General features: G+C 62.4%; 49 protein-coding genes, 1 other RNA gene and 1 pseudogene (1 of these 51 running past the window's edge). 24 read left to right on the forward strand and 27 right to left on the reverse strand.

Annotation, left to right across the window (positions count from 1 at the left end):
* Positions 1–5: 5 nt before the first annotated feature.
* From DJ563_RS01785 to DJ563_RS01810, 6 genes are all read left to right on the forward strand, one after another.
* Positions 6–425 carry a hypothetical protein gene (locus tag DJ563_RS01785; protein ID WP_033699422.1) on the forward strand — a complete coding sequence of 140 codons (420 nt, stop codon included), beginning with the start codon at positions 6–8 and terminating at the stop codon, positions 423–425.
* 107 nt (positions 426–532) lie between these two features.
* Positions 533–1,471, forward strand: coding sequence for a 2-hydroxyacid dehydrogenase (locus tag DJ563_RS01790; RefSeq protein WP_434518712.1), 939 nt, complete (start codon positions 533–535; stop codon positions 1,469–1,471).
* A 51-nt stretch (positions 1,472–1,522) separates the two neighbouring features.
* Entirely contained in the window at positions 1,523–2,311 is a 789-nt protein-coding gene (locus DJ563_RS01795) for a PhzF family phenazine biosynthesis protein (RefSeq protein ID WP_434518713.1), read from the forward strand.
* Between the two features lie 449 nt (positions 2,312–2,760).
* Positions 2,761–3,099, forward strand: coding sequence for an FKBP-type peptidyl-prolyl cis-trans isomerase (locus DJ563_RS01800; RefSeq protein WP_047583653.1), 339 nt, complete (start codon positions 2,761–2,763; stop codon positions 3,097–3,099).
* Positions 3,100–3,375: 276 nt separating this feature from the next.
* Positions 3,376–4,038: a histidine phosphatase family protein gene (locus DJ563_RS01805; RefSeq protein WP_274099865.1), complete on the forward strand. Its 663-nt coding sequence runs from the start codon at positions 3,376–3,378 to the stop codon at positions 4,036–4,038.
* 48 nt (positions 4,039–4,086) lie between these two features.
* Positions 4,087–5,277 (forward strand): D-amino acid dehydrogenase, encoded by a 1,191-nt coding sequence (locus DJ563_RS01810; protein WP_434518714.1) that lies wholly within the window; start codon positions 4,087–4,089, stop codon positions 5,275–5,277.
* Between the two features lie 120 nt (positions 5,278–5,397).
* Here the strand turns inward: DJ563_RS01810 and DJ563_RS01815 are convergent, their stop codons facing one another.
* The 3 genes from DJ563_RS01815 to DJ563_RS01825 all read right to left on the reverse strand — a co-directional run bounded on the left by DJ563_RS01815 (position 5,398) and on the right by DJ563_RS01825 (position 8,583).
* Positions 5,398–6,126: an aspartate/glutamate racemase family protein gene (locus tag DJ563_RS01815; protein ID WP_434518715.1), complete on the reverse strand. Its 729-nt coding sequence runs from the start codon at positions 6,124–6,126 to the stop codon at positions 5,398–5,400.
* A gap of 16 nt (positions 6,127–6,142) precedes the next feature.
* On the reverse strand, positions 6,143–7,675 hold the full coding sequence (locus DJ563_RS01820; RefSeq protein ID WP_434518716.1) for an NCS1 family nucleobase:cation symporter-1: 1,533 nt from the start codon (positions 7,673–7,675) through the stop codon (positions 6,143–6,145).
* 470 nt (positions 7,676–8,145) lie between these two features.
* Positions 8,146–8,583, reverse strand: coding sequence for an Lrp/AsnC family transcriptional regulator (locus DJ563_RS01825; RefSeq protein WP_033699412.1), 438 nt, complete (start codon positions 8,581–8,583; stop codon positions 8,146–8,148).
* A 134-nt stretch (positions 8,584–8,717) separates the two neighbouring features.
* Here DJ563_RS01825 and DJ563_RS01830 point away from each other — a divergent pair, with 134 nt between their 5' ends.
* Both DJ563_RS01830 and DJ563_RS01835 read left to right on the forward strand, forming a co-directional pair.
* Complete coding sequence (locus tag DJ563_RS01830) at positions 8,718–9,614, forward strand: DMT family transporter (RefSeq protein WP_274100454.1); 897 nt, start codon at positions 8,718–8,720, stop codon at positions 9,612–9,614.
* A 48-nt stretch (positions 9,615–9,662) separates the two neighbouring features.
* Positions 9,663–10,589: a class I SAM-dependent methyltransferase gene (locus DJ563_RS01835; RefSeq protein ID WP_434518717.1), complete on the forward strand. Its 927-nt coding sequence runs from the start codon at positions 9,663–9,665 to the stop codon at positions 10,587–10,589.
* 56 nt (positions 10,590–10,645) lie between these two features.
* On the opposite strand, the gene DJ563_RS01840 is transcribed toward DJ563_RS01835, so the two are convergent.
* Together DJ563_RS01840 and DJ563_RS01845 are read right to left on the reverse strand one after the other, a co-directional pair.
* The gene (locus tag DJ563_RS01840; RefSeq protein WP_274100455.1) at positions 10,646–12,670 is read right to left on the reverse strand and encodes a mechanosensitive ion channel family protein; all 2,025 of its coding nucleotides are present in this window, start codon (positions 12,668–12,670) and stop codon (positions 10,646–10,648) included.
* 149 nt (positions 12,671–12,819) lie between these two features.
* Entirely contained in the window at positions 12,820–13,818 is a 999-nt protein-coding gene (locus DJ563_RS01845) for a sulfate ABC transporter substrate-binding protein (protein ID WP_274100456.1), read from the reverse strand.
* Between the two features lie 186 nt (positions 13,819–14,004).
* Between DJ563_RS01845 and DJ563_RS01850 the strand changes: the two genes are divergently transcribed.
* Positions 14,005–14,730, forward strand: a complete 726-nt coding sequence (locus DJ563_RS01850) for an RHS repeat-associated core domain-containing protein (protein ID WP_434518718.1) — start codon at positions 14,005–14,007, stop codon at positions 14,728–14,730.
* Positions 14,731–14,906: 176 nt separating this feature from the next.
* On the opposite strand, the gene DJ563_RS01855 is transcribed toward DJ563_RS01850, so the two are convergent.
* The 7 genes from DJ563_RS01855 to gcl form a co-directional block, all read right to left on the reverse strand.
* Positions 14,907–15,728, reverse strand: coding sequence for an ion transporter (locus DJ563_RS01855; protein WP_434518719.1), 822 nt, complete (start codon positions 15,726–15,728; stop codon positions 14,907–14,909).
* Positions 15,729–15,783: 55 nt separating this feature from the next.
* Positions 15,784–16,659: an urea transporter gene (locus tag DJ563_RS01860; protein WP_434518720.1), complete on the reverse strand. Its 876-nt coding sequence runs from the start codon at positions 16,657–16,659 to the stop codon at positions 15,784–15,786.
* A gap of 193 nt (positions 16,660–16,852) precedes the next feature.
* On the reverse strand, positions 16,853–18,268 hold the full coding sequence (gene pyk, locus DJ563_RS01865; protein ID WP_274098873.1) for a pyruvate kinase: 1,416 nt from the start codon (positions 18,266–18,268) through the stop codon (positions 16,853–16,855).
* Positions 18,265–19,539, reverse strand: coding sequence for a glycerate kinase type-2 family protein (locus DJ563_RS01870; protein WP_434518721.1), 1,275 nt, complete (start codon positions 19,537–19,539; stop codon positions 18,265–18,267). The genes pyk and DJ563_RS01870 overlap by 4 nt, the downstream gene beginning before the upstream one ends.
* Positions 19,540–19,705: 166 nt before the next feature.
* Entirely contained in the window at positions 19,706–20,599 is an 894-nt protein-coding gene (locus DJ563_RS01875) for a 2-hydroxy-3-oxopropionate reductase (RefSeq protein WP_033699398.1), read from the reverse strand.
* 72 nt (positions 20,600–20,671) lie between these two features.
* Complete coding sequence (hyi, locus tag DJ563_RS01880) at positions 20,672–21,454, reverse strand: hydroxypyruvate isomerase (protein ID WP_033699395.1); 783 nt, start codon at positions 21,452–21,454, stop codon at positions 20,672–20,674.
* 66 nt (positions 21,455–21,520) lie between these two features.
* The gene (gcl, locus tag DJ563_RS01885) at positions 21,521–23,296 is read right to left on the reverse strand and encodes a glyoxylate carboligase (RefSeq protein WP_033699393.1); all 1,776 of its coding nucleotides are present in this window, start codon (positions 23,294–23,296) and stop codon (positions 21,521–21,523) included.
* Positions 23,297–23,553: 257 nt separating this feature from the next.
* Here gcl and DJ563_RS01890 point away from each other — a divergent pair, with 257 nt between their 5' ends.
* Positions 23,554–23,994: a GlcG/HbpS family heme-binding protein gene (locus DJ563_RS01890; RefSeq protein WP_033699392.1), complete on the forward strand. Its 441-nt coding sequence runs from the start codon at positions 23,554–23,556 to the stop codon at positions 23,992–23,994.
* A gap of 43 nt (positions 23,995–24,037) precedes the next feature.
* Here the strand turns inward: DJ563_RS01890 and DJ563_RS01895 are convergent, their stop codons facing one another.
* A complete protein-coding gene (locus DJ563_RS01895; RefSeq protein WP_033699390.1) occupies positions 24,038–24,649 on the reverse strand; it encodes a TetR/AcrR family transcriptional regulator in 612 nt (203 codons plus the stop codon).
* A 132-nt stretch (positions 24,650–24,781) separates the two neighbouring features.
* Here DJ563_RS01895 and DJ563_RS01900 point away from each other — a divergent pair, with 132 nt between their 5' ends.
* Positions 24,782–25,696 (forward strand): DUF808 domain-containing protein, encoded by a 915-nt coding sequence (locus DJ563_RS01900; protein WP_274098872.1) that lies wholly within the window; start codon positions 24,782–24,784, stop codon positions 25,694–25,696.
* Positions 25,697–25,739: 43 nt separating this feature from the next.
* On the opposite strand, the gene DJ563_RS01905 is transcribed toward DJ563_RS01900, so the two are convergent.
* From DJ563_RS01905 to puuE, 7 genes are all read right to left on the reverse strand, one after another.
* Positions 25,740–26,522, reverse strand: coding sequence for an outer membrane protein OmpK (locus tag DJ563_RS01905; protein ID WP_027592962.1), 783 nt, complete (start codon positions 26,520–26,522; stop codon positions 25,740–25,742).
* Between the two features lie 352 nt (positions 26,523–26,874).
* Positions 26,875–27,660, reverse strand: a complete 786-nt coding sequence (locus DJ563_RS01910) for an outer membrane protein OmpK (RefSeq protein ID WP_033699387.1) — start codon at positions 27,658–27,660, stop codon at positions 26,875–26,877.
* A 142-nt stretch (positions 27,661–27,802) separates the two neighbouring features.
* Positions 27,803–29,158, reverse strand: a complete 1,356-nt coding sequence (locus tag DJ563_RS01915) for a nucleobase:cation symporter-2 family protein (protein ID WP_033699386.1) — start codon at positions 29,156–29,158, stop codon at positions 27,803–27,805.
* 158 nt (positions 29,159–29,316) lie between these two features.
* Positions 29,317–30,645, reverse strand: a complete 1,329-nt coding sequence (locus tag DJ563_RS01920) for a urate hydroxylase PuuD (RefSeq protein ID WP_033699385.1) — start codon at positions 30,643–30,645, stop codon at positions 29,317–29,319.
* 43 nt (positions 30,646–30,688) lie between these two features.
* Positions 30,689–31,192: an ureidoglycolate lyase gene (locus DJ563_RS01925; protein WP_027592958.1), complete on the reverse strand. Its 504-nt coding sequence runs from the start codon at positions 31,190–31,192 to the stop codon at positions 30,689–30,691.
* 61 nt (positions 31,193–31,253) lie between these two features.
* Complete coding sequence (uraD, locus tag DJ563_RS01930) at positions 31,254–31,769, reverse strand: 2-oxo-4-hydroxy-4-carboxy-5-ureidoimidazoline decarboxylase (RefSeq protein ID WP_274098871.1); 516 nt, start codon at positions 31,767–31,769, stop codon at positions 31,254–31,256.
* Entirely contained in the window at positions 31,769–32,695 is a 927-nt protein-coding gene (gene puuE / locus DJ563_RS01935; protein ID WP_019471481.1) for an allantoinase PuuE, read from the reverse strand. Before puuE ends, uraD begins: the two co-directional genes overlap by 1 nt.
* Positions 32,696–33,072: 377 nt before the next feature.
* Here puuE and uraH point away from each other — a divergent pair, with 377 nt between their 5' ends.
* Positions 33,073–33,426, forward strand: coding sequence for a hydroxyisourate hydrolase (gene uraH / locus DJ563_RS01940; protein WP_008091641.1), 354 nt, complete (start codon positions 33,073–33,075; stop codon positions 33,424–33,426).
* A gap of 197 nt (positions 33,427–33,623) precedes the next feature.
* Positions 33,624–33,870: pseudogene (locus DJ563_RS01945) on the forward strand (RHS repeat-associated core domain-containing protein); the annotation flags it as partial.
* A gap of 474 nt (positions 33,871–34,344) precedes the next feature.
* On the opposite strand, the gene DJ563_RS01950 reads toward DJ563_RS01945, so the two are convergent.
* Positions 34,345–35,694 (reverse strand): NCS2 family permease, encoded by a 1,350-nt coding sequence (locus tag DJ563_RS01950; RefSeq protein ID WP_047583647.1) that lies wholly within the window; start codon positions 35,692–35,694, stop codon positions 34,345–34,347.
* A 353-nt stretch (positions 35,695–36,047) separates the two neighbouring features.
* Here DJ563_RS01950 and DJ563_RS01955 point away from each other — a divergent pair, with 353 nt between their 5' ends.
* Entirely contained in the window at positions 36,048–36,803 is a 756-nt protein-coding gene (locus DJ563_RS01955) for a GntR family transcriptional regulator (protein ID WP_434518722.1), read from the forward strand.
* A gap of 151 nt (positions 36,804–36,954) precedes the next feature.
* Entirely contained in the window at positions 36,955–37,653 is a 699-nt protein-coding gene (aqpZ, locus tag DJ563_RS01960) for an aquaporin Z (RefSeq protein WP_033699378.1), read from the forward strand.
* Here aqpZ and guaD read toward each other — a convergent pair.
* From guaD to xdhA, 4 genes are all read right to left on the reverse strand, one after another.
* The gene (gene guaD / locus DJ563_RS01965; RefSeq protein ID WP_033699377.1) at positions 37,650–38,954 is read right to left on the reverse strand and encodes a guanine deaminase; all 1,305 of its coding nucleotides are present in this window, start codon (positions 38,952–38,954) and stop codon (positions 37,650–37,652) included. The genes aqpZ and guaD overlap by 4 nt on opposite strands.
* A gap of 10 nt (positions 38,955–38,964) precedes the next feature.
* Positions 38,965–39,810: a xanthine dehydrogenase accessory protein XdhC gene (gene xdhC, locus DJ563_RS01970; RefSeq protein WP_095063711.1), complete on the reverse strand. Its 846-nt coding sequence runs from the start codon at positions 39,808–39,810 to the stop codon at positions 38,965–38,967.
* A 184-nt stretch (positions 39,811–39,994) separates the two neighbouring features.
* Positions 39,995–42,394 (reverse strand): xanthine dehydrogenase molybdopterin binding subunit, encoded by a 2,400-nt coding sequence (xdhB, locus tag DJ563_RS01975; RefSeq protein ID WP_274100011.1) that lies wholly within the window; start codon positions 42,392–42,394, stop codon positions 39,995–39,997.
* Positions 42,387–43,841, reverse strand: coding sequence for a xanthine dehydrogenase small subunit (xdhA, locus tag DJ563_RS01980; protein ID WP_434518723.1), 1,455 nt, complete (start codon positions 43,839–43,841; stop codon positions 42,387–42,389). The genes xdhB and xdhA overlap by 8 nt, the downstream gene beginning before the upstream one ends.
* A gap of 267 nt (positions 43,842–44,108) precedes the next feature.
* On the opposite strand from xdhA, the gene DJ563_RS01985 reads away from it, so the two are divergent.
* The 6 genes from DJ563_RS01985 to DJ563_RS02010 all read left to right on the forward strand — a co-directional run bounded on the left by DJ563_RS01985 (position 44,109) and on the right by DJ563_RS02010 (position 53,554).
* On the forward strand, positions 44,109–44,768 hold the full coding sequence (locus DJ563_RS01985; protein ID WP_033699372.1) for a GntR family transcriptional regulator: 660 nt from the start codon (positions 44,109–44,111) through the stop codon (positions 44,766–44,768).
* 2 nt (positions 44,769–44,770) lie between these two features.
* Positions 44,771–48,259, forward strand: a complete 3,489-nt coding sequence (gene smc, locus DJ563_RS01990) for a chromosome segregation protein SMC (RefSeq protein ID WP_434518724.1) — start codon at positions 44,771–44,773, stop codon at positions 48,257–48,259.
* Positions 48,260–48,463: 204 nt separating this feature from the next.
* Positions 48,464–49,345 (forward strand): cell division protein ZipA, encoded by an 882-nt coding sequence (zipA, locus tag DJ563_RS01995; RefSeq protein ID WP_274100007.1) that lies wholly within the window; start codon positions 48,464–48,466, stop codon positions 49,343–49,345.
* A gap of 119 nt (positions 49,346–49,464) precedes the next feature.
* Complete coding sequence (gene ligA / locus DJ563_RS02000; RefSeq protein ID WP_274100006.1) at positions 49,465–51,795, forward strand: NAD-dependent DNA ligase LigA; 2,331 nt, start codon at positions 49,465–49,467, stop codon at positions 51,793–51,795.
* A 276-nt stretch (positions 51,796–52,071) separates the two neighbouring features.
* Positions 52,072–52,168: signal recognition particle sRNA small type (gene ffs, locus DJ563_RS02005), an RNA gene on the forward strand.
* A 192-nt stretch (positions 52,169–52,360) separates the two neighbouring features.
* Entirely contained in the window at positions 52,361–53,554 is a 1,194-nt protein-coding gene (locus DJ563_RS02010) for an MFS transporter (protein WP_434518725.1), read from the forward strand.
* Here the strand turns inward: DJ563_RS02010 and DJ563_RS02015 are convergent.
* Positions 53,501–53,944: a helix-turn-helix domain-containing protein gene (locus DJ563_RS02015; RefSeq protein WP_274099472.1), complete on the reverse strand. Its 444-nt coding sequence runs from the start codon at positions 53,942–53,944 to the stop codon at positions 53,501–53,503. The genes DJ563_RS02010 and DJ563_RS02015 overlap by 54 nt on opposite strands.
* A 93-nt stretch (positions 53,945–54,037) precedes the next feature.
* Here DJ563_RS02015 and DJ563_RS02020 point away from each other — a divergent pair, with 93 nt between their 5' ends.
* Positions 54,038–54,511 carry a DUF2938 domain-containing protein gene (locus DJ563_RS02020; protein ID WP_434518726.1) on the forward strand — a complete coding sequence of 158 codons (474 nt, stop codon included), beginning with the start codon at positions 54,038–54,040 and terminating at the stop codon, positions 54,509–54,511.
* Between the two features lie 661 nt (positions 54,512–55,172).
* Positions 55,173–55,445: a hypothetical protein gene (locus DJ563_RS02025; RefSeq protein WP_274099475.1), complete on the forward strand. Its 273-nt coding sequence runs from the start codon at positions 55,173–55,175 to the stop codon at positions 55,443–55,445.
* Between the two features lie 39 nt (positions 55,446–55,484).
* Here DJ563_RS02025 and DJ563_RS02030 read toward each other — a convergent pair whose 3' ends face one another.
* Positions 55,485–56,252: a substrate-binding periplasmic protein gene (locus DJ563_RS02030; RefSeq protein ID WP_274099476.1), complete on the reverse strand. Its 768-nt coding sequence runs from the start codon at positions 56,250–56,252 to the stop codon at positions 55,485–55,487.
* Positions 56,253–56,375: 123 nt separating this feature from the next.
* Between DJ563_RS02030 and dnaX the strand changes: the two genes are divergently transcribed.
* Positions 56,376–57,187 carry the beginning of a DNA polymerase III subunit gamma/tau gene (gene dnaX, locus DJ563_RS02035; protein ID WP_274099477.1) on the forward strand. 1,252 nt of this gene lie beyond the right edge of the window, so only the first 812 of its 2,064 coding nucleotides appear in the window; it begins with the start codon at positions 56,376–56,378; its stop codon lies beyond the right edge, outside the window.

The following is a 57,187-nucleotide window of genomic DNA, read 5'->3' on the forward strand; positions in this document are numbered from 1 at the left end:
TTGCCATGCACAGCACCGTCCGCCTGACCCTGATCACCCTTGCCCTGGGTTTGTCCGCGTGTACGGTGCATGAGCCTTACGAGCAGCCCGCGCCGCCGATCGAGCGGGTGCCGCCGCACCAGGGGCCGGTGGTCAAACCGCTGCCGGGCGGGCAGCCTTCGACCTCGCCAAGCAAACCTGCGGCCACCCCCAAACCGATGCCACGTACCTCCGCCAGCTTCGCCCCGCCGCCAGGGGGAGCCAGCCACTGGGACCCGAAACTGGGTGTATACGTGCTGGAGAAAAAGCCCAACACCTTCTATCGCCAGCGCACCTATTACCGCTACGACGGCGGCTGGAGCTGGTCGCTGAGCCCGGATGGCCCATGGCAGGGCACCGACAGCAGCGGTGTTCCGGGTGGCCTCGGACGCGCCTTCGCCCAATAGGCTCAGAGATGCCCTCCCGGTACAGTACAGTTGACTGCTCAATTACCGATTGACTGTACCGCCCGCTGACTCCGCATAATGCCCCTTCGATAAGACGCGGAGGTGGCATGAGCAAGACAGTCCTGGTGTTGGTAGAAACCGTCGACGATTACCTGCCCTTGCTGGAACAGGCGGGTTATCGGCTGATTCGCGCCCCGTCGCCGCAACTGCGTGCCGACGCCATCCAGCGCCACGCCCATCAAATCGATGCGGTGCTCACCCGTGGCCCGCTGGGCCTGACTGCCGCAGAGATCGATGCGCTGCCCGCATTGCAGATCATCTGCGTGATCGGGGCCGGCTACGAGCAGGTCGACCTGGCCGCCGCCGCCGCCCGTGGTATTACCGTCACCAACGGCGCCGGGGCCAATGCCAGCGCAGTCGCCGACCATACCCTGGCCATGCTGCTGGCGCTGCTGCGCGACATTCCCCGTGCCGACGCCAGTACCCGCCGCGGCGAGTGGAACCGGGTAATCAGCCCTTCGGTGAGCGGCAAGCGCCTGGGCATTCTCGGCCTGGGGGCAGTGGGGCTGGCGATCGCCAAGCGTGCCAACCTCGGCTTCGACATGAGCATCAGCTACCACAGCCGCACCCCTCGGCAGAGCGTGCCCTACACCTGGTACGACAGCCCGTTGCACCTGGCCGATGCCGTCGACATCCTGGTGGTGGCCACGCCTGGCGGCGCCACTACTCGTCATCTGGTCGATGCTGCGGTGCTTGAAGCCCTGGGGGCCGAGGGTTACCTGGTGAATATCGCCCGTGCCAGCGTGGTGGACACCCAGGCCCTGGTGGCGGCGCTGGCGGGCGGGCAGCTTGCCGGCGCTGCGCTGGACGTGTTCGATGACGAGCCCGAAGTGCCCGATGCCCTCAAGGCCCTCGGCAACACCGTATTGACCCCGCACGTGGCTGGCCAGTCGCCGGAGGCTGCGCGGGACACGGTGATGCTGGTGCTGCGCAACCTGCAGGCGTTCTTCGCCGGCGAGCCGGTGCTGACCCCGGTTCGCGACTGACCCTTTTCATACAGGTGCCCGGCCGCGGCCCGGCCAACAAGGAGTGTGTGCATGCAACTCGAGATCTTCCAGGTCGATGCGTTTTCCGCTGAACCCTTCGGTGGCAACCCGGCGGCGGTGATCCCGCTGCAAAGCTGGCTGCCAGACGATGTGCTGCAACGTATCGCCGAAGAGAACAACTTGTCCGAAACCGCCTATTTCGTGCGTAACGGCGAGGGTTACGACCTGCGTTGGTTCACCCCGACGGTCGAAGTCGACCTGTGTGGCCATGCCACCCTGGCCTCGGCGTATGTGCTGTTCGAGCAGCTGGGTGAGCAGGCGCCAGTGTTGCGTTTCAATACCCGCAGTGGCGAATTGCGCGTCAGCCGAGGTGTTGATGGGCTGTTGGCGATGGATTTTCCGGCCAAGCAGCCGGTTGCGGTGGAGGTGCCGGCAGGCTTGCTGGAGGCGCTGGGCTTGAGCGGTGCGCGGGCGGTGTACAAGTCCGACGACTATGTGGTGGTGATTGATGACGCCTCGCTGCTTGACCCGCTGAAGCCGGACTTCGTTGCGCTGTCGGCTTTTGCCGTGCGCGGTATCGCCGTGACTGCGCCGGGGCGCGGGTATGATTTTGTCACCCGTTGGTTTGGTCCGCGGGTTGGTGTGAATGAGGACCCGGTCACGGGGTCGGCGCATACCTCACTGGCGCCGTTGTGGGCCGAACGGTTGGGCAAGGGTGTTTTGAGCTGCCAGCAGGGTGGGGCGCGCAAGGGGCAGCTGCGTTGCGAAGTGCCGGGCAATGGTCGGGTGATCATTAGCGGGCGGGGGGCGTTGTACTTGCGGGGGAGTGTGTTTATCTGAGTTGGGTGTGTGGGCTTAAAGGTGTAGGCCTTGGGGTTTGCAGCGCCTATGAAATCGAGCGCCGCCCGCGCGGCGCATCGCGACGCAAGGCCGCTCCTACATTTGTTTCGGGCCAGTTATTCCTGGGGTAATGGCGCGCGGCCTCTTGGTGCCCACCTCGATATCGCGTCGTACAAACAAGGCGGTCGCGCGCCAATGGCACAGGCCTCACTGGCCCGAAACAGATGTAGGAGCGGCCTTGCGTCGCGATGCGCCGCGCGGGCGGCGCTCGATTTCATAGGCGCTGCAAAACCCCAGACATGCACCTATAAACCCCAAAGCCATCCCCAGTCATTGTCTCTCGGGCGAAGATGCAGTCAATGCGCCAGCATGAAACACCGACTGCGCTTGCCAAACCTGTGCATTCCTGAGAAAAGGGCGGCTTTGATTTTTCAGCGTTGGAGCATGCCATGAGCAGCGAACTGCAGATCATCGACCTCGTCGAAGGCGACGGCAAGGCCGCCGTCAAAGGCGCCCTGATCACCACTCAGTACACCGGCTGGTTGGCCGACGGCAGCGAGTTCGATTCGTCCTGGTCGCGCGGCAAGCCTTTCCAGTGCGTGATCGGTACCGGTCGGGTGATCAAAGGGTGGGACCAAGGCCTGATGGGCATGCGCGTTGGTGGCAAGCGCAAATTGCAGGTGCCGGCGCAGTTGGGCTATGGCGAGCGCAGTGTGGGTGCGATTCCGCCGCATTCGGACCTGACGTTTGAGATCGAACTGCTGGAAGTGCTGACGCGGGATGACTGAGTGATTGATGTGGTTTTTGGTGTGCAATCATCAAGGCATGCACACCACCCCCCGAAAATTGCGCAAGGTATACATAATTCAGCAACACCCATCCCCTAACCTAAGCCTTGCTCAAGGAATGGCAATCACACGCCAGGGAGGAACCAAACGGGTTCAAGGCACTCTGACCCTCACTCGTTGCCAAGTATGGCACTCACTACAAGGACGCCTCGCGGCTGCGGCGCCGGGCTGGGTGGCGGGTCAACTCGATTCTCTCTGCCACATGAGCCTGCCTTGATGAAGTTGCCAACGTTTCTCCGCCGTCGTCGCCACCTGCTGCTAAGCCTGATGCTCACAGCCGTAGCCATACCGCTGGCGTTGGAAGCTGTCGAAAGCCGCGCGCAGCCGGCCGATGGCACGCAGACCCTGGTGTTTCTGCGCCACGCCGAGAAACCCGGCGAAGGGCTGGGGCAACTGAACTGCCAAGGCCTCAACCGTGCACTGGACCTGGCCACGTTGCTGCCGGAGCGTTTCGGCAATGCCGACTACGTATTCGCCGCCAACCCGTCGCGGCATGTCGAGGAAGGCAGCAAGGACGAGAGCTACAGTTATATCCGCCCATTGATGACCATCACCCCCAGCGCCATCCGCCTGGGCCTGCCGGTGAACATCGACTACGGCGCCAACGATACCGACGAGCTGGCCGAAGAACTGCTGAGCGACAAGTACCGCAACGCGACCGTCTACACGGCATGGTCCCACGGCTACCTGCCCGAACTCATCAATACCGTGGCCGGCAAGGCCCTGGGTGAAGAGCGGGTGATCACCGAAGACTGGAACGGTGATGATTTCGACACGCTGTACGTGCTGACCCTGACCTGGCACGACGGCAAGGCCAGCCTGCTCAGCCGCAACGTGCGCCAAGGCCTCAACGACGGCGCGCATAGCTGCCCGACCTGATCCGCTGTTACTGTCTTGGCAGGGAAGCCGAAACAGGGGCACTGCAAGATGCAAAAAGTGACGGTAATTGGCGGCGGGGTGATTGGCCTGGCGACAGCCTATGCGCTGGTGCGCGAGGGGCTTGCTGTGGACCTGATCGAGGCGCGGGACCGCCTGGCGTCTGCCACCAGTTTCGCCAACGGCGGGCAGCTGTCTTACCGCTATGTGGGGCCATTGGCCGACGCCGGTGTGCTCTGGCAGGCGTTGGGCTGGATGCTGCAGGGGGACTCGCCGCTGCGCTTGCGGTTGCGCCTGGACCCGGCGCAGTGGCGCTGGTTGATGGCGTTCATGCTGGCCTGCCGGCGCAGCGTCAACCGCCGCAACGGTGCACAACTGCTGACGTTGGCGCTGGAAAGCCAGGCCGCCCTGGCGCGTTGGCGCGAGGCCGATGGGCTCACCGATTTCGCCTGGCGGCGTAATGGCAAACTGGTCGCCTTCCGCAGCGAGCGGGCGTTCGCCCATGGGCGTGAGCGCCTGCTTGATCGGAGCAGCCAACGGGTACTCGATGCTGCCGAACTGCGCGCCCTGGAGCCGGCATTGGCCGAGGCGCCGTTCGTGGGCGGGGTTCTGACGCCTGATGAGGAAGTCGCCGACTGTCACCGCTTCTGCGAACGCCTGGCCGAGCGCTTGCGCGCATCCGGGCAGTGCCGGTTCCTGCTTGGCAGGCCCGTGACGCGGCTGGTCGCCCATCAGGATCAGGTCGTTGCGCTGCACCTTGGGGGCGAGCAGGTTGACGTTCAGCGCCTGATGCTGTGCGCGGGGCATCGCAGTGCAGGGCTGGCGCTACCGGGCTTGAGGCTGCCGGTCTATCCGCTGAAGGGCTACAGCCTGACAGCGCCGATCAACACGGAACATCGGGCGCCAGAACTCAGCCTTACCGACTACGAGCGCAAGATCGTCTATGCACGCCTGGACCGGCAATTGCGGGTTGCAGCGATGGTGGACATCGTCGGCTTCGACGAGTCGGTGGATGCGCGCAGGCTCAACAGCATGCGCCGGCTGGCACTTGATACGTTGCCCGATGCCGCCGACTACGGGCAGGCAGTAGAGTGGGCGGGGATGCGGCCGGCGACCCCTACCGGGGTGCCGATCATTGGCGCTACGGCTTACCGAAACCTGTGGCTGAACCTGGGGCATGGGGCATTAGGCTTTACCTTGGCCTGTGGCAGTGGGGAGCGGTTGGCCAGGATGTTGCGCTGACTGGACCGGCCACTTCGCGGGGCAAGCCCGCTCCCACAGGTATTGCGCTGCGTTGGAGAATAGCGCGCACCTGTGGGAGCGGGCTTGCCCCGCGAAGTGGCCGCTCTTGACGAAGCCCCCTTACCGCCCTAAGCGCATCGGCCATCCCACCACCTTCTTCACCCTCGGCGTGGCATAGGTGCGTACCTTGGAAGTACTCAAGCCCATGCGCACCAGCGATTCGGCAATGGTCACCGCTGCACTCACACCATCGACCACCGGCACACCGGTACGCTGGCGAATCTGCTCATCCAGCCCGGCCATGCCACCGCAACCCAGGCAGATGACCTCGGCCTTGTCCTCCCGCACGGCGCGCTCGGCCTGTTCGACAATGGCCTCGACGGCACGCTGCGGGTCGGCTTCAAGCTCAAGCACCGCCAGGCCACTGGCGCGCACCGAGGCGCAGCGGTCATACAGCCCAGAGAGCTTCAGGCGGTCCTCGATCAGCGGCACGGTGCGGTCCAGGGTAGTCACCACCGAGTAGGCATGGCCCAGGTACAGGGCGGTGCTGGCGGCAGCATCGGTAATGTCCACCACGGGCACGTTCAGCAGCTCCTGCAGGCCTTCGCGGCCGTGCTCGCCGTAGCCGGCCTGGATCACTGCATCGTAGGGGCCCTCGTAGGCCAGCACCCGGTCCATCACCGCGATGGCGGCCAGGTAACTTTCGAAGTTGCCCTCCACCGACTCGGCACCAAACCATGGGGTCAGCCCGATGATCTCGGTACCCGGCGCGGCAACGGCGCGTGCCTGCTCGGCGATGGCCTCGGTGATGGCTTCAGTGGTGTTGACGTTGGCAATCAGAATACGCATGGACGGTTCTCCCTGATCAGTGGCTGCTGTGGTCGACGGCGATGCACTCGCCGCTGACATCCAGGTAATGGCGGTTGCGTGGCGCGATCAGCAAATAGACGGCGGCAGCGATACCGGCACCGATCAACCAGGAGAACGGCGCCACGCTGTGGAAGTTGGGCACCAGGGCAAGGACGATGGCCAGCAGTGCGGCCGGCACGAAGGCGGCCACGGCGCGCAGGTTGATGCCCTTGGTGTAGTGGTAGGCGCCGGCCGGATCTTCGCTGTACAGCTGCGGCACGTTGATGCAGCCTTTGCGCAGCAACCAGTAGTCGGCCATGATCACCCCGTACAGCGGGCCGAGCAGGGCACCCAGGCCCGACAGGAAGTACACGATCACCAGCGGGCTGTTGTACAGGTTCCAGGGCAGGATCAGCACCGCAAGGGTGGCGCTGATCAGGCCGGCACGGCGGAAGTTCAGGTGGCGGGGTGCCAAGTTGCTGAGCACGAAGGCCGGGGCGACGAAGTTGGCCATGATGTTCACCGCCACCGTGACGATCAGGAAGGCCAGGCAGCCCAATACCAGGAACGGTGTGCTGGGGATGCTGGCGACGATCTGGGTCGGGCTGTCGATGATCTGGCCGTTGATCTGGAACTGCGCGCCGCACAGCACCACGGTGATCATCGCGAACACCAGGATGTTCACCGGCAGGCCCCAGAAGTTACCGACGCGGATGGTCTTGCGGCACGGCGAAGATCGCGCGAAGTCGCAGAAGTTGAGCACCAGAGTGCCGTAGATCGCCAACCACAGCGCACCGCCCGCAAAGATGTTGCGCCACATCTCGTAGCCGGTCAGGGGCGCTGCCACCGACCAGGCGATGCGCGCGTCGGCCTGGAAGTACATGAACACCGCCAGGCTGGCCACGGTCAGCAGAATCACCGGGCCGGCAAAGGCCTCGTAGCGGCGCACCATCTCCATGCCGTAGGCGAGGATCACCAGCTGCACCAGCCAGATTGCCACGAAGCACACCCAGCCCAGGCTCGACAGGCCAAGGATGCTGTCATGGTCGTACACGGCCAGTTGCGGCCACACGGCCGTAAGCAGCACGCGCAGCACCACCGAGGCCAGGTAGGTCTGGATACCGAACCAGGCAATGGCGATGACTGCGCGGATCAGCGCCGGTATCTGCGCGCCGTGGATACCGAAAGCGATGCGGCTGATGACCGGGAACGGTACGCCGGTCTTCTGCCCCATGTAGCCGGACAGGTTCATGAAGAAGTACACCAGCGCCGCGCCGATGCCCAGCGACAAGAGAATCTGCCAGCCGCCCAGCCCCAGGGCGAACAGCCCCATGGCGAAGGAGTAGTTGGCGATGTTGTGCACATCGTTGGTCCATAACGCGAAGATGCTGTAACCGCCCCAGCGCCGGCCTTCGAGGCGTGTCGGGGCAAGGTCGCGGTTGTGCAGGCGCGGGCTCAGGTCGAGTGCTGGCGCAGGCCCGGCAAGGGTGGACGCGGGGTTGCTGCTGGCGACGGAAAGTTCAGGGGCAAGGTTGAGGCTGGTACTCATTCCGGCAGGCTCCTGATGCACGTGGACTGCGATGAGCGGGCAATGCGCACGGGCTCGCCATCTCGTCGGTGCAGCGTTGGCATCACTGGGTTCTGGGCGCGGCGGCCGAGTTTTGGTCGGCGTCGCGAGTTCTTGTGTATTTATGTTTTGCTCAACTTGTATACAAAACACGAACACACAAAAGCGAGTTCCATGCCAGGCGAATAGCGACATCGAAGTTGCCACTATTTTGAATCTATGTTGTTGAACGGTAAGTCAATGAAATAGCGTCTATATAAGTTGACCAGTTGAACAGCTATTATTTTTGCGTGCACTTGTTAGTTGATCAAATGGTCAGAAATGACGCTGAAAAGGTTGTAACGTAATGGGGCAGGGTTGAGAAAAGTGCACACAAAAATGGCACCTAAGGTGACATTCTTGTGTACAAAAAATAGTCAGCTTTCCGCTGTGGCTTTCTTTAGGCCGCAGATTCAATCCATCGGCGGCAGGCGTCGCTTGACCGGGCTTTTCTTGATGATCGCGGTATTGGTCTCGGCCAGCACATTGATCCGGTCGAGCAGGGTGTCGAGCTGTTCCATCGAGCGCACATGCAGGCGGGCAATGAAGCAGTCCTCGCCGGTCACCTTGTCGCATTCAGTGAATTCGGGCAGCGCAATGATTTGCCGTTCCACTTCCTGCAACTGCCCCGGCAGCGGGCGGATACGCACGATCGCCTGCAGTTGATAACCGAAGCTGCGCGGGTCTACATCCACCGTGTAACCGCGCAACACACCGCGTTCCTCCAGGCGGCGCAAGCGTTCGCTGACGCTGGGGGCGGACAGCCCGCTGATCTGCGCCAGGGCCTTGAGCGAACGCCGCGAGTCTTCCATCAGTGCATTGATCAGCAGTTGGTCGATTGCATCGGTCATGCTTCACCTCGTCAGGCTGTTCGATTGATTTGCCTTGATAGTAAAGGCAGGTTGGCTGATACGCCTTTGATATCCGCTGGAAGGTCACCCTCTGCCCTTTGCATACTGTTGCCATCGTCAACGGGAGGTGTGAGATGGACAGTTCATTGCGCCGTGGCTCGCTGGAAATGGTCGCTGCCATGCTGATTTCCGGGACCATCGGCTGGTTCGTGCTGGTGTCGGGCCAGCCGGTGCTCGATGTGGTGTTCTGGCGGTGTGTGTTCGGCACCGGCACGTTGCTGGTGATCTGTGCTTCCTTGGGCTTCCTCAAGCCGGGGGTGATCGGCCGCACCGCATTTTTGCTGGCGATTGCCAGCGGCGTGGCCATCGTTGGCAACTGGGTGTTGCTGTTCGCCTCCTATTCGCGCGCTTCGATTGCCATCGGCACGGCGGTGTACAACGTGCAGCCGTTCATCCTGGTGGGGCTGGCGGCGGTGTTTCTGGGGGAGAAGATCACCCTGGCAAAGGTCACCTGGCTGAGTGTCGCCTTCCTTGGCATGTTGGCTATCGTCAGTGCCCACGGTGCGGGGCAGGGCAGTGGCGAGGATTACCTGCTGGGCATCGGCCTGGCGCTGGGCGCGGCGTTCTTGTATGCGATCGCTGCGTTGATCATCAAGCGCCTCAAAGGCACGCCGCCGCACCTGATTGCCTTGATCCAGGTGGCAACCGGTGTGCTGCTGCTGGCGCCGTGGGTCAAGCTGGGCGGTCTGCCTGGCGAGACCTCGGCATTGGCCAGCCTGGTGACCCTGGGTATCGTGCACACCGGGGTGATGTATGTGCTGCTGTACAGCGCCATCCAACGCTTGCCTACGGCACTGACCGGCGCGCTGTCGTTCGTTTACCCGATAGCTGCGATCCTGGTCGACTGGGTGGCCTTCGGGCACAGGCTGGCACCCTTGCAGTGGCTCGGCGTGGCGCTGATTCTGCTGGCGGCGGCAGGGATGCAGCAGGGCTGGTGGTTCCGCCCTGCGCGGGTTGCAGTCAAGCATTGAAGAGGCGGACAAGGGTAGAATGCCGCTTTTTCCAGCTTGCGACCCGCCATGACCTCGCCGATCCAGACCCTCGAGCAACACCTGCTCACCGCCCTCGACCCCGCCCCGCAGGAAACCCGCCGGCTGTTCCACGGCCGCGGCCGCTGCTGGCCGGGCCTTGAGCAAGTGACTGTGGACTGGCTCCAGGGCGTGCTGTCAGTAGCGCTGTTCCGCGAGCCGCCGGAAGGCCAGCTGGCCGAGCTGGAGGCCATGTTGCAGAGCCTGGCGCAGCGCCCGCAATGGGCTGGCCAGGCCATCCTCATCCAGCACCGCTACCTGCCGGACAGCCCCGGCCAATGGTTGCTGGGCGAGCCGTGCCAGCAACGCGAGGTGGTCGAGGATGGCCTGACCTACCTGCTGGACCTGGGCGTGCGCCAGAACAACGGCCTGTTCCTGGACATGCGCTATGGCCGGCGCTGGGTGCGCGAGCAGGCGGCGGGCAAGCGGGTGCTGAACCTGTTCGCCTATACCTGTGGTTTTTCGCTGGCGGCCATCGCCGGGGGCGCCGAACAGGTGGTGAACCTGGACATGGCCAAGTCGGCGTTGTCCAGCGGGCGCGACAATCACCGGCTCAATGGCCACGATGCGTCGCGGGTGGCGTACCTGGGGCATGAATTGTTCAAATCGTGGGGCAAGGTGCGCAAGTACGGCCCTTATGACCTGATCATCATCGACCCGCCGACCTTCCAGAAGGGCAGCTTTGTGTTGACCCAGGACTACGCGAAGATCTTGCGGCGCTTGCCTGAGTTGCTGAACGAGGGCGGCACGGTGCTGGCATGTGTGAACGACCCGGCAATCGGCCCGGAGTTTCTGATCGAGGGCATGGCCGAGCAGGCGCCGACGTTGGCCTTCGTCGAGCGGCTGGAGAACCCGCCGGAGTTTCCTGATGCAGACCCAGCGGGGGGCTTGAAGGCCTTGGTATTCCGCCAGGCCTGAGTCTTCCTGTACCCCCCCTTCGCGGTTTGCCCGCGAAGGGGCCGGGCGTGCCTGCATCAAGCAGTAACGGCGCGTACCGGCAGCGGATACACCTGGGCAAAGCTCACTTTCTCGGTCTGGTCCACACGCTTCTTCAGCCGTTCATTGAACGCCCGGCTAACCGCATACTGCCCGCCGGAAATGGTACGGAACTGCGCCGTCAGGACAAACCCGTTCAAGTCCATGCGGTCCACCCCGAACACCTGCAGCGGCCCCTGCAGGTTGATGCGCAGCAGCGGATCGTCGCTGATCGACTGCCCCACCTCATGGATCAGTGCCAGCGATTCATCCACGTCGCTGTCGTAAGTGAACTGCACCGAGAAGAACGCATAGGCGAACTGGCGCGACTGGTTGGTGACTGCCTTGATCTGGCCGAACGGCACCGAGTGCACGAACCCCTTGCCGTCGCGCAGGCGCAGGGTGCGGATGGTCAGGCTTTCGACGGTGCCGGCATGGCCTGAGTCGAGCACCACCCAGTCACCGATCGAGATGGTGTCTTCGATCAAGATGAACAGCCCCGTGATCACGTCCTGCACCAGTTGCTGCGAGCCGAAGCCGATGGCCAGGCCGATTACCCCGGCACCGGCCAGCAGGGGTGCGACGTTGATACCCAGGTTGGCCATGGTGGTGATGGTGCAGATGACGATCAGCACCACTTTTACGGCGTTGCGCAGCATCGGCAGGATGGTCCGCACCCGGGTACTCGGCTGGCGCGCTGCACGGCGCCCGACGGCGGGTTTCAGCGCTTCCTGGATGGCGGTGTCGAGGACCACCCATAGCAGCCAGGTCACCAGCAGGATCAGGCCGATGCTCGACAGCGAATTGCTGATGGCCTGGCCCAGGCTGTTGCTCAGGGCGAAGCCGATCACCGAAACGCCCCAGATGCGCCCGAGCAGCTCGATGAAAGCCACCGCCATGGCGATGCGCAACAGCGCGTGGGCGAGGCTGCGCAGCAGTTCCTTGTAAGGCCGTACCCGTTGCCCGGCATCCACTTCGCGGGGCGCCAGCAGGTGCTGCAGCAAGGTGCTGAGAAACACCGTGGACACCAGCAGCACGGTAGTCAGCAAGGCCTTTTGCAGCGCCTTCTGGCTTTCTTCGCCGGCGCCGATCAGGTGAATCGCCGAGACCAGGATCATCAGCAGGATCGGCAAGTACCACAGCACCGAGAAGATCCGCAGGGTTTCCTGCACGGCCCGGTGTTGCACGCGGTCCTTGAGCGCACGGTTGCGAATCAGATGGGCCACCGGGCGGCGCAGGCGGATCACCAGGCTGGCGAAGATGAACGTGGCGGCCAGGCCGGTGAACACCGCGATGCTGGCGGTGATGTTGCCGCCCAACTGGCGGGCGATCTGCGGGCTGGTCAAGGCATCGCTCCAGGCCGCCAGGAAGCCGATCAGAAACAGCGGTCGCGGGGCCAGGCGCTTGATCACGGCCACGGCCGGGCGCTTGTGGCCGGCATCGAACAATGTAATCAAGCACAGGATGATCGAGGTCGAGAACAGGCCGCTGCTGGTCGCGTAGGCCAGGCTCAGGCCCAGGGCACGGGCTACCGAGGGGTCGAGGAAACGGCTGACGTAGAGGGTCAGCGGGAGGCTGGCCAGCGCCGGCAGGGTATAGGGCAGCAGGTAGCCGAGCAGGCTGCTGGCGCGCTGGCGCTCGTTCAGCCATGGGGTGGCCGAAGCGCGCTTGCTGAGCCAGCGGCCGAGGCTGGTAAGCACCGCGAAGCTGGCGGCCCAGGTGAGGGTCAGCAAGATGAAGTTGGCCGCCAACTGCAGCGAATCGCTGGCCGAGTGGCGGTCGACCAGGCGTTCCATTTCCTTGGCCGCGCGGTCGGTGCGCAGGCGCCAGGCATCGACCAGGTGGGCATCGAGGTCAAGTTCCTGGGCGGCGCTGTCCAGGCCGTCGGCCAGGGCGCCGAGCAGCCCGCCTTGCAGGACCGGTTCCGGTTCGGTGGGTTGTTCTTCGGCAGGTGCAGGGTCTGCAGCCAGCAGATGGGTGCTCAGCAGGCAGCCGAGCAGCAGGGTGGAGAGGTAACGCAGCACTGGAGTACTCCTTCGGCCGGGGTGAGCGGGGCAGGGTTACTCAAGGAACTGATTGGTGGGGGTGGGGAAAGTTCGATGTGGTGTGTTATCAGCACCGGCCTCTGCGCGGGTAGACCCGCTGCCACAGAGGCCGACACTGGCTGGATCAATTACTGATTGGTATAGATCTGGTCGAACACGCCACCGTCGTTGAAGTGGGTTTTTTGCACGGTGCGCCAGTCACCAAAGGTCTTCTCTACCGACAGGAAGTCCACTTTCGGGAAGCGGTCGGTGTACTTGGCCAGCACTGTCGCATCGCGTGGGCGCAGGTAGTTGTTGGCCGCGATTTCCTGGGCTTCTGGCGACCACAGGTACTTCAGGTACTCCTCGGCCACCGCCTGGGTACCTTTCTTCGCCACCACCTTGTCGACCACGCTTACCGGTGGCTCGGCTTCGGCGGACACACTTGGGTAGACCACTTCGAACTGGTCGCGGCCGAACTCGCGGGCGATCATTTCGGCTTCGTTCTCGAAGGTCACCAGCACGTCGCCGATCTGGTTGGTCATGAAGGTGGTGGTGGCGGCGCGGCCACCGGTATCGAGGACTGGCGCCTGCTTGAACAGCTTGCCGACGAAGTCACGGGCCTTGGCCTCGTCACCGCCTTGCTTGAGCACATAGCCCCAGGCTGACAGGTAGGTATAGCGGCCGTTACCCGAGGTCTTGGGGTTGGGCACGATCACCTGCACGCCGTCCTTGAGCAGGTCGGGCCAGTCTTTCAGTGCCTTGGGGTTGCCTTTGCGCACGATGAACACGGTGGCCGAAGTGAACGGCGCGCTGTTGTTCGGCAGGCGCGTCACCCAGTTGTCCGGCACCAGCTTGCCGTGATCGACCAAGGCATTGATGTCGGTGGCCATGTTCATGGTGATGACATCGGCCGGCAGGCCATCGATGACCGCACGCGCCTGCTTGCTCGAACCGCCGAAGGACATCTGCACGTTGACCTTCTCGTTGTGCTCGGCTTCCCAGTGTTTCTGGAAGGCCGGGTTGTAGTCCTTGTAGAAGTCACGCATCACGTCGTAGGAGACGTTGAGCAGGGTCGGGGCGGCCTGGGCCAAGTTGCCAAAGGCCAGGCCTGCGGCGAGCAGCGAGGCGGTGAAGAGTTTTTTCACGTTGCTTCCTTGTTCTTGAAAGGTTGTGGGCAGACTGCCTGCGACTATAGCGTTTGGTTCTTGGGCATTTAAAGACCGAATGGCGCTTTGCTTATGCACTTGGTTTGGCCACCTGGTAATTCTGCCAGTTGAAGGGAGGCTGCAGGCGTAGTGAAGTGACGTGAGGAATTAGAAGAGGGCAGGGCGATGCGGTCTCGGAAGGTAAGACAGACGGCTTGTCTGCTATCCAGCGACAGCGCCGGCTCCGTCCTATTGGCTCTAGCTGATAGTGATGTGCAGAGGCAGATCTACTGTGTATACGGTCATCGTGCCTTCGAAGATGGCATCTCCATAGGATTCAATGGCGAGTGGTTGGAAACGGTCAGTCAAGGGTATTTGCTCGGTAACGGATACAGAATGTACCGCCCGGTCCTCCGGAGGTTTCTTGCGCCGGATGCTGACAGCCCCTTTGGCGAGGGCGGGTTGAATACCTATGCCTACTGTGCTGGAGATCCAGTAAATCGAGTTGACCCCTCTGGGCACAAGTTCTCTATGACTGGCGCACTCAAAGCGACAAAGCTGATGAAGCGAACAGGCCGAACGTTGCGATCAGAGTCGAGCGTGCTCAGCTATGAAGAGCGAAAAAGCCAACCAAAATCTGTGAGCTACCAGTCCCTCAATATCGAGGTTGATGATGTTGAAAATCAGAACCTCGATCCTCAGAACGCGCTCCGGTCGGAGCAAATGCTATCTGTCTTTTATGAGTACGTATCCGCTGAAACAATGGGCGCTTTAGGGGACACGATGCGACAGCATCTCGGCCCCGATGCAAAGGATGCGTTCAATGCCACTAAGCAGCAGATTCTTGAGCAAAGTATTTCGAGAATTCGTCAAGGTCTGCCACCTCGTGGATCAGTAGATTTTGGTGAATAATGCATTCCCGCAGTTTCTTTTCGGGAGCTTCGTCAACTATCAGATCTGTCAGTTGACGGGTGCGCTGAGCCAGGCGCCGACCGCATGTGTGGTGAATCGGTGTTCGGGGAGGGCTTTGCCCTCCTTTCGCGACACAAGGCCGCTCCTACCCGATGGAAGGGCTGTAACAGTCGGCATCACTGCTTGGGAAACAGCACATTCCCGCAGCGCGAACAGAACGCCGCCCCATGCTCATGGTTTTTTTTGCTGCACGTCGGGCAGTCATGCTGCAGTTGCTCCCCGCGCATGGCATTGGCCAGCTCGGCGGTGAAAATCCCGGTGGGCACGGCAATGATCGAATAGCCGGTGATCATCACCAGCGACGACAGCACCTGCCCCAGCGGCGTCTTCGGCACGATGTCGCCAAAGCCCACGGTGGTCAGGGTGACGATCGCCCAGTAGATGCCCTTGGGAATGCTGGTAAAGCCATGCTCGGGGCCTTCGATGACGTACATCAAGGTGCCGAACACGGTCACCAGGGTCGACACGGTGACCAGGAACACGATGATCTTCTGCTTGCTGCCGCGCAGCGCCGCCATTAGGTAGTTGGCCTGCTTGAGGTACTGGCCGAGCTTGAGCACGCGGAAGATCCGCAGCATGCGGATCACGCGAATGATCAGCAGGTACTGCGCGTCGCTGTAATAGAGGGCGATGACTCCAGGGACGATCGCCAGCAGGTCGACCAGGCCGTAGAAGCTGAAGGCGTAGCGCAAGGGTTTGGGCGAGCAGTACAGGCGCGTCAGGTATTCGGCCAGGAAGATCGCGGTGAAACCCCATTCGATGCCCGCCAGCAGGCCGGCGTAGCCCTGATGGACAGCGTCGATGCTGTCGAGGATCACTGTGACCAGGCTGGCGAGGATGATCAGCAGGAGGGTTTTGTCGAAGCGTCTTCCAGCCACGGTGTCGGTCTGGAAGACGATGATGTAGAGCCGCTCGCGCAGGCTCGCAGGGTTGTTCATTGGCTCGTCCACAAAGCGATAAAGAAAGCGATGGGCTGAGCCTAGGGGCTGCGTTTCAGCTGTGCAAGCGGGATGCATTGCGCCGCTGATTGAGTTGAGCCAGGTAGTTGCCCAGGTGCATGAGCCAGCAGGCTGTGACGAAGGGCGCGGTCAGCCCGGCCACCGGCAACAAGGTGAACAGGGGTTGCAGCAGCAGGGCCAGTGCAATCGCCAGCAGTGTCACCCACGGGCGCTCGCCCTGCCTGCTGAACGCCAACGCTGCCAATGCAGCGTTGAAGCCGTACAAACCCATCCAGGCTACCTGCGCCTGGTCGGTCAGTAATGCGACGCCAGCGCCGATGGCAGAGCCGATCACCGCCCAGGTTGCTGCATAAGGATTGGCAAGGTACATGCCGATTACGATCAGCAGGCCCGCCATTGGCTTGTCGAGCAAGAATACCTGGCCCACACCACGCAGCAGCGCATACAGCGGGTCGGCTTCCACATGCAGTGCGGTCGAGGGCTCGGCCAACAGCAGGGTGCCCCAGCCGAGCAGGACGAAGGGGGCGGTGTAGGCGACCAGCAACTTGCCGCCGCGCTTGCGCCACTGGTGGGTGATGATGCTCGACAGCCCGCCAGCAGCAATGATCAGCGGCGGCAGGATGGCCGACCATGGCAGCACCGCACTGATCAGGATGCCGATCAGCACGCCGTTGTAGCAGTACAAGCCGGCTTGGCGGTCGGCGCGGTTGTAGCCGCGCCGTTGTGCGGTGAGCAGGCTGGCGAGGGCGCCGAGCAGGGCGCCACCGACCAGGCTGGGGGCGGTCAGCAGGATGGCCAGCAGGCAGCACAGGCCGCACAGGGGGTTGCGCAGCAGCAGCACTTGGCTGAAGCCGTTGAGCAGCGCCGTGGCCCAGTCGGGGCACGGGTTGACGAAATTTTTGGTGTACATGGGGCAGTCGGTAAGGTTGAGGGTTGAGCGGTGGGCCTCTTTGGGCCTCGGGTTTTCCGCAGGTCTGGTGTAACGGTGTTCGGGGAGGGCTTTGCCCTCCATTCGCGGGGCAAGCCCGCTCCCACAGACGCAAGGCAATTGAATGCCATGCAGTCCCTGTGGGAGCGGGCTTGCCCCGCGAAAGGGCCCAGAATCAGACCAAGGTCTCGATCCGTAGCGTATTAGTCGAGCCTGGCTTGCCGAAAGGCACACCCGCGGTGATCAGCAGCGTGTCACCGCGGCTGGCCATGCCTTGCGCCTGGGCAATCTCCAACGCCGTCGAGCAGATCTCGTCAACCTGGCGCAGGCGGTCGTTGACCACCGAGTGCACGCCCCAGGCCACGCTCAGGCGACGCGCGGTGTTCAAGTTCGGCGTCAGGTTGAGGATCGGTGCCCGTGGTCGCTCGCGGGCGGCGCGCAGGGTCGAGGCGCCCGACTCGCTGTAGTTGACCAGCACCGCCACCGGCAGGATGCCGCTGATACGGCGGATCGCGCAGCTGATGGCGTCCGACACGGTGGCCTCGGCTTTTGGCCGGCCAACGTCGAGCTGGGCCTGGTAGTCCGGGCCGTTCTCCACCTGGCGGATGATCTTGCTCATCATCTGCACGGCTTCCAGCGGGTAATCGCCCGACGCAGTCTCGGCCGACAGCATCACCGCATCGGCACCTTCGGCCACGGCGTTGGCCACGTCGGTGACTTCGGCGCGGGTCGGGGCTGGCGAGAAGCGCATCGACTCAAGCATCTGCGTGGCCACCACCACCGGTTTGCCCAGCTGGCGGCAGGTGCCGATAATGCGCTTCTGGATCTGCGGCACACTTTCGGCCGGCACTTCCACGCCCAGGTCGCCACGGGCCACCATGATCGCGTCGGACAGCTCGGCGATCGCCTGCAGCTGTTCGACTGCGGATGGCTTCTCGATCTTGGCCATCAGGTAGGCGCGGTCACCGATCAACTGGCGCGCTTCGGTAATGTCTTCCGGGCGCTGCACGAACGACAGGGCCACCCAGTCCACGCCCAGTTCAAGGCCAAAGGCCAGGTCGAGACGGTCTTTTTCAGTCAGCGGGGAGAGCGCCAGCACCGCTTGCGGCACGTTGACGCCCTTGCGGTCGGACAGCTCGCCACCGGCCAGCACTTCGGTGTCGATGGCATCGCTGTGCTTGGCGGTCACCCGCAGGCGCAGCTTGCCGTCATCCAGCAGCAGGTCCATGCCTGGCTCCAGCGCGGCGATGATCTCCGGGTGTGGCAGGTTGACCCGGCGGTTGTCGCCCGGGGCTTTGTCCAGGTCCAGGCGCAGGGCCTGGCCGCGCTGCAGCTGCACCTTGCCTTCGGCAAAGCGGCCAACGCGCAGCTTCGGCCCCTGCAAGTCCATGAGGATGCCTAGCGGGTAGTTCAGTTGCTGCTCGACTTCACGGATCCACTGGTAGCGCATGGCGTGGTCGGCGTGCTCGCCGTGGCTGAAGTTGAGGCGGAAGATGTTCACCCCGGCTTCGACCAGTTGGCGGATGTCGTCGATACCCTGGGTCGCAGGGCCGAGGGTGGCGAGGATTTTGACTTTTTTATCAGGCGTCATGATTGCGGAGTCTCGAGGATCAGGATGGCGCGGAAGTCGTTGACGTTGGTGCGCGTCGGCTCGGTGACGATCAACGCATCGAGCGCGGCGAAGTAGCCGTAGCCGTTGTTGTTGTCCAACTCGTCGCTGGCCGAAAGGCCCAGGGCTTCGGCACGGGCGTAGCTGCCCGGGGTCATGAAGGCACCGGCGTTTTCTTCGGAGCCATCGATGCCGTCGGTGTCGCCGGCCAGGGCGTACACGCCTGGCAGGCCCTTGAGGTTCTCGGTGAGGCTGAGCAGGAACTCGGCGTTGCGCCCGCCACGGCCGTTGCCGCGCACGGTGACGGTGGTTTCACCGCCAGAGAGGATCACGCAGGGCGCCTTGAGCGGCTGGCCGTGCAGCACGATCTGCCGGGCAATACCGGCGTGCACCTTGGCCACTTCGCGCGACTCGCCTTCCAGGTCGCCGAGAATCAGCGGGCTGAAACCGGCCTGGCGGGCTTTGACCGCAGCGGCTTCCAGCGATTGCTGGGGCTTGGCGATCAATTGGAAATGGCTGCGAGCCAGGGCTGGGTCATCGGCCTTGACGGTTTCCGAGGCTGGGTTGTTGAGCCAGTCGATGACCGCCTTGGGCGCGTCGATGTTGTAGCGCTTGAGGATGGCCAGGGCGTCGGCGCTGGTGCTCGGGTCGGCGACGGTGGGGCCGGAGGCGATGACTGTCGCCAGGTCGCCAGGCACATCGGAAATCGCATAGGTGTAGACGGTGGCGGGCCAGCAGGCTTTGGCCAGGCGGCCGCCCTTGATCGCCGAGAGGTGCTTGCGCACGCAGTTCATCTCGCCGATGGTGGCGCCAGACTTGAGCAGTGCCTTGTTGATGTGCTGCTTGTCGGCCAGGGTCAGGCCCTCGGCAGGCAGGGCCAACAGGGCCGAACCGCCACCAGACAGCAGGAAGATGACGCGGTCGTCTTCGTTCAGGTTGCTGACCAGTTCCAGCACGCGTTTGGCCACGGCCAGGCCAGCGGCATCGGGGACCGGGTGGGCGGCTTCGACCACCTCGATCTTCTGGCAGTTGGCGCCGTGGCCGTAGCGGGTGACGACGAGGCCGGACACTTCGCCCTGCCAGCTTTTCTCGACCACTTCGGCCATGGCGGCTGCGGCCTTGCCGGCGCCGATGACGATGACCCGGCCGCTACGGTCGGCGGGCAGGTAGGGTTCGAGGACTTGGCGCGGGTGGGCGGCGGCGATGGCTGTGTCGAACAGCTCGCGAAGAATTTTTTGCGGATCGACCGACATGGCAGGCTCCCAATTATTGTTGTTCTGCAGAATCGAAAACGCCCCTGGAACTGCCTCCGTGCAGGCCGAACCAGGGGCGGTCCCCAGAGCTGCAAGCTTCAAGCTACAAGCCACAAGTAAAAGCAGACCTGCTTTTGCTTGCCGCTCGAGGCTTACAGCTTGAAGCTTATTTCTCGTCGCGGATCGAGAAGTTGGCCATGTGCTCCAGGCCTTTGATCAGCGCCGAGTGGTCCCAGTTGCCGCCGCCCAGGGCCTGGCAGGTGTTGAACACTTGCTGGGCGTTGGAGGTGTTGGGCAGGTTGATGCCCAGCTCCTTGGCGCCTTGCAGGGCCAGGTTCAGGTCCTTCTGGTGCAGGTTGATGCGGAAGCCTGGGTCGAAGGTGCCTTTGATCATGCGCTCGGCGTGCACTTCGAGGATTTTCGACGAAGCGAAGCCGCCCATCAGTGCTTCACGCACTTTGGCAGGGTCGGCGCCGTTCTTGGCGGCGAACAGCAGCGCTTCGCTGACGGCCTGGATGTTCAGGGCGACGATGATCTGGTTGGCGACCTTGGCGGTCTGGCCGTCGCCGTTGCCACCTACGCGGGTGATGTTCTTGCCCATGGCTTCGAACAGCGGCAGTGCGCGCTCGAAGGCTTTCGGGCAACCGCCGACCATGATGCTCAGGGTCGCGGCCTTGGCACCGACTTCACCGCCGGACACCGGGGCGTCCAGGTAGGCGGCGCCAGTGGCCTTGATCTTCTCGGCGAAGGCCTTGGTGGCGGTAGGCGAGATCGAGCTCATGTCGATCACTACCTTGTTCGGGCCCACACCTTCGGCCACGCCGTTTTCACCGAACAGGACGGCTTCGACCTGTGGGGTGTCGGGGACCATGACGATGATGAACTCAGCTTCCTGGGCAACTTCTTTCGGGTTGGCCAGGGCCACGGCGCCGGCGGCGATCAGGTCGGCCGGGGCAGCATCGTGGTGGGTGGAGACGAACAGGCTGTGACCTGCTTTTTGCAGGTTCTGAGCCATGGGCTTGCCCATGATGCCGGTGCCGATAAAACCGATTTTAGCCATGAGAATGTGCCTCTTTGTATTTATAGAATCTCAAGCGCGACCCGGCCCCTGTCGGGGCGGGGGCTCTAGCCTTCAGATTGCATTGTGGGTCTTCAGCCAGCCCAGACCTGCTTCGGTCGTGGTCAGTGGCTTGTATTCCGCGCCCACCCAGCCCTGGTAGCCGATGCGGTCCAGGTGCTCGAACAGGAAGCGGTAGTTGATCTCGCCGGTGCCTGGTTCGTTGCGGCCCGGGTTGTCGGCCAGCTGGATGTGGTTGATCAGTTTCAGGTTGCCCTCGATGGTGCGGGCCAGGTCACCTTCCATGATCTGCATGTGGTAGATGTCGTATTGCAGGAACAGGTTGTCGCTGCCAACTTCGGCCTGGATGTCCAGAGCTTGCTGGGTGGTGTTCAGGTAGAAGCCTGGGATGTCGCGGGTGTTGATCATTTCCATGACCAGGCGAATGCCTGCGGCCTTGAGCTTGTCGGCGGCAAAGCGCAGGTTGTCGACGAAGGTCTTGCGCACATCGGCGCATTGCAGGCCCTGCGGGCGAATGCCGGCCAAGGCGTTGACCTGGGTGTTGCCCAGTACCTTGGCGTATTCGATGGCCTTGTCGACGCCGGCGCGGAATTCTTCGACGCGGTCCGGGTGGCAGGCAATACCGCGTTCGCCCTTGCCCCAATCGCCGGCCGGCAGGTTGAACAACACCTGGGTCAGGCCGTGAGCGTCGAGCTGTTGCTTGATTTCGGCAGCGCTGAAATCGTACGGGAAGAGGTATTCGACACCGCTGAAACCAGCATCGGCGGCGGCCTTGAAGCGGGCCAGGAAGTCCTGTTCGGTGAACAGCATGGACAGGTTGGCAGCGAAGCGAGGCATGGTTGTCTCCTTGCAGATTAAAGCCCCCGGCGCCACATAGGCGGGATGCACGGGGGCGTCAGGCAATCAGTCGAGCATCGAGATCGCGGTTGGCGCGTCGTTGCCGACCAGGGCCAGGTCTTCGAACTCGTTGACGGCGTTGATCTCGGTACCCATGGAAATGTTGGTGACACGCTCGAGGATCACCTCGACCACGACCGGCACGCGGAACTCTTCGGCCATCTTCTGCGCCTTGAGCAGGGCAGGGGCGATTTCGCCTGGTTCGAATACGCGGATGGCTTTGCAGCCCAGGCCTTCGACCACGGCAACGTGGTCGACACCGTAGCTGGCAGCGTCGGTCGAGTTGATGTTCTCGAACGCCAGTTGTACACAGTAATCCATGTCGAAGCCACGCTGCGCCTGGCGGATCAGGCCGAGGTAGGCGTTGTTCACCAGCACGTGAACGTACGGCAGGTTGAACTGCGCACCGACAGCCAGTTCTTCGATCATGAACTGGAAGTCGTAGTCACCCGACAGGGCGACAACCTTGCGCGATGGGTCGGCCTTGACCACGCCCAGGGCAGCAGGGATGGTCCAGCCCAGCGGGCCGGCCTGGCCGCAGTTGATCCAGTTGCGTGGCTTGTACACGTGCAGGAACTGCGCACCGGCGATCTGCGACAGGCCGATGGTGCTGACGTAGCAGGTGTCCTTGCCGAATACCTGGTTCATCTCTTCGTACACGCGCTGCGGCTTGACCGGCACGTTGTCGAAGTGGGTCTTGCGCTGCAGGCTGGCCTTGCGCTGCTGGCAGTCTTCCAGCCAGGCGCTGCGGTCCTTGAGCTTGCCGGCGGCTTTCCACTCGCGGGCCACTTCGAGGAACACGTCCAGTGCCTTGCCAGCGTCTGAAACGATGCCCAGGTCGGGAGTGAACACGCGGCCGATCTGGGTTGGCTCGATGTCCACGTGCACGAACTTGCGGCCTTCGGTGTAAACATCGACGGAGCCGGTGTGGCGGTTGGCCCAACGGTTACCGATACCGAACACCAGGTCGGATTTCAGCAGGGTGGCGTTGCCGTAGCGGTGCGAAGTCTGCAGGCCGACCATGCCAACCATCAGGGCGTGGTCGTCCGGGATGGTGCCCCAGCCCATCAGGGTCGGAATCACCGGTACGCCGGTCAGCTCGGCGAACTCGACCAGCTTGTCGCTGGCGTCGGCGTTGATGATGCCGCCACCTGCAACCAGCAGTGGGCGCTCGGCATCATTGAGCAGGGCCAGGGCTTTTTCGGCCTGGACGCGAGTGGCGGATGGCTTGTTGACGGCCAGCGGCTCGTAGGCGTCGATGTCGAATTCGATTTCGGCCATCTGCACGTCGAACGGCAGGTCGATCAGTACCGGGCCTGGGCGGCCGGTACGCATTTCATAGAAGGCCTTCTGGAACGCGTAAGGCACTTGGCCTGGCTCCAGTACGGTGGTGGCCCACTTGGTGACCGGCTTGACGATGCTGGTGATGTCGACAGCCTGGAAGTCTTCCTTGTGCAGACGTGCACGCGGGGCTTGGCCAGTGATGCAGAGGATTGGAATGGAGTCGGCCGACGCGCTGTACAGGCCGGTGACCATGTCGGTGCCGGCAGGGCCGGAGGTACCGATGCACACGCCGATGTTGCCTGGGTTGGCACGGGTGTAGCCCTCGGCCATGTGCGAGGCACCTTCGACGTGACGAGCGAGGACGTGATCGATGCCACCGACTTTTTTCAGGGCTGAGTACAGCGGGTTGATGGCAGCCCCTGGGATGCCGAACGCGGTATCTACACCTTCACGGCGCATGACCAGAACGGCTGCATCGATTGCTCTCATTTTGCTCATGGGTTGTGCCTCATCGATTTTGTAATTGTATACAACTTGCTTTGCGACAGAGTGTATTCACGCCTGGCGGGCTAGGTCAATGGATTTTCATCGGGGAAGGTGGCTTTCGTCGGAGAGCCCGTGAAAACTGGGTTCTGTCGGATCTGGTACGATCGTTTAAAAATATTGTATACAAAAATATCTTTCGTTGTGTTCTATTTAGGTTATCGGTTTTCAACTGCCCTCAGGGCTTCTCACAACAAGAAGAGGACCTTTTCATGAACGTTCTGAACCTGAAAGTCGCGGTAAGCCTGGTGAATGCCGCGCTGGCCGCAGGCCGCAAGATCAATGCGGCGCCACTGACCGTGGCGGTGCTGGATGCGGGCGGGCACGTGCTGGCGCTGCAGCGGGAGGATGGCGCTAGCCTGATTCGCCCGGAAGTGGCTACCGGTAAAGCCTGGGGTGCGATTGCCTTGGGCAAGGGCTCGCGTTTGCTGGCGCTGGATGCGCAGCAACGGCCGGCGTTCTTTGCCGCGCTGAATGGGTTAGGGGAGCGGCCGGTGGTGCCGGCGCCGGGTGGCGTGCTGATTCGTGATCAGGACGGCAAGGTGCTGGGTGCGGTGGGGATCAGCGGCGATACGTCGGATATCGACGAGCAGTGCGCGATCAGTGCGATCGAGGAGGTTGGGTTGACGGCGGATGCGGGGGTGGCGGCGTAATAGCTTAGATTGTTGGGGCTGCTATGCAGCCCCATTGGCCCGATCAGGCCGCCTCAGGCTCACAGCCCTTGAGCACCAGCCGAATGATGGTCTCGGCCGCCGCGTCATAATCACTGTCGGCCAGCTTGGCCTTGCCCGTCACCGCCGAGATCTGCCAATCGAAATCGGCATAGGTCTGGGTCGCCGCCCAGATGCTGAACATCAGGTGATGCGCATCCACATTGGCAATCTGCCCGCGCTCGATCCAGCCCTGGATGCACTCGATGTTGTGCCGCGCCTGTTCGTTGAGTTGCTCGACCTGGTTGGGCGACAAATGCGGCGCACCGTGCATGATCTCGCTGGCAAACACCTTGGATGCATGCGGCAGGTCGCGCGAGATGCGGATCTTCGAGCGAATGTACGAACTCAACACTTCCTTGGGGTCACCGTCGGCATTGAACGGCGTCGAGGCCTGCATGATCGGCGCGATGATGCTCTCCAGGACCTCGCGGTAGAGGTTGTCCTTGGATTTGAAGTAGTAGTACACGTTTGGTTTGGGCAGGCCGGCCTTGGCCGCGATATCGCTGGTCTTGGTGGCGGCGAAGCCCTTGTCTGCGAATTCCTCGCTGGCCGCGCGCAGGATCAGTTCCTTGTTGCGCTCGCGAATGGTGCTCATGGTCAGGGATCTTCCTCGTGTCTGGCCACCTCTAAGAGGGATCGGGCATGGTAGCACCGGGCTCGACGGGCGCTCAAGGCAGCGACTTTCGGCTAGACTCCGGCACATTCATTTCACGGGAAACAGGCAAACATGGCAGGCAGCAGTCTACTGGTACTGATCGACGACATCGCCACGGTGCTCGACGACGTGTCACTCATGACCAAAGTCGCGGCGAAGAAGACTGCTGGCGTATTAGGTGACGACCTGGCGCTCAATGCTCAGCAGGTCACTGGCGTACGGGCCGAGCGCGAGATCCCGGTGGTGTGGGCGGTGGCCAAGGGCTCGTTCGTCAACAAGGCGATCCTGGTGCCGGCGGCGTTGCTGATCAGTGCGTTCATCCCTTGGGCGGTAACGCCCTTGTTGATGATCGGCGGCGCTTACCTGTGCTTCGAGGGCTTCGAAAAACTCGCGCACAAGTTCTTGCACAGCAAGGAAGAGGACGACGCGCAGCATGAGGCGCGCAAGGAAGCCGTGGCCGACGCCAATGTCGACCTGGTGGCCTTCGAGAAAACCAAGATCAAGGGCGCGGTACGCACCGACTTCATCCTCTCGGCAGAAATCATCGCCATTACCCTGGGCACCGTGGCCGATGCGCCGTTGACCCAGCAGATCATCGTGCTGTCGGGTATCGCCATTGTCATGACCATCGGCGTTTACGGGCTGGTAGGCGGCATCGTCAAGCTCGATGACCTTGGCCTGTGGATGACGCAGAAGGCGTCGAAGCTGGCGCAGGTGGTGGGTAACGGCATCCTGCGCGCGGCGCCTTACATGATGAAAAGCCTGTCGGTGATCGGCACTGCGGCGATGTTCTTGGTCGGCGGCGGGATTCTGGTGCATGGCATCGGGCCGTTGCATCATGCGATCGAGGCGTTCAGCGAAGGGCGCGGCGGGGCGCTGACGGGCGCATTGCTCAACGGGGGTGTGGGCATTGTTGCGGGCGCTGCCGTGTTGGCGGTAGTGAGCGGTTTGAGCAAGTTGTGGCGGGTAATGCGCCCGGCTCAGTGACTGTGACACAGGCGCCGCAAAGCGGCCCCTGTGGTCTTTCAGGTCAGAAGTGAACCTTGACCAGGAAGCTCGCCGTATTCTGGTCGGTCGTGAAGGCATCGCTGTCCTTGATGCCGTACTTGTTCTTCCAGTAGTCGTACTCAAAACCTACGTACAGCTGCTTCTCACCCAGGTGCAACGCCTTGCCCAGGTCATATTTGACCTGCGGGTTGAAGTGCAGGTTGGCCTGGTAGGTACCGCGACGGTTCTCGTCGTTGTCCACCACCCAGTCCATGAAGCCGTCGATGAGGATGTCGGACGAGCCCACAGGGATGGTGTACGACCACACCGGGGTAATCTGCCAGACGTTGTCACCCGCGCGGCTGCCGTCGGTGGTGCGCTGGTAGAAGTTCAGCTGGAAGTAGTCGAAACCGGGGATGTCCAGGTCGAAGCCAGGGCCGATCAGGTAAGACTCGGTATCCCCCTCGCCAAACTCGTAGGTCATCGCCAACAGCACGTCCTTGACCGGGCCGAACGCCAGCTTCTGGTCGAAGATCTTGCCAAACGACAGGCGCGGGCTGATTTCACCGTAGTAGGTGTTGGGGCCGTTCCCGGCGTCTTTCTTGCCCTGGTAGAAGATCTTGTCGACGAAGATGAAGTTGTCGCCGTACTTCCAGCCATCGGCATGCTCGAACGTCACCGTCTGCTGGATCTCGGGGTTGACCTTGAAGTTCTTGCCCCACAGGTAGGTGAGGCTGTTGTTCTGCCACTGCAGCAGGTCGCCGCCGAAGGTGGTGCCGCAGGCCAGCAGGCCGCCGGCGAGGATCAGGCTGTTGATGGTACGCATTGCGAGTGTCGCTCCCTTGATTGATCTGTTGTCAGCGCTCGTTGTTGGCGCTTTTTTGTCTTTTGAGTCAGCTTTTTTCGATAGGCCACAGCTGTTTGGCAAGAGCTGCGCCAACTTTTCGGGGCTGGCACAACCTTCCTGCTCGACTACGTTCTGAACGGATGAAAAGGGTTTTTCAGGCTGGCAACACGTTGGCCAACCGCCCGAATTCATTGACTGAGCGGTCAGTAAACGCAGGCAGAATCCGTTCTGCCCTGAGCGAGGGGGCGCGCAGATTACTGGCTTGCGCGCCGGTCCTCAAGTGCTCCGTCCTGGAGCGCTGTGAAACAAACTTGTGCGTTTGGTCAATTTCTTAGAAATGGACTTTGACCAGGGCGCTGGCGACGCTCTGGTTGCTGTCCACGTTGCCACGGCTGTCGATGCCGTACTTGTCCTTCCAGTAGCTGTATTCAAAGCCTACGTACAACTGTTTGGCGCCCAGGTTCAGGGCCTTGCCAAGGTCATACTTGACCTGTGGGTTGAACTGCAGGTTGGCGTGGTAGGTACCGCGACGGGTCTGGTCGTTGTCCACCACCCAGTCCATGTAACCGTCGATCAGGATGTCGGAGCGGCCCACGGGGATGGTGTAGGACCACGCCGGGGTGATCTGCCAGACGTTGTCACCCGGGCGGCTGCCCTCGGTGTTGCGCACATAGAAGTTCAAGGTGAAATAGTTGAAGCCGGGGACGGCCAGATCGAAACCGGGGCCGATCAGGTAAGCCTCGTTGTCGCCTTCGCCACGCTCGTAGGTCATGGCGATCAGCACGTCTTTGATCGGGCCGAACTCGAATTTGTGGCCGGTCATCTTGCCAAGCGACAGGCGCGGGCTGAACTCACCGTAGTAGGTGGTCACGCCTTTGCCGGGGTCGGCCTTGCCGTTGTAGAAAATCTTGTCGACGAACATGAAGGTGTCGCCGTACTTCCATTTGTTGGCGTGCTCGAACGTGATGGTCTGCTGGATACCAGGGTTGACCTTGAAGTCCTTGCCGTACAGGTAGGTCAGGCTTTCGCCGTGCCATTGCAGCCATTCGCCTGCATGCGAGGGGAGGGTGGCCAGCAGGCTGCTGCCCAACAACAGGGACGAGGTGATGCGCTTCATGTTGTGATTCCCGGACTTATTGTTTTTGTTGGCGGTGTTTTTAGCGCGCAGGGGCGCCCCGAGCGGCCCATTCCGGCGGGCCGACGGTGTAGCGGTTACTGCGGGTGTGAGTGAGGGGCGGCCAATGCGCCGCCCCTCGGGCTCAATGCTGGTGACAGGCGTCGTTATGCGCCGCGCGGTCGGCGCCACCGAGGATGTTGAACAACACGTTCAACACCAAGGCACTGACCGTGGCCATGGCGATGCCACTGTGGGTGATCGGTTCCATCCACTGCGGCATCTGCGCGAAGAAATCCGGGCGCACCACGGGGATCAGCCCGAAACCGACGCTCACCGCCACCAGCAACTGGTTGCGACGGTCGCCGATGTCCGCTTCCTGAAGAATCTTGATCCCGGTGGCGGTGACCATGCCGAACATGGCAATGGACGCGCCGCCCAGTACCGCAGGCGGGATCGAGGCAATCAGGTAGGCCGCCTTGGGCAGCAGGCTGAGCATGATCAACAGCGCACCGGCCACCACGGTAACGTAGCGGCAGCGTACCCCGGTCATCTGCACCAGGCCGATGTTCTGGGCGAACGAGGAGTGGGTGAAGGTGTTGAAGAAGCCCGCGATGAACGACGCGCCGGCATCGCACAGCAGGCCGCGACGCAGCATGCCGGGGGTGACTTCACGATCGGTCACCTTGCCCAGGGCGAGGAACATGCCCGTGGACTCGACGAAGATGATCACCACCACCAGGCACATCGACAGGATCGGCGCCAGGCTGAAGGTCGGCATGCCGAAGTGCAGTGGGGTCACCACTTGCAGCCACGGTGCCTGGCTCAGGCCAGACAGGTCGACCATGCCGATGGAGCCGGCCAGGATGTAACCCAGGCCCATGCCCACCAGCACCGAAACGTTGACCCAGAAGCCGCGCATGAAGCGGTTGATCAACAGGATCACGGCCAGCACCAGGCCCGCGACCATCAGGTAGATGGGCGAACCGAAGGCTTCTGCCTCATGGCCGCCACCGGCCCAGTTGACCGCAACCGGGAACAGCGACAGGCCGATCGAGGTGATCACGGTACCGGTAACCAGGGGCGGGAAGAAGCGCACGACCTTGGACATGAAGGGCGCGATCAGCATGCCGAAGAACCCGGCGGCGATGGTCGCGCCGAAGATCCCCTGCAAGCCCACCCCTGGCATGCCGGCCATGGCCACCATGCTGCCGACGGCAGCGAAGCTGGCACCCATCATCACCGGCATGCGGATCCCTACCGGGCCGATACCGAACGACTGGATGATGGTGGCGACGCCTGCGACCAGCAGGTCGGCGTTGATCAGGAAGGCAACTTCTTCACGGGACAATCCAGCAGCCTGGCCAATGATCAAAGGCACGGCAATCGCGCCTCCGTACATCAGCAGTACATGTTGCAGGCCTACCAGAATCAGTTGGAACAGGGGCAGAGGCTGACGCGGCGGCGCAACAGGGATGTACGCCTTGCGTGACTCGGACATGCAGCACCTCGAGTTTTGTTTTTATTCTCGGATCCAAGCGGCAAGCTCCAAGCGGCAAGCTTCAAGAAGAAGCTTGGTGATCCGCGTTGGAGCTTGACGCTCGATGCTTGCTTGTTACCTACGACTTACAGCTTGAGGCTTGAAGCTTGCGGCTTCTATCAGTTGACCTGGGCGCCTTTGGCGATCCAGTCACCAACGAGCTTGCGCTCTTCGGTGGTCATCTGGGTGATGTTGCCCAGCGGCATGATCTGGCTGGCGACCGCTTGCGCCTGAATGCGCGCGGCCTGGGCCTGGATCTGCTGCGGGGTGTCGAACATCACGCCGGCAGGGGCGGCGCTGAACAGTGGGCTGGTCGGTTTCGACGAGTGGCACACGGTGCAGCGTTCCTGGATGACATTGTGGATCTTGTCAAAGTCGCCACCACCGGCCTGGGCAGCGGCCTGGGCCGGTGCTTGCGCAGGTGCGGCTGGCGCTTGCGCAGCCTTGGCGGCATCCTCGGCGCGCTGCTCGGCAGCGGTCTTGCCACCGACAGCAGTCGCAGGCAGCGGCTGGTACTCGATCTTCGCTGCGGCTTGCTCAGGGCTTACGGCCATCGGTTTCGGGCCGGTGACGTAGGCCAGGCAGATCATCGCCAGGGCGCCGACGGGCAGGGTCCAGGCGTACTTGTTGCTGTCGTGGCGGGTGTTGAAGTAGTGGCGGATCAGAACCGCGGCTACTGCGATACCGGCCAGGATCAGCCAGTTGTACTGGCTACCGTAGGTGCTCGGGAAATGGTTGCTGATCATGATGAACAGCACCGGCAGGGTGAAGTAGTTGTTGTGGCGCGAGCGCAGCAGGCCCTTGGCCGGCAGGCGCGGGTCGGGGGTGGTGTTGCTCTCGATCGCGGCCACCAGCTGGCGCTGGGCCGGCATGATGATGCGGAACACGTTGCCGACCATGATGGTGCCGATGATCGCGCCGGTGTGCAGGTAAGCGCCACGGCCGCTGAACACCAGGCTGAAGCCCCAGCAGGCAGCGATGATCAGCACGAACAGTACACCACCGAGCAGCGCTGGCTTCTTGCCCAGGGGCGAGTCGCACAGGAAGTCGTAGATGAACCAGCCGGCGATCAGCGAACCGATACCGATGGCCACGCCTTCTGCACCGCTCAGGGTGCTGCCAGGGGCCAGCAGGTACAGGGCCGGGTTCCAGTAGAACACCACGCACAGCAGGGCGATACCGGACATCCAGGTGAAATAGGCTTCCCATTTGAACCAGTGCAGGTTCTCGGGCATTTTCGGGGGTGCGAGTTTGTATTTCTCCAGGTGGTAGATACCACCGCCGTGAATCGCCCAGAGATCACCCGACAACCCATCGCGCGGGTTGCTTCGGTTCAGGTGGTTCTCCAGCCAGACGAAGTAGAACGATGCACCGATCCAGGCGACACCGGTGATCATGTGAACCCAGCGAATGCTCAGGTTCAGCCATTCGTGAAGGTGTGCTTCCACAGTATGTACCTCTGCCAATCACCTTGCGATGATCGACCTTTTCTTATTGGTGGGGATTGAGGATCAGCATCTGTTCCTCGGTGAAGTAATGCTCATCGCAGTTGTTGCCAGAACCACTGCGATCAACCACCAGGAAATCATCCCGCTTTTCGATCGTCAGCACCGGGTGGTGCCAGACGCCGCGATGGTAATTGATGCCCTGCCTGCCGTTACTGCGGAAGGCGCGGACCAAACCTGATACAGGTGCATCGCCAACGGGCGCGACCACGATCAGAAAGGGGTTGCCGAGCAGCGGGATGAAAGCCTGGCTGCCCAGCGGATGGCGTTCCAGCATGCGTACGGTCAGCGGCATGTCCAGCGCGTCGGCGCGGAAGATGCTGATGATCGCTTTGTCTTCAGGCTCGGCGGTCTCGACCGTGGCGAGCTTGTGAAAGCGCATGGTCGAGCCGTTGTTGATCATGAAGTGGTCACTGCCATCGGTTTCGATCACGTCACCGAACGGGGCGAAGGCTTCTTTGGTCAGGGGCTCGATCATCAGGGTGCGCATGCGGTTATCTCTTCTATGTTCGTTATTCTTGAAAGGGCTCTAACGTTCGTTGCAGCGGTAATTACAGCTGCAGCAGACGGAACAGGGCGATCAGGTTGATCTGCGCCAGGGCTTCCTTGAATTCGGCATCGCTGTCGTTGTGGATGCGTTTTTCGAAAGCGGCGAGGATCTGGTGCCGGTTGCTGCCCTTGACCGCCATGATGAACGGGAACTGGAACTTGGCCTTGTAGGCGTCGTTGAGCTCGGTGAAACGGGCGAACTCTTCGGCGGTGCACTGGTGGATACCGGCGCCGGCCTGCTCGTTGGTGCTCGATTCGGTCAGCTCGCCCTGGATAGCCGCTTTGCCAGCCAGGTCCGGGTGAGCGTTGATCAGTGCCAACTGGTCGGCGTGGCTGGCGCTGAGCAGGATGTCGCTCATACGCTGGTGCAGCGCCTCGACCTCATCCAGCTCGCTCAGGTTGCCCAGGCCATAGGCTTTTTCAGCGACCCACGGCGAGTGCTCGTAGATGTCGGCGAAGGCGGCGACGAATGCGTCACGGCCCAGGGTGGAGGGCTTGAGGGTCTTGAAGGCGGTCATCAGGCGTTCTCTTTCTTGTACGGGTGGGTGGCGTGCCAGTGGCGGGCGATGTCCGCGCGACGGGCGAACCAGACCTGGTCATGGCTCTTGGCGTAATCGACGAAACGCTTCAGCGCGGCCAGGCGCGCCGGGCGGCCGACCAGGCGGCAGTGCAGGCCGATGGAGAGCATCTTCGGTGCTTCGGCGCCTTCGGCGTAGAGCACATCGAAGGCGTCCTTGAGGTACTGGAAGAACTGCTCGCCGCAGTTGAAGCCCTGTACCTGGGTGAAGCGCATGTCGTTTGTGTCCAGGGTGTAGGGGATCACCAGGTGTGGTTTGCCGGTGGGGTTGTTCGGTTCCCAGTAGGGCAGGTCGTCGTCGTAGGTGTCGCTGTCATAGAGGAAGCCACCTTCCTCCATCACCAGGCGGCGGGTGTTCGGGCCGGTGCGGCCGGTGTACCAGCCCACCGGGCGCTCGCCGGTCAGTTCGGTGAGGATGCGGATGGCCTCGAGCATGTGCTCGCGCTCCTGCGCTTCATCCATGTTCTGGTAGTCGATCCAGCGGTAGCCGTGGCTGCAGATCTCGTGGCCGGCTTCGGCCATGGCGCGGATCACGTCCGGGTGGCGCTGGGCGGCCATGGCCACGGCGAACACGGTCAGCGGCACGCCGCTGTCCTTGAACAGCTTGAGCAGACGCCACACGCCGGCACGGCTGCCGTATTCGTAGAGCGATTCCATGCTCATGTTGCGCTGGCCCTGCAACGGCTGGGCAGCCACCATCTCGGACAGGAAAGCTTCGGACTCTTTGTCACCGTGCAGGATGTTGCGCTCGCCACCTTCTTCGTAGTTCAGGACGAAGGACAGTGCAATGCGGGCGTTGCCCGGCCATTGCGGGTGAGGTGGGTTGTTGCCGTAACCGATCAGGTCGCGAGGATAGTCAGCGCTCACTGCAGTCTTCCTTCTTGTGCGTTAGTGCGGGGGTGGGCGGGCCGCGTCGGGATGTCGCACCACCGGATGGGCTGATTGTATACAACTTCTGAAATCTTTTGTAAGCCTGTTTTTCCGCATTTCTTCCCTTTTGTCGCCTGAGAATCCCTTGCAATAAACCTGCCTGGTTGGTCAGCTAATGACGTGGGTGTCGGCATGGCGTCTGTATTTGCGACTGTATGGCGGCTTTAGGGAGGCGGCGACGGATGGGTTCAAAAAATTGTGTACAATTTGACGATGGAATGTCTTAATAACGCCATTCCCGCACATCGCAGGCCGTTTGGCGTGATGATGGCCGTGTATTTTTTGCCCACAGATTGAACAAGAGGCGACAAGCAATGGGACGTTTGACCACACACGTACTGGATGCCGCGCATGGCTGCCCGGGCAGCTCGATCAAGGTCGAGCTGTACCGCGTCGAAGGCCAGCAGCTGGAGCTGGTTAACACCGCCCTGACCAATAGCGATGGCCGCGTCGATGCGCCGCTGCTGCAGGGTGACGATTACCGTACCGGCGTTTACCAGCTGCAGTTCAGTGCTGGCGCCTACTACCGTGCCCGCGGCGTACAGCTGCCGGACACGGCGTTTCTGGATGTTGTTGTGCTGCGTTTTGGCATCGACGAGCAGCAGGAGCACTACCACGTGCCGCTGCTGATCTCGCCGTATAGCTATTCGACCTATCGCGGAAGCTAGTTGGTCGCTAGAAGAATCTTCGTAGGTCCTTTGGCCCGCTCTCACACTGGCGGGCTTTTTTTCGTCTTCTGTTTTCTACAGTTCAGGTGGCATCAACCATTTGACTGACATTTTTGTCAGTACTTTCGTTCGGGCCTGTCTGGGATGATCAGGTGCCAAGTCCCAATTGAAGATATGGCCTGATGAATACACAAAATGCCTATCTACCCTATGGCTACCACCTGCCCGATCAGCGTGTTCTCGGTTTCAATGGTGAGCGGCTGGACCCGGTCACAGAGCATTACCTTCTGGGGAATGGTTATCGAGCCTTCAATCCCTCTTTGATGCGGTTCAATAGCCCGGACAGCTTGAGCCCGTTCGCTGAAGGTGGTGTGAACGCCTATGCGTACTGCCAGGGCGATCCCGTGGATTACCAGGACCCAAGCGGTCATAGCTTTTGGAGAATGCTGGCGGGGGTTGTGAAGACGCCGAAGCGAAAGGCCATAACTGCAATTGTTAACGAGGGGCAATTTACACAAGTAGTTGGTTGGCATGGGACCAGTCGTAAAAATAGGCCCTCACTGTTCAGAGGGCTATCGTCAGGGCACTCAGAGGTTCATAGGCAGGCTCAAGGGAGAGGGTTCTATGTCGCACCAACCCCTGAGCACGCGAAACGATACGCTGACCTCTACGACGATGGCATTGTCTTACCGGTACTCTCGCGCAAAGATGCCAGGTTGGTTCCCGGTGTGGGCTATAAGAAGGATGTGTTTGATGTTGTCGTGATCACAGAGGCGGCATTCGATGTTGTCAGGGTGCGTGAAGCCGTTCCGTCAGGCGCGACGCCAGCTGCACTTCCTCGAACTGGCATCTTCGCGAGAAAACCAGCACCAGCTGCATAAAAATGGGCGCCGAAGCGCCCTTTGTTGGGGTGGAAGATCAGAGGAACACAAACTTGGCAATGAAGATCGCGCACAGCACCCAGAGGCTGGCCGAGATTTCCTTGTACTTGCCAGTGCCCGCCTTCAACGCCACATAGGTGATGAAGCCAAGGGCAATACCGTCGGCGACCGAGAAGGTCAGCGGCATCATGATCACCGTGACGATCGCCGGAATGCTGTCGGTGGCTTCATCCCAGTGGATATGCGCCATGCTGCCCATCATCAGCATGGCCACGTAGATCAATGCACCCGCAGTGGCATAAGCCGGAATCATCCCGGCCAGCGGCGCGAAGAACATCGCCGCAATGAACAGCAGCCCCACCACCACAGCTGTCAGGCCAGTCCGGCCACCGGCGGCCACGCCTGCGGCACTTTCTACATAGCTGGTTACCGGCGGCACGCCGACCACCGCGCCGAATACGCTGGACGCACTGTCTGCCTTCAACGCCCGTGACAGGTTTTCGATACGCCCATCAGGCGCCACCAGGTTGGCCCGTTGTGCCACGCCCATCAGGGTGCCGGCGGTGTCGAACATGTGCACGAAAAGGAACGCCAGCACCACGCTGATCATGCTGACGTTGAACACGCCGGCGACATCCATGGCCATCCAGGTCGGCGCCAGGCTCGGTGGCATCGATACCACCCCGCCAAACTTCACCAGGCCCAGCCCCCAGCCGGCGAGGGTGACGCCGATGATGCTGATCAGGATCGCGCCGAATACCCGTTTGTAGCTGAGGATGGCAATCGACAGGAAGCACACCGCCGCCAGCAGTGGGCCGGGTTCATGCAGCGAGCCCAGCTTGATCAGCGTGGCCGGGCTGTCGACGATGATACCTGCGGTCTTCAGGCCGATCAGTCCGAGAAACAATCCGACGCCGGCCCCCATCGCATGGCGCAGGCTCAACGGGATGCTGTTGAGCAGCCACTCGCGCACCTTCGACAAGGTGAGGAACATGAACAGCACACCCGAGACGAATACCGCGCCCAGTGCCGTTTCCCAGTTGTAGCCCATGGTGCCGACCACGGTGTAGGTGAAGAAGGCGTTCAGGCCCATGCCGGGCGCCAGGCCCACCGGCCAGTTGGCGTACAGGCCCATCAGCAGGCAGCCCAGCGCTGCGGCGATGCAGGTGGCGACGAAGGCCGCGCCGTGATCGATGCCGGCGTCGGCCATGATGTTGGGGTTGACGAAGATGATGTAGGCCATGGTGATGAAGGTGGTCACCCCGGCGATCATTTCGGTTTTGACGGTGCTGCCGTGTTGCTTGAGTTTGAAAATCCGTTCCAGCCAGCTCGTTTCGAGCGGTGGGGCGAGATCCAGCGTAGGGGCTTCGGATTTGCGGCTTTCCACAGCGGGTACTCCTCAAGTCTTTCTTGTTGTGTCGGAGCCATTGTCCTGCGCATGCACTTGGCGGCTCCGCGAGGGGAAGGCAGACGCCCGACCATTTTGTTGACTTATGGGTCAGGAAGTCGCACGGTGGATTATGCTTTTGTGTACAAAGAATGCAAATAATGTTTTATCTTTTGTGCGCACAAATGCTCGTACAACGGCTATATATGTGAAAGGCCACCTGCAGAAACGGGTCAGCCTGTGTACAATGGCGCCATACCTTGGTCCTTCATCCCTTTTCAGGACTTGCCAGCCACCCTCTGACACGCGTTACAGTCAAGGTCCGACTGGTGGATCCACGTGCTCGAGTGCCCATGAACGAACAGCTGCAACCTCTGAAAAAACCTGTGCGCACTGGCAAGGCCGGGCGCAGTGGTACCCAGGACGACATCGTCTACGCGCATATTTTCGAGGCGATCCTCGAACAGCGTCTGGCTCCGGGCACCAAGTTGAGCGAGGAAGCGCTGGGCGAGATCTTCGGCGTCAGCCGCACCATCATCCGTCGCGCCCTGTCGCGCCTGGCCCACGAAAGCGTGGTGCTGTTGCGGCCCAACCGTGGTGCGGTGGTGGCCAGCCCGACGGTTGAAGAGGCGCGCCAGGTGTTCTTCTCGCGGCGCATGGTCGAACGCGCCATCACCGAACTGGCCGTGCAGCACGCCACCATCGACCAGCTCAACGAGCTGCGTCAGATGGTGCGCGAGGAGCGCGACAGCTTCTCGCGCGGCGATCGGGGTGCGGGTATCCGTCTTTCTGGCGAATTCCACCTCAAGCTGGCCGAAGCGGCGGGCAATGCGCCCCTGGTCAGCTTCCAGCGCAGCCTGGTGTCGCAGACCTCGCTGATCATTGCCCAGTACGAAAGCGGCAACCGCTCGCATTGCTCCTATGACGAGCACATGCAACTGATCGATGCCATCGAAGCGCGTGACGCCGAGCAGGCGGTGAGCTTGATGATGCACCACATGGACCACATCGACAGCAAGCTGAACCTGGACGAGGAGAGTGCCTCGGACGATCTGCATGCGGTGTTCTCGCACCTGCTGAAAAAGCCCAAGGTTTCGGCCAAGGGTTGATCGTTTGCCTCGGTAGATGTGGGGTTTTGCAGGCGCGGGCTTGCCCGCGCCTACACATCAGCCAAAGGTCTGCTAAATTCTTGTGAGCAAACCTTCATCAAGCAGTTGGGCTTGCGCATTCGTTGCGTTCAACTTCTTGAGGAATGGATTCATGAGCATGTCCCTCGGTAAACGCATGGGTGCCGAATTGATCGGCACCTTCTGGCTGGTCCTTGGTGGCTGTGGCAGTGCGGTACTCGCAGCCAGTTCCCCCCTCGGTATCGGCGTTCTCGGTGTTGCTTTCGCCTTCGGCCTTACAGTGCTGACCATGGCCTTCGCCATCGGCCACATTTCCGGCTGTCATCTAAACCCTGCCGTATCATTCGGGCTGGTGGTGGGCGGGCGTTTCCCGGCCAAAGAGCTGCTGCCCTACGTGATCGCTCAGGTGATCGGCGCCATCCTGGCTGCGGGTGTGATCTACCTCATCGCCAGCGGCAAGGCCGGTTTCGAGTTGTCTTCGGGATTGGCTTCAAACGGCTACGCCGACCACTCGCCCGGCGGCTACACACTGGGTGCGGGTTTCATCAGTGAAGTGGTGATGACGGCGATGTTCCTGGTGGTAATCATGGGCGCCACCGACTCCCGCGCCCCAGCAGGTTTCGCGCCGATTGCCATCGGCCTGGCCCTGACCCTGATCCACCTGATCTCCATTCCGGTGACCAATACTTCGGTCAACCCCGCGCGTAGCACGGGGCCGGCACTGTTCGTCGGCGGTTGGGCCCTGCAGCAACTGTGGCTGTTCTGGCTGGCGCCGCTGATCGGGGCTGCGATCGGCGGCGCGTTGTACCGGGGCCTGGCGAAAGAACCTTAGCGCTGGTGCACGCAACGCCCGGCGGCGTAGGTTTCCCGCACGGTGCGGTCATCGCCCAGGGTGGTGAGCACGAACAGGGTCTCTTCGATGCTGTTGGACTGCTGGATACGGTAGTCCAGCAGTGGCGTGGCCTTGTAGTCGAGCACGACGAAGTCGGCATCGTTGCCGGGGCGCAGGCTGCCGATGCGATCGTCCAGGCGCAGTGCGCGGGCGCCGCCGAGGGTGGCCAGGTACAGCGACTTGTAGGGGTGCAGGCGCGCGCCCTGCAACTGCATGACCTTGTACGCCTCGTTGAGGGTGTTGAGCAGCGAGAAGCTGGTGCCTGCACCCACGTCGGTGCCCAGGCCCACGTTGACCTTGAAGCGCTCGGCCTGGGGCAGGTTGAACAGGCCGCTACCGAGGAACAGGTTGGACGTCGGGCAGAAGGCCACGGCCGAACCGGTTTCGGCCAGGCGCTGGCACTCGTCGTCGCACAGGTGCACGCCATGGGCGAACACCGAGCGCTCGCCGAGCAGCTCGAAGTGGTCGTACACGTCCAGGTAGCCCTTCTGCTCCGGGAACAGTGACTTGACCCAGTCGATTTCCTTGAGGTTTTCCGACAGGTGCGTGTGCATGTACACGCCTGGGTGCTCCTTGAGCAACTGGCCAGCCAGTGTCAGTTGCTCTGGCGTGCTGGTCGGTGCGAAACGTGGGGTCACTGCGTAGTGCAGGCGGCCCTTGCCGTGCCAGCGTTCGATCAAAGCCTTGCTTTCGCTGTAACCGGACTCGGCCGTGTCAGTCAGGTAGTCAGGGGCATTGCGGTCCATCATCACCTTGCCGGCGATCATCCGCAGGTCGAGGCGCTCGGCTTCTTCGAACAAGGCGTTCACCGACTCCGGGTGCACGCTGCCAAACACCAGGGCGGTGGTGGTGCCGTTGCGCAGCAGTTCCTTGAGGAAGATTTTCGCGACCTGGTCGGCATGGCCCTTGTCGGCGAACTGCTTCTCGCACGGGAAGGTGTAGGTGTTGAGCCAGTCCAGCAGCTGTTCGCCGTACGAGCCGATCATGCCGGTCTGTGGGAAGTGGATGTGGGTATCGATGAAGCCTGGGGTGATCAACGCATCCTGGTAATGCACCACTTCGATGCCGGCATCCAGGGTCGGCAGCAGGTCGCTGGCGTGGCCGAGGGCGCTGATGCGGCCGTCGTCGACCACCAGCAGGCCGTCTTCGTAGTAGGCGTGGGAGGCGTCCAGGCCGACCTCGGCCGGGTCGGCGATGCTGTGCAGGATGGCGGCACGGTAGGCTTTGCGGGTTGCGGTCATAAAGCGCTCGTCAAATGGCTTGGCTGCGCCGGGAGGGCGGCAGCAACTGGGCAATGGGGCCGGCGTTGGCGGCAGCGTCATGCTGGCCGAAGCAGGCGTTGTAGGTGGCAATGATTTCGCCGGCGATGGACACGGCGATCTCGATCGGCAGCTTGCCCTTGACTTCGGCAATGCCCATCGGGCAGCGCATGCGCGCCATGACGGCATCATCGAAGCCACGCTCGCGCAGGCGGTGCTCGAACTTGGCCCGTTTGGTCTTCGAGCCGATCAGGCCGAACCAGGTGAAATCATTGCGTTTGAGAATGGCGGCGGTCAGTTCCAGGTCGAGCTGGTGGTTGTGGGTCATGACGATGCAGTAGCTGCCAGCTGGCAGGTCGGCCACTTCGTCGACGGGCTCCTCGTTGACCACCTTGGTCACCCCGTTGGGGATGAGCTCGGGAAATTCCTGTTCGCGCGAATCGATCCAGCGCACCCGGCAGGGCAACGCGGCGAGCAAGGGTACCAGAGCGCGGCCGACATGGCCCGCGCCGAACACCGCAATCTGCGCCTGCACGGCGGCCATCGGCTCGAACAGCAGCACGGTCACGCCGCCGCAGCACTGGCCGAGGCTTGCGCCAAGGCTGAAGCGCTCCAGGTGCGGGGTGGTGCGCTGGTCTTCGAGCATTTGCCGGGCGATGTGCAGGGCCTTGTATTCCAGGTGGCCGCCGCCGATGGTATCGAACAGCGCGGTGGCGCTGACGACCATTTTCGAGCCGGCGTTACGCGGGGTAGAGCCGCGTTCCTCGATGATGGTCACCAGCACGCAGGGTTCACCGCGGGACTGGTGGTCGGCGAGGGCGTTGATCCATTGGTGCATGATCCAACCTCTCTTCTGTCTACGCGGGCCTTGTGTAGGAGCGGCCTTGCGTCGCGAAAGGGCTGCGCAGCGGCCCCCGGATTTCAGCTTCGCTGCTGAGCTGGCTGGGGGCGCTACGCGCCCCGTTCGCGACGCAAGGCCGCTCCTACACACACACACACACACACACAACGGTGCGGCAGGGTCAGTGGCTAACGGTTTCCAGTTCCTGCGATGCAGGCTGCGCGGCGGCCACCGCCTTGCGCATCTGCTCGCAACCCCACAACACCCGCTCTGGCGTTGCCGGGGCATCAACCTGGGGTTGCAGGCGATAGTCGGCAATGCTGGCCACGGCATCCTTGATCGCGCACCAGGCGGCGATGCCAAGCATGAATGGCGGCTCGCCCACGGCCTTGGAATGGAACACCGTGTCTTCGGGGTTCTTGCGGTTTTCCACCAGCTTCACACGCAGGTCCAGCGGCATGTCGGCCACCGCCGGCACTTTGTAGCTGGCCGGGCCGTTGGTCATCAACTTGCCCTTGGCATTCCACACCAGCTCTTCGGTGGTCAGCCAGCCCATGCCCTGGATGAAACCGCCTTCCACCTGGCCGATATCGATGGCCGGGTTCAGCGAGTCGCCGACGTCATGCAGGATGTCGGCGCGCAGCATCTTGTATTCGCCCGTCAGGGTGTCGACGACCACTTCCACGCAGGCTGCACCGAAGGCGAAGTAGTAGAACGGCCGGCCGCGAGCCTGGCTGCGGTCGTAGAAAATCTTCGGCGTGCGGTAGAAGCCAGTGCTCGACAGCGACACCTGGGCAAAGTACGCCTGCTGCACGAGTTGCTCAAAGCTCAAGATCTGCTCGCGCACGCGCACATGGCCGTTGCGGAACTCGACGTCTTCCTCGGTCACCTGGTAATGCCGTGCGGCGAACTCGGTCAGGCGCTTCTTGAGGATTTCGGCGGCGTTCTGCGCGGCCTTGCCGTTCAGGTCGGCGCCGCTGGAAGCTGCGGTAGGCGAGGTGTTGGGGACCTTGTCGGTGTTGGTGGCAGTGATCTGGATGCGGTCGAAGTCGACCTGGAAGATCTGCGCCACCACTTGCGCCACTTTGGTGTTCAGGCCCTGGCCCATCTCGGTGCCGCCGTGGTTCAGGTGGATACTGCCGTCGGTGTAGATGTGGATCAGCGCACCGGCCTGGTTGAGGAAGGTGGCGGTGAACGAGATACCGAACTTGACCGGGGTCAGCGCCAGGCCCTTCTTGAGGATCGGGCTGTTGGCATTGAAGCGGCGAATCGACTCGCGCCGCTCGGCGTAATCGCTGCTGGCCTCAAGCTCGGCGGTCATCTCTTCGAGCATGTTGTGCTCGACGGTCTGGTAGTAGTGGGTGACGTTGCGGTCGGTCTTGCCGTAGTAGTTGGCCTTGCGCACCGCCAGCGGGTCGCGGCCCAGGTGGCGGGCGATATGGTCCATCACCTGCTCGATGGCGACCATGCCCTGCGGGCCGCCAAAGCCGCGGTAGGCGGTGTTGGAGGCGGTGTTGGTCTTGCAGCGGTGGCCGTGCACGGTGGCATCGCCCAGGTAGTAGGCGTTGTCGGAGTGGAACATGGCGCGGTCGACGATCGAGCCGGACAGGTCGGGCGAGTAGCCGCAGTTGCCGGCCAGGTCGAAATTGATGCCGTGCAGGCGGCCAGTGTCATCGAAGCCCACGTCGTACTCGACATAGAACGGGTGGCGCTTGCCGGTCATCATCATGTCTTCGACGCGCGGCAGGCGCATCTTGGTTGGCTGGCCGGTCAGGCGCGCAACCACCGCACACAGGCACGCCGGGCTGGCGGCTTGAGTTTCCTTGCCGCCGAAACCACCGCCCATGCGGCGCATGTCGAGGACGATCTTGTTCATCGGCACGTCCAGCACTTCGGCGACCAGCTTCTGCACCTCGGTGGGGTTTTGCGTGGAGCAGTAGACGATCATGCCGCCGTCCTCGGTCGGCATCACCGAGGAAATGTTGGTTTCCAGGTAGAAGTGCTCCTGGCCGCCGATATGCAGGGTGCCTTGCAGGCGGTGCGGGGCGCTGGCCAGGGCGGCGGCGGAGTCACCGCGCTGGTGGGTGTGGCTGTCGAGCACGAAGTGCTTCTTGCGAAACGCTTCGACCACATCCAGTACCGGCTCCAGGTCTTCGTATTCGATGATGGCCGCCATCGCTGCGCGGCGGGCGGTTTCCAGGTCGCGGGCAGCCACGGCGAGCACCGGCTGGCCGAAGAATTCGACCTTGTCGATGGCCAGCAGCGGGTCGCCGGCCACCACCGGGCCGATGTCCTTGAGGCCAGGGATGTCTTCGTGGGTGATGGCGATGCGTACACCCTCGAAGGCATAGCACGGCGTGGTGTCGACACGCAGGATGCGCGCGTGGGCGCGGTCGGCGGTGCGCGCATAGACGTGCAACTGGTTGGGGAATTCCAGGCGGTCATCGATGTACACCGCTTCGCCGGCCACGTGCTTGTCGGCGCTGTCGTGCTTGACGCTGCGGCCGACCCCGGTGGTCAGGTCCTGGCTGAACAGTTCGGCCATCTCGGCCTGGCTCTTGGCTACGTGATGGTTAGACATAAGCGGTCACCCGGGTTTCGATGTGCGGTGTTTGCTGTTCGATGAAGTACTTGCGCAGCAGGTTCTGTGCGGTCAGCAGGCGGTACTCCTTGCTGGCGCGGAAGTCGCTGAGCGGGGTGAAGTCTTCGGCCAGCGCCTGGCAGGCGCGCTCGATGCTGGCCTGGTTCCACGCTTTGCCGCGCAGGGCTGCTTCGCAGGCGCGCGCACGCTTTGGAATGGCGGCCATGCCGCCGAAGGCGATTCGTACGCCGCTGACCACACCGTTCTCGATGCTCAGGTTGAACGCTGCGCACACGGCGGAAATGTCGTCGTCCAGGCGCTTGGACACTTTATAGGCGCGGAAGGCCCAGTCATCGCTGGCGCGCGGCACGATGATCTTCTCGATGAACTCGCTGTCCTGACGCGCGGTGATGCGGTAATCGATGAAGTAGTCCTCCAGCGCCAGGGTGCGCTGGCGTTCGCCTTGGCGCAACACCACCTGGGCATCCAGGGCAATCAGCAGGGGCGGCGAGTCGCCAATCGGCGAGGCGTTGCCGATATTGCCGCCCAAGGTGCCCTGGTTGCGGATCTGCAACGAGGCAAACCGGTGCAGCAGGTCGCCGAAGTCGGGGTACTCGGCGTTGAGCGCTTCATAGCAGTCGGTGAGCGGGGTGGCCGCGCCGATTTCCAGGTGGCTGGCGGTCTTGTCGATGCGCTTGAGTTCGGCCACGTGGCCGACATAGATCATCACAGGGAGCGTCTTGTGGAACTGGGTCACTTCCAGTGCCAGGTCGGTACCACCGGCCAGCAGGCGTGCTTCGGGGTGCGAGCTGTACAGGTCGGCCAGGTCGGCCACGGTCAACGGCACCAGGCAGCGCTTGTCGCCACTGTTGAGCTCGCCGGTCTGGGTCGGCGCGATGGCCTTGAGGCGGCTGATGGTCTGAGCTTGCTGGGCGTCGAACTGGTCGCGGCAAGGCTGGCGGCAGCTTTGCTCGGCAGCATCGAGGATCGGCCGGTAGCCGGTGCAGCGGCACAGGTTGCCGGCCAGGGCTTCCTGGGCCAGGTGCAGGTCGGGGCCTTGGCTGTTTTTCTGCAGGGCGAACAGCGACATGACGAAGCCTGGGGTGCAGAAGCCGCATTGCGAACCATGGCAGTCGGCCATGGCTTTTTGCACGCTGTGCAGTTCGCCCTGGTGCTTGAGGCCTTCGACGCTGATCAACTGCTTGCCATGCAGCGAAGACACGAAGGTCAGGCACGAATTGAGGCTGCGGTAGCGCAGGGTGTCCTGGCCCTTGTCGTCCTGGGTCAGTTCGCCGACCACCACGGTGCATGCACCGCAATCACCACTGGCACAGCCTTCCTTGGTGCCGGGTTTGCCCAGGTGCTCGCGCAGGTATTGCAGCACCGTCATGTTCGGGTCCAGGGCGTGCTCATTACGCAGCTCCTGGTTGACGAGAAACTGGATCACGGGGGTGGCCTCGCAATGGTTTTATTGTTGTTGGGCGGACAATAAGCAGACCTGACGAACTGGTCAATATTTTTCTGACTCAAAGGTCAGGAAAATGCGCATCTCTACACCCGGCCGAACACATTGCCTTTACTACAAGCATAGATCGCGCCGGGCAGGCGGCAGTCTGGCAGGCCAAATAAAGCGCAAGGCCCCTCTGCGCGAGTGCCGGTCAAGTACGCTACAATCCGCCCCTTGTGCCCAGTTCAATGATTTTGAAGGAAAACCATGACGTTCAAGGCCCCGGACAGCCTCTCCGAGCAGATTGCCGATTACCTGGCCGAACGCATCATCCGCGGCGAACTGGCGCCGGGCGAGCGCATCCAGGAGCAAAAGGTCACCCAGGCGCTGAATGTCAGCCGCGGTTCGGTGCGTGAGGCATTATTGATCCTCGAACGTCGGCATCTGGTCGCGATCTTGCCGCGTCGTGGCGCTCATGTGACCAAGCTGGACGAGCGCAGCGTGCGCAGCCTGTGCAACTTGATGGGCGAGTTCTACATCCTGCTGGGCAACGCCGTTGCACAAAAATGGCGCCTTGAGGCCGACCTGCGCCCGTTTCTGGAGATCCAGCAGCGCCTGCAGCTGGCCCGCGACAAACGGGACATCAAGGTGTTCGTTGCCGAAAGCTTCGCGGTGATGCGGGCGGCCTATCCGTTCGCCGACAACCCTTACCTGCAGGAAACCGTAGAAAACCTGCAGCCGGCCATGAGCCGCGCCTACTACCTGGCCCTGGACCAGCGCCAGGCCAGCACCGACGACTACCTGCAGCTGTTCGCCTGCCTGCTTGAGGCCGTGGTCTCGCGCGACCTCCCGCGCATCCGCGAGGTGCTCACCGCTTACTGCCAGCGCAGCTGTGAACTGGTGCTGGCGGCGTTGGCCCGGGCCTGACCATGCGCCTCAAATGCATTCGCCTGGCCGGGTTCAAGTCGTTCGTCGACCCGACCACGGTCAACTTCCCCAGCAACATGGCGGCCGTGGTCGGCCCCAACGGTTGCGGCAAGTCCAACATCATCGACGCGGTGCGCTGGGTGATGGGCGAGAGCTCGGCGAAAAACCTGCGCGGCGAGTCGATGACCGACGTCATCTTCAACGGCTCCACCAGCCGCAAGCCGGTCAGCCAGGCCAGCATCGAGCTGGTGTTCGACAACAGCGACAACACCCTGGTAGGTGAATACGCGGCCTACGCCGAGATTTCCATCCGCCGCAAGGTGACCCGCGACGCGCAGAACAGCTACTACCTCAACGGCGCCAAATGCCGTCGCCGCGATATCACCGATATCTTCCTCGGCACCGGCCTTGGGCCGCGCAGCTACTCGATCATCGAGCAGGGCATGATCTCCAAGCTGATCGAAGCCAAGCCCGAGGAGTTGCGCAACTTCATCGAGGAGGCGGCGGGCATCTCCAAGTACAAGGAGCGCCGTCGCGAAACCGAGAACCGCATCCGCCGCACCCAGGAAAACCTGGCGCGCCTGACCGACCTGCGCGACGAGCTGGAGCGCCAGCTCGAACGCCTGCACCGCCAGGCCCAAGCCGCCGAGAAGTACCGCGAGTACAAGGCCCAGGAACGCCAGCTCAAGGCGCGCCTGTCGGCCCTGCGCTGGCGCGACCTGGACGAACGCGTACGCCAGCGCGAAGCGGTGATCGGCGACCAGGATGTGTCCCACGAGGCGTTGGTGGCCGAGCAGCGTAACGCCGACGCCAGCATCGAGCGCCTGCGCGATGGGCATCACGAATTGTCCGAGCGCTTCAACCAGGTCCAAGGCCGCTTCTATTCGGTGGCAGGCGATATCGCCCGGGTCGAGCAGAGCATCCAGCACGGCCAACAGCGCCTGCGCCAATTGCAGGACGACTTCAAGGAAGCCGAGCGCACGCGGCTGGAGACCGAGTCGCACCTGGGCCATGACCGCACCCTGCTGGCTACCCTTGGCGAAGAACTGGCCATGCTGGCGCCTGAGCAGGAAATGACCCTGGCGGCCGCCGAAGAGGCCGCCGCCACCCTCGAAGAAGCCGAGCTGGGCATGCACGGCTGGCAAGAGCAGTGGGACACCTTCAACACCCGCTCCGCCGAGCCCCGGCGCCAGGCGGAAGTGCAGCAGGCGCGCCTGCAGCAGCTGGAAACCAGCCTGGAGCGCTTGGCGGAGCGCCAGCGCAAGCTGGGTGAAGAACGCGACCTGTTGGGCGCCGAGCCACAGGATGCCGCCCTGCTCGAACTGGCCGAACAGTTGGCCAGTAGCGAAATGCTGCTGGACGAATTGCAGGTGTCCGAACAGCAAGTGGTCGAGCGCCTCGAAGGCACGCGCGAGCAGTTGCAGCAGGCCACCCAGGCGCAACAGCAGGCGCAGGGCGATCTGCAGCGCCTGGGTGGTCGCCTGGCATCGTTGGAGGCCTTGCAGCAGGCTGCGCTGGAGCCTGGCGTGGGCGCCGCAGACTGGTTGCGCGAGCAAGGCCTGGCGCAGCGCCCCCGCCTGGCGGAAGGGCTGCGGGTCGAACCGGGCTGGGAGCTGGCAGTAGAAACGGTGCTTGGCGCCGACCTGCAGGCGGTGCTGGTCGATGAGTTCAATAACCTCGATTTCGCCGACCTGGAGCAAGGCGAGTTGCGCTTGCTGCTGGCCGGCGGCGAGGGTGCACGGCTTGCGGGCAGCCTGCTGGACAAGGTCGAAGGGCGCATCGACCTGACGCCTTGGCTGGGGCAGGTAAAACCGGTCGATGACCTGGCCCAGGCGCTGGCGCTGCGGGCTACCCTGAATGAAGGGCAAAGCCTGGTCAGCCGTGATGGTTACTGGGTGGGCCGGCATTTTTTGCGGGTCAGCCGAGGTGGCGAGGCCGAAGGCGGGGTGTTGGCCCGCGGCCAGGAAATCGAACGCCTGGGCCAGGAGCAGTGGGAGCAGCAAACCGCCCTGGAGCATCTTGAGCAACAGCTTCAAGGCCTGCGCGAGCAGCAGTTGGGCTTTGAAGAGCAGCGCGAGCAGTTGCGCCGCCGTACCCAGGAAGAGAGCCGCCAGCACGGCGAGTTCAAGGCCAACCTGTCGGCCAGCCGTGCCCGTGCCGAGCAAGTCGAATTGCGCCGCCGCCGTCTGCAGGAAGAGCTGACCGAGTTGCAGGAGCAGCGCGTCCTGGAGCACGAGCAACTGGGCGAGGCGCGGCTGGTGCTGCAGGAAGCCCTGGACCTCATGGCCCAGGACACCGAACAGCGCGAGCAGTTGATGGCCCGTCGCGATACCCTGCGCGAAGGCCTCGACCGCGTTCGCCAGGAGGCGCGCCAGCACAAGGACCATGCCCACCAGTTGGCCGTGCGCCTGGGCTCGCTGCGCGCCCAGCATGACTCCACCCGTCAGGCCCTGGAGCGCCTGGAGCAGCAGGCCGCACGCCTGACCGAGCGCCAGGAGCAACTGAGCCTGAACCTGGAGGAGGGCGAAGCACCCCTCGAAGAGTTGCGCTTGAAGCTCGAAGAACTGCTGGAGCGGCGCATGAGCGTCGACGAGGAAATGCGCCAGGCCCGCCTGCACATGGATGAGGCCGACCGTGCACTGCGCGACGCCGAAAAACGCCGCAGCCAGGCCGAGCAGCAAGCCCAACTGCTGCGCGGCCAGCTGGAGCAGTTGCGTTTGGAGTGCCAGGGCCTGGATGTGCGGCGCAAGACCCTGCAAGAGCAATTGCTGGCCGACGGTTACGACCTGCAAGGCGTGCTTGCCACGCTCGAAGCCGACGACAGCGAACAGGGCACCGAGCAGGCGCTGGAACAGACCGAGGCGCGTATCCAGCGCCTGGGCGCGATCAACCTGGCAGCGATCGAAGAATACGAGCAACAGTCCGAGCGCAAGCGCTACCTGGACGCGCAGAACGCCGACCTGGTCGAAGCGCTGGAGACCCTCGAAAACGTCATCCGCAAGATCGACAAGGAAACCCGCAACCGCTTCAAAGATACCTTTGATCAGATAAATGCCGGATTACAGGCACTTTTTCCAAAAGTTTTCGGTGGTGGCAGCGCTTATCTGGAACTGACGGGCGAAGATCTACTCGATACAGGGGTGACGATCATGGCGCGACCACCGGGCAAGAAGAACAGCACCATCCATTTGCTGTCCGGTGGCGAGAAGGCACTGACCGCCCTGGCGCTGGTGTTTGCCATTTTCAAGTTGAACCCCGCACCGTTCTGCATGCTCGACGAGGTCGATGCGCCGCTGGACGATGCCAACGTCGGGCGTTACGCGCGGCTGGTGAAGGAAATGAGTGAGAGTGTGCAGTTCATCTACATCACCCATAACAAGATTGCCATGGAGATGGCGGATCAATTGATGGGGGTGACCATGCACGAGCCCGGCTGCTCCCGCCTGGTGGCGGTGGATGTGGAGGAGGCGATGGCAATGGTCGACGCCTGATGAGCGAAGATACAGCACATTCTGTAGTGAAATGGCCCCGTCATGTGCGACAGACGGTGTAAAGTTCTCTTTGGTCGTGCTAGCTTAATGTCACTCGTTTTTTGCGTGGGTAAAACGCCTGTCAGAACATAGAGTTGGCGCCACGTGTTAAAGGGCTTTGAACCCTTTGTTTTCAAGCATATTTTTATAGAGGCACGGGATTACATGGAAATCGGTCTGCGCGAGTGGCTGATCCTCATCGGCATCATTGTCATTGCCGGTATTCTTTTCGACGGCTGGCGCCGCATGCGCGGCGGAAAAGGCAAGTTGAAATTCCGCCTGGATCGCAGTTATACCAATGCCCCCGACGAAGAGGGCGGCGCCGAAGTGCTCGGCCCGTCGCGGGTGCTGGATAACCACAAGGAGCCAGAACTGGACGAGAGCGACCTGCCCTCGCTCAGTGCGTCGTCGCGTGATCGCGAGCGCGAGCCCAAGCCGGTCAAGGCCAGCAAGCGTGGCAAGCGTGCCGCAGAAGTGCCGCAGGGTGACCTGAACCTGGTGGCCGAATCGCGCGAGCCTGACCTGTTTGCCGATAGCGATGATGACTTTGCTGCCGACAACAACCGCAACAGCGGTGCGTCGTCCGCCAACAACACGGTCAAGGAACTGCCCCCTGCCGAAGAGGTGCTGGTAATCAGCGTCATCTCCCGCGACGAGGGTGGCTTCAAAGGGCCAGCGCTGCTGCAGAACATTCTCGAAAGCGGCCTGCGTTTTGGCGAGATGGACATCTTCCACCGCCACGAGAGCATGGCCGGCCACGGCGAAGTGCTGTTCTCCATGGCCAACGCGGTGAAGCCCGGTATTTTCGACCTGGACGATATCGACCACTTCAGCACCCGTGCGGTGAGCTTCTTCCTGGGCCTGCCGGGCCCGCGTCATCCGAAGCAGGCCTTCGACGTGATGGTTGCAGCGGCGCGCAAGTTGGCCCATGAGCTCAATGGTGAACTCAAGGATGATCAGCGCAGCGTGCTGACCGCCCAGACCATCGAGCATTACCGCCAGCGCATCGTCGAGTTCGAGCGCCGCGCGCTGACCCAGAAGCGCTGATAGTTCCAGACGAAAGAGCAGCCTGCGGGGCGTGCTGGCCGGTTCGGGTTCCATAAAGGATCCCGGGCCCCAGGCCACGTCCTTCAGGCTGCTTTTTTGCTTTGCAAGAGAAGAAAAGAATGACCGCCGAATCCCGAATCCACGCCCTGCGCGCCGAACTCGACCAGCACAACTACCGCTACTACGTGCTCGATGAGCCCAGCGTGCCCGATGCCGAATACGACCGCCTGTTCAACGAACTCAAGGCGCTGGAGGCTGAGCACCCGCACCTGGTGACGCCCGACTCGCCAACCCAGCGCGTCGGCGGCCAGGCCTTGGCCGCGTTCAGCCAGGTACGTCACGAAGTGCCCATGCTCAGCCTGGGCAACGCCTTCGAAGAAGCCGACCTGCGTGAATTCGGCCGTCGTGTGGTCGACGGCCTCGACCAGCCAGGTGCGGTCGACTTCAGCTGCGAACCCAAGCTCGATGGCCTGGCCGTGAGCCTGCTGTACCGTGACGGCCAATTGGTGCAGGGCGCTACCCGCGGCGATGGCACGACCGGTGAAGACATCAGTGCCAACGTGCGCACCGTGCGCAACATTCCGCTAAAGCTCCAGGGCGAAGGCTGGCCGGCGGTGCTGGAAGTGCGCGGCGAGGTGTACATGAGCAAGGCCGGTTTCGACCGGCTCAATGCGGCCCAGGCAGAGGCGGGCGGCAAGACCTTCGCCAACCCGCGCAACGCCGCGGCTGGCAGCCTGCGCCAGCTGGACTCGAAAATCACCGCCAGTCGCCCGCTGGAGTTCTGTTGCTACGGCGTAGGCCAAGTGTCCGAAAGCATCGGCGACAGCCACATTGGCATCCTCGAACAGCTGAAGGCCTGGGGCCTGCCGATCAGCCGTGAGCTCAGGCATGCCGCCGGCATCGAAGAATGCCTGGCGTACTACCGCGACATCGGCGAGCGCCGCAACAGCCTGCCTTACGAAATCGACGGTGTGGTGTTCAAGGTCAACAGCCTGGCGTCCCAGCGTGAGCTGGGCTTCCGCGCCCGCGAGCCGCGCTGGGCGATTGCCCACAAGTTCCCGGCCATGGAAGAGTTGACCGAAGTGCTGGATGTCGAATTCCAGGTCGGCCGCACTGGGGCGGTAACCCCTGTGGCGCGTCTGAAGCCGGTCAAGGTGGCCGGTGTGACCGTGTCCAACGCCACCCTGCACAACATGGACGAAATCGCCCGCCTGGGCCTGCGCATCGGCGATACGGTCATCATTCGCCGCGCCGGTGATGTCATCCCGCAAGTCATGCAAGTGGTGCTCGAGCGCCGCCCCGAAGATGCCCGCCCGGTCGAAGTGCCGAGCGAGTGCCCGGTGTGTGGCTCGCAGGTCGAGCGTACCCAGCTGGTCAAGCGCAGCAAGGGCAAGGAAACCACCAGCGAAGGCGCGGTGTACCGTTGCGTCGGCCGCCTGGCCTGTGGCGCCCAGCTCAAGCAGGCGATCATTCACTACGTTTCGCGCCGCGCGATGGACATCGACGGCCTGGGCGAGAAGAGTGTCGAGCAGTTGGTGGACGAAGGGTTGATCGGCTCGCCGGCGGACCTGTACAAGTTGGAATTCGACCAGATCGTCGGCTTGGAAGGGTTTGCCGAGGTGTCCAGCAAGAAGCTGCTGGATGCCATCGAAGCCAGCAAGCGCCCGAGCCTGGCGCGTTTCATCTATGCCCTGGGTATTCCAGATGTGGGTGAAGAGACTGCCAAGGTGCTGGCGCGCTCGCTGGGCACGCTGGAGCGGGTGCAGCAGGCCCTGCCGCAGGTGCTGACCTACCTGCCGGACATCGGCCTTGAAGTGGCTTACGAGATCCACAACTTCTTTGAAGACGAACACAACTGCAAGGTCATCGAACAGTTGCTGGCCTGCGGCATGCAGTTGCAGGACGAAGGCGACCTGGCCGCCGAGTTTGCTGCCAGCACCACCCTGGCTGGGATGATCGCCAAGCTCGACATTCCCTCGGTCGGCCCGACCGGCGCTGAAAAGCTGGTGGCCAAGCTCGATAGCCTGGACAAGATCATCGCTGCCGATGGCATCGACTTGCGTCAGGCCTTGGCTGCCAAGCAGGCCGAGGCGGTGCGCGAGTTCTTCAAGGACGAAGCGAACCAGAAGCTGGCGCGGGCCATCGAGGCCCAGTTGCTGGCGTTCGGCATGCACTGGCACAGCGAGAAGAAAGTCGCCGAAGGGCTGCCGTTGGCGGGGCAGACCTGGGTGTTGACCGGCACCCTGGAGCGCATGAGCCGCGACATTGCCAAGGAGAAGCTGGAAAGCCTCGGCGCCAAGGTGGCGGGTTCCGTTTCCGGCAAGACCCACTGCGTGGTCGCCGGCCCAGGCGCGGGCTCCAAGCTGGCCAAGGCCAGTGAGCTGGGGGTGAAGGTGCTGGACGAAGACGCGTTCATTGCCTTCCTCGGCGAACAAGGCATCACCCTCTGACCCTGCGCGGACCTTGTAGGAGCGGCCTTGCGTCGCGAAAGGGCTGCGCAGCGGCCCCTGGATTTCAGCTTCGCCGCAGAGATTGCTGGGGCCGCTTCGCGCCCCTTTCGCGACGCAAGGCCGCTCCTACAAAGGCCGTCGTTCGCCAAGGTACCCCCGAATTCAAACAAGTCATTGAGAAATGATGACTTTTTCTCCGGCCAGAGGTTGTAACTTCGCCTCAGACCGGTACAATGGCGCGGCTCGCTGCTTAGCGAGTCGCGTTAGTGGTGGCCCCATCGGTCCCCCCGCATTGATTACCCGTTAACCTGGTCAGGCCCGGAAGGGAGCAGCCATAGCGGGAACATCGAGTGCCGGGGTGTGGCTGGTGGGGCCGCCTCCATTTCTGGGGCCAAAAACTTCAGCCTGCCAGCACAAGGCCTTCCCTCTGGCCTGTTTTCCCCGCAGCGCTCCTGCTGTTGCCAGCGCTTAGGTAATAAAGTGACGATCTCAACGTAAGCAAATGCTTGCCTTTGCCTGTGCCTTGCCGTGATAGAAAACAGCACCTATACGCAAGGACAGCTTCATGAAGTCGTCTGTACCCACCACCCCTCGGTTTCAGCCCTTTACGGTGTTCTGCATCGCGTGCTTCCTGCTGTCCATCAGCTATGGAACGACGTTCCTGCTCTCGATGCTGGTGCAGACGCTGGGTGGGACTGCCAGCGATGCCGGGCAGGTATTCGCTGTTGCCATGCTAAGTACGTTGTTCTCTGTGCTGGGCTCGGGGCACCTGCTGCAGCGCTTTGGCGCTGCTCGCAGCATCGCTGTGGGGGCGCTCTGCCTGGTCGGGTCATCAGTGGGCTTTGCCATGGTCTCAAGCCTGGGCATCGCTTTGTTGGCATGCGGCTTGATGCTTGGCATCGGCTGGGGGGTGTTCTACACCATTGGCCCCATCATGGTGACGCAAATGGTCGAGCCCACGCGCCGTACCCATTGTTTTGCACTGCTCTCTGGCAGCATGCTGACCGGCATTGGCACCGGGCCCTTGCTGGGCAAGTTCGCCGCTTTCGTTGCACTGCCTACCCAGCTCGCGTTCTGGGTGGCGGCGTGCGCTGCAGGGGTGGCGGGGTTGTACTTTGCTTGGCTCGCTTCGACTTCTCAGGGGCGGCGACCTGCTGAGAAGGTGCAAATCGGGTTGGCGTCCGCGCTCAAAGTGATGAGCTCGCGCTCTGGGCTGTCGATCCTGATGGTAGGGCTGGGCGGGGCAATCTTCGGCACCATGGGCAGTTTCCAGACCAGCTATGCCGCTCGCCTGGGGCTTGATTACTCGACCTTCTTCATTGGCTTCATGGGCGCTGCGATCGCCTGCAGGCTCCTGCTGGCCGGCTGGGTCGTGAAGCAACACCCGCTAGCGACCTCCTGGGTTCTAACCTTGATCATGGCAACGGCCGTGCTGGGGTTCGACCAGTGGGTGCACAGCACTCAAAGTTATCTGGCCATGGCCGTTCTTCTGGGTGTGGGTTACGGCCTGAATTACTCGGTGATCAACGGGCTGGCTGCCAACGAGGCACCGGCAGGGCTTACGGCACAAGCGTTGCTGCTGTTCAGCTTGTCGTATTTCATCGGTGTGTTCGGCTTCCCCTACGTCGCCAGCCAATTGATCACGCAGCTTGGGATCAACGCGATGATGCTCAGCATTGAAGGCGTGGCGTTCCTGGTGGTAGGGCTAAGTACGGCCAGATGGCTGGCTTCGCGCTTTTCCAGGCCTGCTCTGGTGTAGGTGTTTTTCCCCAAGGGCGCCTGCTGCTGACAGCCTCATCAAACGCTGAAATTTCGGACAGGCCAGGTGATCTACCTCAGGGCACTGCGCTGCATGCCGCAGCCCCTTGCTCATGGCCTGCAAGCGTTTGACCCGGGTATCGATTTCGTCCGCCTTGGCTATCAGCATCTGTCGATCGACTTGAAGGTCCACCAGCATCGCCCCGATCTCATCCAGGGAAAACCCTGATGCCTGCCCCAAGGCGATCAGTGCCAGCCTATCCGCAATGTCGGCGGCGAACTGGCGCCGCTGGCCACGCCCGGCGAGCGACGTGAGCAGGCCTTTCTTTTCGTAGTAACGCAGGGTCGACGCAGGGACGCCTGTGCGTTTGGCGACATCGGCAATGTCCATCGAGGTCCTTGACTTGAAGTTGACTTCAACTTCTATGCTGCGCGGCAGGTAACTGAACGTCAATCCTAGAGGGCTGAATCAATGACGCTTGCCATGCTACAAGCCGCTTTGCTGATCGGGGTCGGCGCCACCGTGATCATGGACCTATGGGGCATGTTGCTGCGGCGCTTGGGCATCCCCACCTTGAATTTCGCCATGGTCGGGCGTTGGGCGGGGCATTTGATGAAGGGGCGAGCGCGCCATGAGGCGATTGCCAAGGCGGAGCCTGTGGCCAACGAGGTGGTCTGGGGTTGGCTGATTCACTATGGCATCGGTGTGCTGTTTGCGGTGATGTTGGTGGGAATGGTCGGGGAGGGCTGGCTGAGTGCGCCGACGCTGTGGCCTGCGCTGGCGTGGGGTGTGGTGACAGTGGCGGCGCCGCTGTGCTTCATGCAGCCGTTGATGGGGGCAGGGTTCTTTGCCTCCAGAACGCCGACGCCTGGGCGTAACTGCCTGAAGAGTCTGGTGACGCATTCGGTGTTTGGGGTTGGGTTGTTTTTGAGTGCGGTTGTGGTTGCGATTGATTGAAAGGGTGTTAGCGGTAGGGCTTTGGATGTTGGTGGGGCTGGGTGCAGGGCGTGGGTTTTGTGTGGCCGTTGAGATCGAGCGCCGCCCGCGCGGCGCATCGCGAGCAAGCTCGCTCCTACATCCGTTTCGGGCCAATTATGCCTGACGCATTGGCGCGCGGCCCCTTGGGGCTTGTCTCGATATCGCGTCGTACAAACAAGGCGGTCGCGTAAATGCCACAGGCCTCACTGGCCCGAAACGGATGTAGGAGCGAGCTTGCTCGCGATGCGCCGCGCGGGCGGCGCTCGATCTTGTAGGCGACATAGCGCTTTCGGCGGACACCTGTCAGCGCCAACGCGCTCTAAAACCAGGAATGTTCCTACACTTCTATAGCCGATTTCCCGATGCCCTGTAAGGCTCGCAGAAATATCCTACGCATCCCGTCGACTCGCGTCTGATTGTCCTGGGGAACCCCACCCCATAGGCTTTTGCGGTCGCTGTCGGTTCAGCGATCGGGTGTGGAAACCCGAGGTGTACGGGACAGCTGTCAGTAATGGCGGCTGTGAGCGGGAGGTATTCGTACCTACCGGGTTTACCGTACGCCTGGATTTCCACCCCGCTTACAGCTGCCACCCCAATGTGTGGAAACGGAAGGATGCAGACAAACCAGTACGGAGCTGTCATGAAAAAAATCGTACCCGACCCACCCCATACCTTCGACCTGCCCCCGGGCAAGTCCCTTTCTCGCGTCATCAGCGAAGGCATCGTGCCAATGCACTTCGCGCTGATGAATGTCTCCCACTACCTGATGTTCGCCTACAGCGACAGCCGCCGAGCGCTCGAGCGCATTGAGGACGAAGAAACCCGACAGCTGTTGGAGCATGGCCTGCGCGCCATGCAGATCGCCTGGGGCCAGGCGGATGCCGTGACGCTGGCTGTTGAGCGTCAGCACTGACCGATTCGCGCGCAGGGGCGCAAGGCCGCTATCACATCATCACGGCCTTGGCGCTGCGGCATTCCCGGCATACCCCACAGCCCCATACCGCTGGCTGATCCGCTCGATCTCCCCCGTCTGTTTCATGCGCACCAGCGCCCTGAGCACCCCTTGCGTCGGTACCGCCGGGTCGCTGCGCACCATGCACCCCAGCTCCTGCTCCTCCAGCACCGCCAGCACCTGCAACTGCTGCCCCGCCGGCAAGCTGTGGTTGAACCACTGCAACGACAGTTCATTGCTCACCGCATGCAGGTACCGCCCCGCGTGCAGCTTCTGCAGGGCCAGCAGTTGGCTGCGGCTGTCTTCGCGGTGCAGCCTGCCCTGTTCGAACAAAGGCTGCAAAGTCGAATAGGCATAACCCAGCACGGTGCCGATGGCTTGCGGCGCCAGTTGTTCCGGGCGGGTGGGGCTGACTTCGCCAGCGCCGCCAACCAGCACGTCGCGCTGATGAATCAACGGGATGCTCCAGACATAATTGCCCGGCCGATCATGAAACCATTGGGTGCTGACATAGCAGCGCACGTCGATATCGCCGCTCTCCATGGCCTCCTGCAGGCGCAGGCGTGCCAGTACGTGATACTCCGGGCGTACACCCGCTTCCCGGGCAATGGCCTGCATCAGGTCGAACAGCAAACCCTCCACCGGTTTGTCGCCTTCGACGCGTATCAGCGGCATGCTCCAGCTCTCGGCGACGGAAAAACGCAGCACCGGTTGTTCGGCCAGGCTGTGGGTGGCCCAGAGCAATAGCAGGGGCAACAGTCTTCGCAAGGCACATCCTCCCTGGATAGCGCGCCAGTTTCATAGCTTAGACCAGTCGCGCAGGGTGCAATTTCGGCCCCGCTCCGCTAGCATTAGCGATCTTCCGCTCGATCAGGCTACGATGGTTTTTCGATGAGTTATCAGGTTCTTGCACGAAAATGGCGTCCGCGCTCGTTCCGCGAAATGGTCGGCCAGGCCCATGTGCTCAAGGCCTTGATCAATGCCTTGGACAACCAGCGCCTGCACCATGCCTACCTGTTTACCGGCACCCGTGGCGTAGGCAAGACTACCATTGCCCGTATCATCGCCAAATGCCTGAACTGCGAAACCGGCATCACCTCCACGCCCTGCGGCACCTGTTCGGTGTGCCGGGAGATCGACGAAGGCCGCTTCGTCGACCTGATCGAGATCGACGCCGCCAGCCGTACCAAGGTCGAAGACACCCGCGAGCTGCTGGATAACGTGCAATATGCCCCGAGCCGTGGGCGCTTCAAGGTCTACCTGATCGACGAAGTGCACATGCTCTCGACCCACTCGTTCAACGCCTTGCTCAAGACGCTGGAAGAGCCGCCGCCCTACGTCAAGTTCATCCTCGCCACCACCGACCCGCAGAAGCTGCCGGCGACCATCCTCTCGCGCTGCCTGCAGTTCTCGCTGAAGAACATGAGCCCGGAGCGGGTGGTCGAGCACCTCAGCCATGTGCTCACCGCCGAAAGCGTGCCGTTCGAGCCCGATGCACTGTGGTTGCTTGGCCGCGCCGCCGATGGCTCGATGCGCGATGCCATGAGCCTGACCGACCAGGCCATCGCCTTCGGTGAAGGCAAGGTGCTCGCCGCCGATGTGCGGGCTATGCTGGGCAGCCTCGACCATGGCCAGGTCTATGGAGTGCTGCAGGCACTGCTCGAAGGCGATGCGCGGGCGCTGCTCGAGGCCGTGCGCAACCT

This window comes from Pseudomonas sp. NFX1, from assembly GCF_051123555.1.
GTDB classification, from domain to species: Bacteria; Pseudomonadota; Gammaproteobacteria; order Pseudomonadales; family Pseudomonadaceae; genus Aquipseudomonas; species Aquipseudomonas capeferrum.

What these genes read in the sequence shown, in the direction of transcription:
- DJ563_RS02015 (WP_274099472.1), bottom strand. Translation starts at nt 53,944, where the DNA reads ATGGACATTGCCGATGTCGCCAAACGCACAGGCGTCCCTGCGTCGACC.
- DJ563_RS02025 (WP_274099475.1), top strand. Translation starts at nt 55,173, where the DNA reads ATGAAAAAAATCGTACCCGACCCACCCCATACCTTCGACCTGCCCCCG.
- DJ563_RS01805 (WP_274099865.1), top strand. Translation starts at nt 3,376, where the DNA reads ATGAAGTTGCCAACGTTTCTCCGCCGTCGTCGCCACCTGCTGCTAAGC.
- DJ563_RS01910 (WP_033699387.1), bottom strand. Translation starts at nt 27,660, where the DNA reads ATGAAGCGCATCACCTCGTCCCTGTTGTTGGGCAGCAGCCTGCTGGCC.
- pyk (WP_274098873.1), bottom strand. Translation starts at nt 18,268, where the DNA reads ATGACGCCTGATAAAAAAGTCAAAATCCTCGCCACCCTCGGCCCTGCG.
- DJ563_RS01925 (WP_027592958.1), bottom strand. Translation starts at nt 31,192, where the DNA reads ATGCGCACCCTGATGATCGAGCCCCTGACCAAAGAAGCCTTCGCCCCG.
- DJ563_RS01825 (WP_033699412.1), bottom strand. Translation starts at nt 8,583, where the DNA reads ATGACCGATGCAATCGACCAACTGCTGATCAATGCACTGATGGAAGAC.
- DJ563_RS01835 (WP_434518717.1), top strand. Translation starts at nt 9,663, where the DNA reads ATGACCTCGCCGATCCAGACCCTCGAGCAACACCTGCTCACCGCCCTC.
- xdhC (WP_095063711.1), bottom strand. Translation starts at nt 39,810, where the DNA reads ATGCACCAATGGATCAACGCCCTCGCCGACCACCAGTCCCGCGGTGAA.
- xdhB (WP_274100011.1), bottom strand. Translation starts at nt 42,394, where the DNA reads ATGTCTAACCATCACGTAGCCAAGAGCCAGGCCGAGATGGCCGAACTG.
- DJ563_RS01855 (WP_434518719.1), bottom strand. Translation starts at nt 15,728, where the DNA reads ATGAACAACCCTGCGAGCCTGCGCGAGCGGCTCTACATCATCGTCTTC.
- DJ563_RS01790 (WP_434518712.1), top strand. Translation starts at nt 533, where the DNA reads ATGAGCAAGACAGTCCTGGTGTTGGTAGAAACCGTCGACGATTACCTG.
- DJ563_RS01955 (WP_434518722.1), top strand. Translation starts at nt 36,048, where the DNA reads ATGAACGAACAGCTGCAACCTCTGAAAAAACCTGTGCGCACTGGCAAG.
- DJ563_RS01915 (WP_033699386.1), bottom strand. Translation starts at nt 29,158, where the DNA reads ATGTCCGAGTCACGCAAGGCGTACATCCCTGTTGCGCCGCCGCGTCAG.
- DJ563_RS01985 (WP_033699372.1), top strand. Translation starts at nt 44,109, where the DNA reads ATGACGTTCAAGGCCCCGGACAGCCTCTCCGAGCAGATTGCCGATTAC.
- DJ563_RS02020 (WP_434518726.1), top strand. Translation starts at nt 54,038, where the DNA reads ATGCTACAAGCCGCTTTGCTGATCGGGGTCGGCGCCACCGTGATCATG.
- DJ563_RS01860 (WP_434518720.1), bottom strand. Translation starts at nt 16,659, where the DNA reads ATGTACACCAAAAATTTCGTCAACCCGTGCCCCGACTGGGCCACGGCG.
- smc (WP_434518724.1), top strand. Translation starts at nt 44,771, where the DNA reads ATGCGCCTCAAATGCATTCGCCTGGCCGGGTTCAAGTCGTTCGTCGAC.
- guaD (WP_033699377.1), bottom strand. Translation starts at nt 38,954, where the DNA reads ATGACCGCAACCCGCAAAGCCTACCGTGCCGCCATCCTGCACAGCATC.
- zipA (WP_274100007.1), top strand. Translation starts at nt 48,464, where the DNA reads ATGGAAATCGGTCTGCGCGAGTGGCTGATCCTCATCGGCATCATTGTC.
- DJ563_RS01820 (WP_434518716.1), bottom strand. Translation starts at nt 7,675, where the DNA reads ATGAGTACCAGCCTCAACCTTGCCCCTGAACTTTCCGTCGCCAGCAGC.
- uraD (WP_274098871.1), bottom strand. Translation starts at nt 31,769, where the DNA reads ATGACCGCCTTCAAGACCCTCAAGCCCTCCACCCTGGGCCGTGACGCA.
- DJ563_RS01870 (WP_434518721.1), bottom strand. Translation starts at nt 19,539, where the DNA reads ATGTCGGTCGATCCGCAAAAAATTCTTCGCGAGCTGTTCGACACAGCC.
- DJ563_RS01900 (WP_274098872.1), top strand. Translation starts at nt 24,782, where the DNA reads ATGGCAGGCAGCAGTCTACTGGTACTGATCGACGACATCGCCACGGTG.
- gcl (WP_033699393.1), bottom strand. Translation starts at nt 23,296, where the DNA reads ATGAGCAAAATGAGAGCAATCGATGCAGCCGTTCTGGTCATGCGCCGT.
- DJ563_RS01785 (WP_033699422.1), top strand. Translation starts at nt 6, where the DNA reads ATGCACAGCACCGTCCGCCTGACCCTGATCACCCTTGCCCTGGGTTTG.
- DJ563_RS01850 (WP_434518718.1), top strand. Translation starts at nt 14,005, where the DNA reads ATGCGGTCTCGGAAGGTAAGACAGACGGCTTGTCTGCTATCCAGCGAC.
- DJ563_RS02010 (WP_434518725.1), top strand. Translation starts at nt 52,361, where the DNA reads ATGAAGTCGTCTGTACCCACCACCCCTCGGTTTCAGCCCTTTACGGTG.
- hyi (WP_033699395.1), bottom strand. Translation starts at nt 21,454, where the DNA reads ATGCCTCGCTTCGCTGCCAACCTGTCCATGCTGTTCACCGAACAGGAC.
- DJ563_RS01815 (WP_434518715.1), bottom strand. Translation starts at nt 6,126, where the DNA reads ATGCGTATTCTGATTGCCAACGTCAACACCACTGAAGCCATCACCGAG.
- DJ563_RS01830 (WP_274100454.1), top strand. Translation starts at nt 8,718, where the DNA reads ATGGACAGTTCATTGCGCCGTGGCTCGCTGGAAATGGTCGCTGCCATG.
- DJ563_RS01810 (WP_434518714.1), top strand. Translation starts at nt 4,087, where the DNA reads ATGCAAAAAGTGACGGTAATTGGCGGCGGGGTGATTGGCCTGGCGACA.
- DJ563_RS01895 (WP_033699390.1), bottom strand. Translation starts at nt 24,649, where the DNA reads ATGAGCACCATTCGCGAGCGCAACAAGGAACTGATCCTGCGCGCGGCC.
- DJ563_RS01875 (WP_033699398.1), bottom strand. Translation starts at nt 20,599, where the DNA reads ATGGCTAAAATCGGTTTTATCGGCACCGGCATCATGGGCAAGCCCATG.
- uraH (WP_008091641.1), top strand. Translation starts at nt 33,073, where the DNA reads ATGGGACGTTTGACCACACACGTACTGGATGCCGCGCATGGCTGCCCG.
- DJ563_RS01800 (WP_047583653.1), top strand. Translation starts at nt 2,761, where the DNA reads ATGAGCAGCGAACTGCAGATCATCGACCTCGTCGAAGGCGACGGCAAG.
- DJ563_RS01890 (WP_033699392.1), top strand. Translation starts at nt 23,554, where the DNA reads ATGAACGTTCTGAACCTGAAAGTCGCGGTAAGCCTGGTGAATGCCGCG.
- DJ563_RS01905 (WP_027592962.1), bottom strand. Translation starts at nt 26,522, where the DNA reads ATGCGTACCATCAACAGCCTGATCCTCGCCGGCGGCCTGCTGGCCTGC.
- aqpZ (WP_033699378.1), top strand. Translation starts at nt 36,955, where the DNA reads ATGAGCATGTCCCTCGGTAAACGCATGGGTGCCGAATTGATCGGCACC.
- DJ563_RS01795 (WP_434518713.1), top strand. Translation starts at nt 1,523, where the DNA reads ATGCAACTCGAGATCTTCCAGGTCGATGCGTTTTCCGCTGAACCCTTC.
- ligA (WP_274100006.1), top strand. Translation starts at nt 49,465, where the DNA reads ATGACCGCCGAATCCCGAATCCACGCCCTGCGCGCCGAACTCGACCAG.